The following is a 57,671-nucleotide window of genomic DNA, read 5'->3' as shown; positions in this document are numbered from 1 at the left end:
CGCGGCGGGTCTGCCGCCGCCGGAGGTCCGGGCACGAGAACCGGCTCAGTGGTGCGGTTGACCGAGGACGAGATCGCGGCACACACCGAGCTGTACGTGCACCCGGACCGTTACGACGACGCCCTGGAGTCCCTGCGCACACGCCACCTTCTGCTGCTGTCGGGCCCGCCGGGCAGCGGGCGCACCGCCGCCGCCGTCAATCTGCTCGCCGAGGCGCTGACTCTGAATGGCGCGGAGGACGGCGGCTTTCACCTGATCCTCGACCCCCTCTCCATCGCCGCACCGGACTGGGAACCCCCGGCCGATCACAGCGGTTGCCTCGCCGTGCTGGACGACGGACTGCCCGAGACGATGGCGCGGGCGCTGACCGGGGCGGCCTCGAAACTGCGGGCGGCGAAGGCCCATCTCGTACTCGTCGGCGGGCCCGGACTGGAAGCCGCCGTGTACGGGCACGGCGGCGAGGACATCGCACGGCACGGGCTCCAACCGGTCGACCCGCTCGTTCTCCTTGAGCGGCGGGTGCTGGGACACAGCGGTGATCTCGACCGGAAGACCGAGTTGGCCGCCCTGCTCAAGACCTCCGGCGCCGTGGCCGCCCTGCGCGAGCGGCCTCAGGCCGCGCAGGCGGCGCGGCTCGCCTCGGTGATCACCGCGGGCGGTGACCTGGTCGCGGCGGTGGCCGCGCTGCGCGACCCCAGCGAGCAGGTGTACACGTGGTTCCGTACCCATCATGAACCGGAAGCGGTCGCGTTCGCCGTGGCCGTAGCCGTCCTGGAAGGAAGCGGCTACCTCACCGTCGCCGACGCCGCGGTCGGTCTCCGCAAGGACCTGTCGCCGGTCGACGTCGCGCCGCCCGACATCCGGTTCCGGGACCGGTTGGCTCATGAGCAGCCCTGGATCGAGCTGGTGTTCCCCGGACCGGGGGAACCGCCCGGATCGCCGAGGGTGCGGTTCCGGAGCGCTCTCGTACGGCATGCCGTGCTCACCTACGCGTGGACGACCCTCGACGGCCGCCGCGAAGCGGTGCTCCAGTGGCTGCGGCGGCTGCTCCGGCACGCGGACATCGAGGTCAGGGCTCAAGCCGCTGTCTCGGCGGGAGTGCTGGCACGTGCCGACTACCAGTACGCGATCCACCGCTTCGTCAAGTCCTGGGCGGGGAGCACGTCCTGGCCGGTGCGGCAGGCCGCCGCGACCGCTCTCGGGGTCGCCGGTTCGACGCCCGCCACCGAGGAGCCGGTCTGGGAACTACTGCATCAATGGGCGCGCGGCGGTCACTCCGCCCACGAGCGGCGTCTCGCGAGCACTGCGGCCAACACCGTGGGCGGCCTGTTCGGCCGGAACGCGCCGGGCCGGGCACTGGGGTTGCTGCGCAGCGCGCTGGACCGGGGCGACGACTGGGGGACTCTCACGCCGGTGGCCTGGAGCGGAGTGCATCTCATCCACCAGGGACGTACCGCCGAGGTCCTCGCCGCCTACCTGGACTGGTCGCGGCCGCAGGACACGTCTCCCTTGGTCCTCAAGACCCTGTCGTCGTTCGTTTTCGCCGTCTCGACTCCGTACGCTTCGGTGTCGCCGGACGGAGTGGGACCGGCCGACGCCGTGGACGGGGTACCGCTACTGCTCAGCGCGTTCCCCCGCCACCGGGTAGCGCTCGCGGAGCTCTGGGCACGCGCCCTGGCCCGTAAACCCGTACAGGAAACGGCACTTGAGGCGTTGCGGGTGTGGATCGACACCCATGCGGATGCGTGCCCGGGTGGCCGCGCAGCGCTGAGAACCCTGGTACTCGACATCGCGGGAGCCCCGGGGAGACACCGGGAGCGACTCATGTGGTGGCTGTCGAAGTGGGCCTCCGACAAGGAGTCCCCTTCCGCCCATGCGGCCGAGCTGGCCCGCGTTCTCGATCGCTGAGTACCAGCGGCTGGAGGTTATGGCGCTGGACGGTACGGCGCTGGTGGGTACGGCGCTGAGGGGTGCGGTGTGAGCGGAAGCATGGTGAGAGGAGAACGGTGGAGGAACTGACGTACAACCCTGTACTGGACAACCAGCCGGTGCCGCGCTGGCGGCTGATGAATCCGCTGCGTCCTCCGGTACCCGGCCGGGCGCTGGTGCTGGTGCCGGACGAGGGGCACGCGCTGACCATCCTGCCGGGCGAGGAGATCCCAGCCGCACGCTTCGGCTCGTACCAGAGCGTGTACACCGTCGACATCTCCGAGCACCGGCTGGTCCTCGACATTCCCCTGTTGAGCAGGGACCCTTCGTTCTCGTTCCGCGGTCGAGTCGACCTGGTGTGCCGGGTCGACGATCCGGCAGAGGTCGTCCGGCGCGGGATCCGCGATATGAGCGGGGCGCTGCACGGGGCCCTGCGCAAGATGCTCCGCGAGGTCTCGCGGGAGTACGACATCGCCGAGTTCCACGACGCCGAGCGGGCGTTGAACGCGTCACTGCGCAGCTTCGAGGGGGACTCGGCCGTACGGCTGCGCAGCATCCAGGTCGAGCTCCTGGTCGACGAGGACGAGATCGCCACCAGTGGGCGAGCGTTCCGCGATGTCGAGCGCGAGACCCGGCTGGACGGTATGCGCCGCCGACGCCACCTGGACCTGATGCGTGACGAGGGGGTGGAGGGCATCATCGCCGAGATCATGGAGCGGGAGGGGCCCCGTGCGGCGCTCGCGTGGATCGAGAAGGGCGAGGCCGAGCAGCGGGAGGCGAACCTCCAGACCCTGCGCATGGTGCTGGAGCGGGGTGACGGCGACCGCGAGCCCTTCGAGCAGACCGAACTCGAACGCGCGGTGATCGACGGCATTCTCGGGGGCGGAGATCGGCCGCTCGGTGGAGTGCGGCGCGGCCGACTGCGCGGTGCGCTCTCGGCGGGGCGCGACGCGGACGACGAGCTCCCCTCCTCGGCCCCGGCCTCCTCCGCAGAACGCGCGGCGGAGACCCGGGGAAGCGAGGCAGGGCCGAGGCGAGGCCGTGCGAGGCCACCGCTACGGGGCGAGGTAGTGATGCCAGTGGTCACTCCGCCGGAGGACGAGCCCGTGCCGCCGAGCGCGGGGACGGGCCGCCCGGATTCCCCGACGACGCCGCCACCGGTCCGTCCGGAGCCACCGGCGACGGCCCCCGCCCCGGAGCGCGGTACGGCGGCCTCCCGGCCGTCACGGATCTCCGGAACCTCACGGACTTCACGGACTTCACGGCCGCAGGATTCGCGGGAGACCGGGGCTCCGTCGAGCTCACCGGCCCCGGAACAGCCGGCGCGTGTCAGCCGGGTGCGAGGCACCGCCAAGCGGCAGAACAGGGACGGCGGTACACCTTCATGACCAACCCGCACCACAACGGGCCCGATGCCTGGTCCGGCTCCCGCCACCCTCACGAGCAGCCCACCGGGCGCGGTGACGTCACCGCGCGCGGCGACGCCCCCGCGCGTCGTTCGCTGCCCTCCGGGTCGTACGGAGGAGCCGGAACATCTGCGGGTACCGGCTCACACACGGGAGACGGTGTCCCCGCAGCCGCACCGGCCGCAGGCGCCTCCGCCTCACCACCGGTACCGCAGGACTGGGCCCCTCCAGGACGTCCGGCATCGGCTGCGACAGCACCCGCGCGGGTGCCGAGGATGATCTGGGGCGAGGACAGGACCGGGCTGCACCTCCTGGCCGTATGGACGGAGCGTGTACCGGGACGCGGTGAGGACGCCGAACCGCTGAACGTGTACCACCAGGAATCGCGACGGGGGCTGATCGGCGTCTTCGACGGGTCGGGCGGTTCGGGCTCCTCACCGGCCTGGCAGGCGCCGGACGGTGAACAGCGGACGGGCGCGTGGGTAGGAGCGCGCGTCGCACATCTGGCCACGGACTGCTGGTTCCAGGAGATCATCGCGGACGACGGACCGGCCGACGCCGACCGCCTCAAGGGATTCCTCGACTTCTTCCACGAACGGGCACCACAGCGACGCAGCAAAATCGTCGGCCGGATGAGGCGGCAACTGCCCACGACGCTGGCGGCGGTCGCTTACCGGCTCGGGTCGAACGAGCAGCTTGAGGGCACGGCGCTGTGGGCCGGTGACTCACGCGCCTATCTGCTGAGCCCGGATGCGGGACTCCAGGTACTGACCCGCGACCACACCGAGGAGAGCGACGCGCTGGAACTGTTGCGGTCGGACCCTCCGATGACGAACACCGTCTGCGCGGACCGGGAGTTCTTCGTCCAGGAGCAGAACCTCGAATTCCCGATGCCGTGCGTACTGCTGGCCGCGACGGACGGCTTCTTCGGCTACGTTCACACTCCCGCCGACTTCGAGGACACCTTGCTGTCCACGCTGCTGCGGGCGAACAACGCGACGGAGTGGGCCGACCTGATCCGCCGGGATGTTCAGGCATACACGGCGGACGACGCCTCTCTGACCCTTGTCGCCGTGGGGCACGAGGACTTCACGGCACTGCGGACCGCTTTCGAGGAGCGTGCCGGGCAGATCTCCGCGTTCTGCTCGAAGGACCGTCCCACGCGGGCCGACCAGGCCACAACCGTGCGGACCTGGCAGGACCGCACCTGGCACGACTACCGCACGGACTACGCGGCATACCTGCCGGCGGCGCAGGAGGAGCAGGCATGAAGCTGGGCGACGAGATCGCGGGATACCGCATCGTCAGCGAACCGACCAACGCCAACGGTGGCAAATGCATGTGGGCGTTCGCCGAGAAGGGCGGCGGTCAGTTCTTCCTCAAACGCTTTCTGGAACCCAAGCGGCCCCGTGAAGGTTCCACCGCTAGCGCCGCCAGCCAACGTATCCGGCTGGAGGTCTGCCAGGAGTTCGAGGACCGGCACCGAGGTCTCATGAAGCGGCTCCGTCCCGGGGCCCGGGGCGGCGGAAATCTGGTGCTGGCCACGGACTTCTTCCATGAGGGCAGCACGTACTACAAGGTGACCGACCGGATCGACACCTCCAGCCTGGAGAAGCCGCAGTCCCTGGAGCCCCGGCAGAAGGCGGTGCTGCTGAAGACTCTGGCGCTGAGTCTCCAGCTGCTCCACGACATCGATGTGGTGCACGGCGACCTGAAGCCGCTCAATGTGCTGATCCAGAAGCGGGAAGCGGCCGCCTTCCACTCCGCCAAGCTCATCGACTTCGACGACTCCTACCTCTCGGGGCGACCGCCCGGACGTCAGGACGTCGCCGGCGACTCGCTGTACGGAGCACCCGAGTGGCGCCGGTACGTCCAGGAGGACGAGTCGGTGCAGCCGGAGCACCTAACGACAGCGGTCGACGTCTTCGCCTTGGGGCTGATGACCCACTACTACCTGACCGGTAGTCTCCCCGGACACAGCGCAAGGTTTGGGTCCCCCGCCGACGCGGTCAACGCGGGTGAACCACTGACTCTCGACTCCCGCCTCTCGGACTCGATGCAGGGGCTGATCAGGGCGATGACTTCGCTCGAACCGAGGAACCGCCCTCGCATGGCCACGTATCTCAAGGCGCTCAAGGATCCGGAAGTGTGCGCCCTGGTACACCGGCGCCCGGGTACGTCAGCCGACACGAAGCCCGGAACGCCGACCCCCGCCAGGACGCCCGCCTCCGGAACGGCAGGCGCGGTACCGGCTCCCGCTGACGGCTCCACCGCACGCGTCAGCCGTATCCGGGCCAACTTCGGTCGTTCCGCATCCGCTCCCGCGAAACCGGTCACCGAACGGGTTCCGCCTCCTGCTCCGTCTCATGTCCCCGCTCCGGCGCCGCCCGGCGCCGACGAATCGAGGCGTGACAGCGAGGACTCCGCATCCGCATCCGCGAAGAGGTCGCGCGTACGCATCAATCTCGGCGACCGCCGCAAGCCCTGAGCCGAACAGCCCAGAACAGACCGACAGGCCAACCACACCCCGCACACCCCACGCACCGAAGCAGCACCCAGGAGAAGCCACCGTGAATGCCAACAGTGACCAGTACCAAGGCAACTTGCAGTACGCCGTCGACATCGTGCTGTGCATCGACGCGACCGGCAGCATGTTCCCGGTCCTGGACACCGTGAAGACCAGCGCCCTCCAGTTCCACGACCGGCTCAACGATGTGATGGCGAAGAAGGGCAAGGCCATCAGCCAGCTGCGCCTGAAAGTCATCGCCTTCCGCGACTTCGGGGACAACCCCGACGACGCCATCGAGCAGACCGGCTTTCTCGTACTGCCCGACCAGTCGAGGGACTTCGAGACGTTCGTACGGGGCATCGACGCGGGAGGCGGCGGAGACATCCCCGAGTCGGGACTCGAAGCGCTCGCCCTGGCGATCAACTCCCCGTGGGAGAAGGGCCTCGACCGCCGTCGCCACGTCGTGGTCATGTTCACCGACGCACCCGCACACCCCCTCGGCACGGTGGGTGCGAGCTCCCAGAGCTATCCGTCGAGCATCCCGCGCAGCATGGACGAGCTGTTCGAGCAGTGGGGGTACGCGCGCAGTCAGTCGGCGGTGATGGAGCAGTCCGCCAAGCGACTGGTGCTGTTCGCGCCGGAAGGGGCGCCGTGGCAGGACCCGATCGCCGAGGAGTGGGACCTGACGCTGCACTTCGAGTCCAAGGCGGGTCAGGGGCTGGAGGAGTTCGAAATGGACGAGATCATTGAGACGATCGCCAACAGCCTGTGACGCATCGAAACGATCGTCAACAGCCGGCCGTGCGTCGAAGCACCGGTCAGCGGCCCCTGAGGTTGCAACTTCCGGACTGCGCAATGGAGGTGACCGACCGGCAATTCCACTTCAATCTCTACGGCTACGGCACATTGGATGTCTCCGCCGACTGCCTGACGTCGCTCCGCACCCTGTCCCAGCGCAAGGACGGCTCATTGCAGTTCCTGTTCCAGTTCCGGCGGGAACCGGGCGAGGCGGGGGCAGTGAGTTCGACGGACACGCGGGCGCACAGGCGGGCGGACACCCGGGCATCCGGGATGTTCATGGTGCGGCTGGACATTCCTGAACCGTATGTGTCCTCAGCCGCCATACTCATGGACCAGCTGCGCAATCGGTTCCGCATCGTGGATACCGAGGACGCGGGCCAGGAAGACACGGTGCGGCGCGTCCCGCGTGACAGCAGTAGCTGGATCGCCTCCCCGGTGAACACGGACTCCGAGGACCTGCACACGGAGATCCTCGACCGGATCATGACGGACACGGCTTCCTGACGGAAAGCCAAGAAAGAAGGGGGTTGTCCGGTGGCCGGGGCCAACTGGCGGTGCACGGCGTGCGACGAGTTCAACGGCGGTGCCGCGAAGGCATGCCAGGCATGCGAAACGGCGCGCAGCACGCCCGTCGCCCGCAAGCCTCCTCCTGCCCGGCCACCGGGCGACTGGACCTGTCTCAAGTGCAATGTGAACCATCTGCGTGAGGATCTGAGCTGCCTGGCGTGCGGCACCGGCTGGAGGGCGGCTACGAAGAAGGCCACCCCGAAGAAGCCGCCGGTCCGCAAACCTGCGGCCAAGAAGCCTGCGGAGAAGACCGCCACGGCCAAGAAGACCACGGCGACGCCGAAGGCGACCACCACCAAGCGAAGCTCCGCTGGATCGGGCTCACCGTCAGACGGCAGAGGAACACCCCGTGGGGCCACCCGGCCCAAGCCGCCACCGGCCGAGGTCTTCTACCCGTCGGCCACCGCCGGGTACGCCCCTCCACCGGCCACCCCCGCCGCCCCGCCGCCCACCACCCCGGCATACGTTCCGCCGTACGTCCCGCCGGGGAGACCCTTCTACCGGACGCCGGAGAAGACGAGCAAGGGCAAAGGCTGCGGCCTTGGCTGTCTCGGAGCGATCGCCGTCCTTTTCCTGCTCCCCATGGCGGCCAGCAGCTGTGACGGCTCATTCGACTCGGACAGCCCCGACTCCCGCACTCAGGTGTCACCCACCGCCGGTAGCTGCCCTGAAAGGATCTCCGAGGCCATCCCTTCGGGCCGAGAAGCAGAACTGGTCGAGGGGTTCCGCACCAAGAACAAACAGATCACGATCTGCCGTACGAGCAGTGAAGATCTCTACTACTACGGCGAATTCAGTGATCAGCGTGAACCCGGTATCGCGATGCGTGCAGAGAAAATCCCGGACGGCTACGAAGCACGCAACGACCCGTACCTCTACCGGATCAAGGGCGACACCGTGACGATCTACGAAAACGGGACAAGGATCGGCCGGGAGTCACTCACCAGCGAGCCCTCGCCTTCCTGACCGTCAGGATTCCCCTGCGCGGCGTGCCGGAGGTACCCGGTCGCCGTACGGTCCGACGACACCGCCGTCCTTGATAGCGTCGCCCCCACGCGGCTGCGGACTTCCCCCCGACCCGGTCGCGGGATGGGTGGTGGGCACGGGGACCGGTCGCGGCAGGGACGATGAGGGCTGACAGATGAGCCTTGAACAGTTGCACTACACCTCTGCCGCGCCGGGGGACGAGGGCGCGAGCGGCCGGTTCACCTCCGTGGGGTCCGGCATTCCGGCGGCCCTGCTCACGGAGATCGAGCCGTATCTCGGGTACGAGCTTCCGGGCGAGGCGCCCTATCTGCCGACCGACGACGAACTGCGCTCGCTGCCCCAGTCCTTCAGCTGCACCCCCCTGTCCGACGGAAGCCGGCTGGTCTGCCGCACGGTGCCGGTACGGGGTACGGGTTCCGCTCCCGTACGGTTCCACGCGCACGCGGTGCATCTGCCCGCCGGGGCGCGACTGCCGGGCGACCGGCAGCCGATCGAGGCGTGGCGGTCCCCCCGCTGGGTGTCCGTGACGCCCGGTGGCGCGATACCCGACCCGCTAAGCGCCCTGCCGCCGGGCCCCGGGGCCGTACGCGAGGGGCTGGGGGACTTCGCCGTCTCCCGCACGCCGTGGCTGGCCGCCGTCTTCTCCGATCTGCGCCGGGTGAGCGAGGAGGGGCCGGGATCGCCGCCGGTCGTCCTCGTGGAGCGGCAGAGCGCCGATATCGCCCGGTGGGTCGCGCTGGCCGGGGTCGCGCTGCCGAGCGAGAGCGCGGAACAGCTGACGTTCACCACCTATACCCGGCGGCCGGGTGCCGCCCCGCACCGCGTCGTGGGGGTACTGCCGCAGGACGCACGGGAGTTGGGCGACGACGGATTTCGCGTGCACACGTGTTCCGGGTCGCGCCCGCCGGTGGTCACGGACGATGCCTGGGCGGAGACCGCCGCCCGGATCTGGCGGAGTCGGGCGCCGGAGCTGTTCCGGGAGGCGAGCGAGCTGCCCGGCGAGCCCTTCGCCGCCGGTCCGCCCGCAGTGATCGCCCTGTGCGCGGGCATAGCTCTCGGCCCCAACGAGCGTGCCGCTGCCGCCGATTGGACCGCCGAGCGGCCCTACGCCCTGGACGCCGGGCGCACCCGTCAGCTGGTGGAAGCGCTGACCGCGCCGGAGGTCGATGGCCGCACCGGTCCCGAGTTCGACGCCGTGGGGCGGCTGTTCGGCGCCCTGGACGGCCGTGCTCCCGTCAGCACGACCGCGCCGCTGGCCGCGATGCTGGTCACCGAGGCGGTGCGCGGCGGGAACGGCTCGCTGGAACTTCCCCGCCGCGCCGCCTTCACCGGGCCGGAGGGCGAGACCATCGCCACCACGCTCGGCCCGGAGATCCTGGCCGAACTGTCCGCCGCCGGTACGGGTACCGGTGGTGATGTGGCACGGACCGTGCAGCTGCTGCGGGTCGCCCGGCTGCTCGACGTGGACTGCGCGGAGCTGCTGCCCACCGTCGTACGCCGGCTGGCTCCCGCGTTGCTGACCGATGAGGGGTCCCAGGAGTTCGCGCCCACCCTGCTGGAACTGCTGGACGAGCAGTTCGACGTCCGTACGGCGTTGCTCGGCGCCCTGGACCGGATCGCGCCGGACGACCCGGGGGCCGTGGAACGGCTGCTGGAGCGGGTGGCGCTGCCGTTCACCGGGTCGCAGGCGCTGCCGCACCTGCGGATGTGCGCCGAGGCGGGCGGGGCACGGGCGACCCTCGGCGGGGACCGGGCGGCCGTGTGGCACCGGGTGCTGCGGGCGGCCGGGATGTCGCCGTTCGCCGAGCCGTTGGTGCTGCGGACCGCCGTGGGCCTGGTGTGGGGGGACCGCGCCCCGACGGTCGGTGAGGCCCGCCTGCTGCTGGACGCGGCCACGTCGGACTCGCACCGTGCGGCCGGTACGTGGTCGTGCCTGGTCGATGCGGTGCTCGGGGCACCCGCCGACGAGGAGGACGCCGCCGTGTTCGCGCACGACCTGCTACGCGGCTTCCCGCAGGAGATCCAGGGCCGGGTGCGCGGAGCTCTTCTTCTCCTGGACTTCGCCCGCCAGGTGCGCTCCGGCACCTCCGGTCCCGGCTGGGCGGAGCGGGCCCGGTCGTTGTGCGCGCTGGCCGAACCGGTGGAACCGGCGGTCCGGGACCGCGCGTTCGGGGCCCTGACCGACCAGCTCCTGGCCCCGGACCGGCCCGAGGCGGAGCTGTACGCCTTCGTCCACAGCGACGACGGCGACCTCGTCGCGGCCTACGACCGGGCGGCCCGCGCGGAGCCCGTCGGCCGACGCCTGAGGTCCGAACCCGCCTACGCCGCGGACTGCTTCAACGTCTGGACCTCCTACCCGCACGCGGGCCGCCCTTGGACCACGACCGCCTCCGCCCTCCTCAACGAGGTACTGCGCCCCGCCGTGCGCGCCCAGTCCCCGGCCGACGTCGCCCAGATCGAGGCAGCGGTCGGCCACGCCGGAAGCAGCGGCCGGGCCGACGCCTTCCGCGACTGGAACCGCTCCAGCACCCTCGGCCGCCTCGGCCGACGCATCGCGGGACGCGTCCGCCGGGGCTGAGCCCGGCCGGAAGGGGGTCAGGCTGAACCCCTGTGAGGCGAGCTGGGTCGGAATGCAGCCGAGCGGGGCCCGCGACGACTGGTTCGTCGGTGCAGTGAATGACTTCCGGCTGCACACGGTGATCGACAGCACCTCGCTGTACTGATCCCTCCGGGGCGCTGGGTCACGCCCGCCCCCGTTCCGGACTCCCTCCTGGGCGGGCCGTGCGGCGGATGCGGGTACCTTAGGAGTACCGATCTCGTGGGCCTCCTGGCGGGCTGCGTGAACCCCAGGAGGAGCAGCATGACGACCAACCGCGGACGCAAGGACGTGATCCGGGACCGGATGACCGCCACCGGCGAGTCGTACAACGTCGCCGCCCGCAATCTGAAGGCCATGAAGGACATGGGCGCCACCCGTGAAGCGGTGCTCGTGCAGCGCTGGCGGCCCGCGGACTCCCTCGATGTGCCGTGTCCGTGCGGCGGGACCTGTGAGCCGGGCGAGAAGTGCGGCCACTGCCATGCCTGGCACCTGCATGTGAAGCGGTATCCGGGCAGCGTCACGGACGTGGAGACCTGGGCCGACCGGTACGAGTGCACCGGCTGCTCGTCCTCGTACACCCTGACCGTGCGCCTGGCGGGCCGCCCGTGGGGCGTCGCCGAGACGGTGGTCCAGGGCGGGTCGGCGCAGGAGGTCGTCCGGGCGCGGGTGTTCCCGGGTGTCATTCACCCGCTGCTGCGCTCCGAAACGGCGGAAACCGCCGAGGAGGAATGATCCGGCCCCGGCGGTTTCGGCTGTCGGAAGGCGTCAGCTCTCGTCCGGCGCCAGTGTCAGCGAGATCGAGTTGATGCAGTAGCGCTGGTCCGTGGGGGTCGGGTAGCCCTCTCCCTCGAAGACATGGCCCAGGTGCGAGCCGCAGCGGGCGCAGCGCACCTCGGTGCGGGCCATGCCGTGGCTGCTGTCCTGGATCAGCTCGACCGCGTCCGTGTCCTTCGGGTCGTAGAAGGACGGCCAGCCGCAGTGCGACTCGAATTTGGTGTCGGAGCGGAACAGCTCCGCCCCACAGGCCCGGCAGGAGTAGACGCCCGCCGTCTTGGTGTCGGTGTACTCGCCCACGAAAGCGGGCTCGGTGCCGGCCTGGCGCAGCACCGCGTACTCGGCGGGCGAGAGCTCCGCCCGCCACTGCTCGTCCGGCTTGTCGACGTCGTACGACACGTCCCGCTCCTCAGCTCGACAGGTGGTCCAGGATCTGCGGGCCGAGGTCGGTGACATCGCCCGCTCCCATGGTGAGAACGAGATCGCCGGGCTTCGCCATTCCCGCGACGACCTCGGGAATCGTGGTCTTGTCGTGGACGGCGGTCACGTCGGCGCCCGCCGTCTTCGCCGCGTCGACGATCAGGGCGCTGGTGATGCCGGGGATCGGGTCCTCGCGGGCCGGGTAGATGTCCAGGACCACGGACGCGTCGGCCAGTGCCAGGGCCTGCCCCATCTCGGTACCCAGCTCCTGGGTGCGGGAGAAGAGGTGGGGCTGGAAGACGACCAGGAGGCGGGCGTCCACGGCGGCGCCTCGCATGGCTTCCAGGTCGGCGGTCATCTCGGTGGGGTGGTGCGCGTAGCTGTCGATGACCTGGACGCCCGCCACCTCGCCCTTGAGCTGGAGGCGGCGCTTGACCCCGGTGTACTTGCCGATGGCCGAGGCGAGGTTGTGGGCCGGGATGCCGAGGGCGACACCGGCGGCGAGCGCGGCGACCGCGTTGTGGGCGTAGTGGCGGCCGGGCACGGAGACGGTGAACGTGAGGTACTTCCCGTTCAGGACGACCGTGACCTCGCTGGTCAGACCGCGCGGGGTGACCTTGTGGACGCGGACGTCGGCGCCCTCGGACTCGCCGTAGGTGACGACGTTCAGCGAGGAGAGGTCGCGCACCTTCCGGGTCAGCTCGACCGCGCCGGCCTGGTCGGCGGCGATCACCAGGGTGCCGCCCGGGACGACCTTGCCGACGAAGGTCTCGAAGGACTCGTAGATCTCGTCCATCGACGCGTAGTTCGCGTGGTGGTCCAGCTCGACGTTGAGGACGATCGCGACCTCGGGGTCGTACTTCTGGAAGCTGCGGTCGCTCTCGTCCGCCTCGGCGACGAAGATGTCCCCCTCGCCGTGCGTGGCGTTGGTGCCGGGGCCCTCCAGGTCGCCGCCGATGGCGTACGAGGGGTCGAGGGACAGCTCGGACAGGGCGACGGCGAGCATCGACGTGGTGGTCGTCTTGCCGTGGGTGCCCGCCACCGCGATGGCGCGCAGGCCCTCCATCAGGGCGGCCAGCGCGTCGGACCGGTGCACCACCGGGATGGACAGCTCGGCGGCGCGGACCAGCTCGGGGTTGTCGGCGCGGATGGCGCTGGAGACGACCACGCAGGACGCGTCGTCCGCCAGATGAGTGGCGGCGTGCCCGATGTGGACGGTCGCCCCCAGCGCGCGCAGGGCCTCGGCGGTGGGCGACTCCTTGGCGTCGCTGCCCGCGACCTTCGCGCCGCGCTGGGCGAGGATCTTCGCGATGCCCGACATTCCGGCGCCGCCGATGCCGATGAAGTGCGGCCGTTCCATGGCGGCAGGAATACCGGGTGCCATGCGCGTGTCTCCCAGGGTCGGTACGAATTCGGCGCGGGCCCGGTGCGGGCCCGGCGCGAGTAACGGCCCCCCAGCCTATTCGCTGTGCGCGAAGAGCTTGAGCACCGGTACGCCGACCTTGTGACGGGCCCGGGAGGCCCAGTCCCGGTGGAAGAACTCCTCCACGTAGTGCGGGGCGGTCAGCACGATGACCTCGTCCGCCCTCGCGTCGTCCACCACGGACTTCAGCTTGTCCAGGGGATGGTCCTCGATCACCTGTCCGACCGCTTCCGAACCGGCCTCGCGCAGGGCCCGGAGCGAGAATTCGAGAGCCAGTTCGGCGGGCTCCCGGGCATTCCTGCCTTCCGGTTCCTCGCCCTCGCGAGTTGCGTCCTTCAGTTCCCCCATGGCCACGTCGTCGATCGCGCGCAGCAGTACGTCGGCCTGGTCGCCGCGCGGCTGCATCAGGACGACGAACGAGATCCGTTCCTCCCCATGGAGGGTGGTGACGAAGTCCACGTCCTCGGGAGTGAGGGGCTTCTCGATCATCAAAACGCTTGTGAACACGACAGGCGCCCTTCCACTTCGTCTCATCGACCGTCGACGGTCGCTGCTGAAACCATCCTTCCCCGCGTTCCCACGGGGTCTGCTGGAGTAAGTGTGCCCACCCGAAGCAAAGCGGAACGACAAATTCCGCTATGTGTCAGATCCGACGGTAACGAGTGAAGAGGAACCCGGCCTCTTCCAGGAGCGACGCCAGGGCGAATCGTTCCGGCACCGCCACCGAGGGGCCGCCCGCGATCCGCTGGGCGCCCCCCGCGGTGAGCATCGGGGAGAGCGTCAGACACATCTCGTCCAGTACGCCCGCCGCCACGAACTGCCCGAGCAGCCGGGGCCCGCCCTCCGTGAGCAGCCGGGTCAGACCGCGGTCCGCCAGTTCGCGTACGGCCCTGGCGGGGTCCACCCGGGCGCCCTCCCCCGCGATCACCACCTCGGCGCCCGCCTTCCGGGCCGCGTCGATACGGGCGGGCGGGGCCCCGGCACCGGTCAGCACCAGGGTCGGCACCAGGGGCTCGGTGAAGAGCGGCAGCGAGAAGTCCAGGTCCATGCTTCCGCTCACCACGGCGATCGCGGGCGCGGGGCCCTGCCCGGCGGCCGCCCGCCGCGACGCGAAGGCGTCCCTGGCCCGCGCGGGCCGGTACCCCTCCAGACGTACCGTTTCCGCACCGGCGATCACCACATCGGCCAGCCCCCGCAGAGTGCCGAAGATCCGCATGTCCGAGGCGCAGGAGATGCCCTGCGAGCGGCCGTCGTGCTGGGCGGCCCCATCGAGCGTGGAGACCATGTTGGCGCGCAGCCAGGGGCCGTCCTGCTCGGGATAGGCGTAGGCGTCGGCCAGCTCGTCGAGGGTCCACTCACGGTCGCGGGCACGGTCGTGATCGCGGTCGTGATCGCGGTCGTGATCGCGGTCGTGATCGCCGCTCCCGGCGTTCGCGCCGGTGGCCGCCGGGCCCGTCGCCCGGGTCGTCGGGGCCGTCGCGCCGGTTGTCAGGTCCGTCACAGGGAACAGGCTTCGCATGCCCTGCAGTCTGGCATGACGCTTAAGGTGGACCGTTGTGTCGTCCTCCACCGCCGTTCCGGGGCAGAGCCCCATAGCTGAAACGGCCCCGCTGTCCCTGTGCGCCCGCGAGCCGCACGTCCCCGCCGACCGTCTGGTCGCGGAGATGGTGCCACCGCCGCGCTTCGACTCGGTGCGCTTCGATACGTACGTACCCGACCCGAACCAGCCGAGCCAGACCGAGGCGGTCACGGCGCTCGCCGGGTTCGCCGCCGGGCTCGGCGGGGCGCACGCCACGGGGGCGGGGAGGCGCAAGTGGTTCAGCAGGAAGCCCGCGGCGCCGACCGGGCCGCGCGGGGTGTACCTCGACGGTGGTTACGGCGTCGGCAAGACCCATCTGCTGGCCTCGCTCTGGCACGCCACGCCCGCCGCCCCGTCGCTGAAGGCGTTCGGCACGTTCGTGGAGCTGACCAACCTCGTGGGCGCGCTGGGCTTCCAGCAGACCGTGCGGACGCTCAGCGGGCACCGGCTGCTGTGCATCGACGAGTTCGAGCTGGACGACCCGGGCGACACGGTGCTGGTGTCCTCGCTGCTCAGCAGGCTGGTCGAGGCCGGGGTGGCGCTGGCCGCGACCTCCAACACGCTGCCGGGCAAGCTCGGCGAGGGCCGTTTCGCGGCCGCCGACTTCCTGCGCGAGATCCAGGGCCTGTCCTCGCACTTCCGCCCGCTGCGCATCGACGGCGAGGACTACCGGCACCGGGGGCTGCCCGAGGCCCCGCCGCCCTACTCCGACGAGCAGGTCACCGCGGCGGCGTACGCCACGCCGGGCGCCGCCCTCGACGACTTCCCCGGACTGCTCGACCATCTGGCCCGGGTCCATCCGAGCCGGTACGGCGCGCTGACCGACGGGCTCAGCGCGGTCTGCCTCACCGATGTCCGGCCGGTACCCGACCAGTCGACGGCGCTGCGCCTGGTGGTACTCGCGGACCGGCTGTACGACCGGGAGGTACCGGTGCTCGCCTCCGGCCGGCCGTTCGACCGGCTGTTCAGCGAGGAGATGCTGAACGGCGGGTACCGGAAGAAGTACTTCCGGGCAATCTCCCGGCTGACAGCACTGGCGCGTGACGCGAAGGGGCTGGTGGCGCAGTAGGTTCGGGGGCGTACACCCGAGAGGTACAAGGGCGTGCCTCGTACGTCCCGTACAACCGCGCACACCGTTTGAAGGGATCCAGCATGGCTACCACGCGTCAGGCGCACACGGTCTGGGAAGGCAACCTGATCGAGGGCAAGGGCGTCGTCACCTTCGACTCCTCCGGCATCGGCGAGTACGAGGTCTCCTGGCCGTCGCGCGCGGAGAAGGCGAACGGCAGGACGAGCCCCGAGGAGCTCATCGCGGGCGCGCACTCCAGCTGCTTCTCGATGGCGCTGTCCAACGGCCTCGCCACGGCCGGTACCCCGCCGACCCGGCTGAACACCAAGGCCGAGGTCACCTTCCAGCCCGGTACCGGCATCACCGGTATCCACCTCACGGTCGAGGGCGAGGTGCCCGGTCTCGACGAGGCGGGCTTCGTGAAGGCCGCCGAGGACGCCAAGGCGAACTGCCCGGTCAGCCAGGCGCTGACGGGCACGACGATCACCCTCACGGCTTCGCTGGCCTGACGGTCGCTGCGTCGCGGCGGCTTCGGCCTGACGGTCGCTCACAGGGCGGCCCCGGCGTGACGGCCGCCCTGGCCTCTTGGCCCGAAGGTCGTCACCGTCGTGGCCGCCCCGCGCGGCCGGTGAGGGGTCTCCCGGGGCCGACAGGTCCCGGGAATCCCTCCCGGGCCACCGGCCACCGGAATCGCCCCGTGCCACCGGGACACCACGGGGCACGATGGCACGCCTGGTTCCCGTGCCCCATCACGCGTGGTACACACATGCGAGTCACTTCACCTGTCCGCCAACAGGGAGTTGCCTCATGACCTCAGCACCACGACGAATCGCCACCCGACGACAGGTCCTGGCCGGCAGCGGCGCGACCGCCGCCTCGATCGCCTTCGCCGGGGCCTTCTCCGAACTCTTCGCGGGGACCGCCGCCGCACGGGGACACAGCGGCTACGGGCCCCTCGTCACGGACCCGGACGGCCTCCTCGATCTGCCGAAGGGCTTCCGCTACCGGGTGCTGTCACGGGAGGGCGACCCGCTGCGCTCCGGCGAGGGCCGGGTACCCAGCAACCACGACGGTATGGCCGCTTTCGCGGGCCGTCACGGCCGCGTCCATCTCGTCCGCAACCACGAGAACAGGGTCACCGGCAGGATCGGCGTCCCGACCGTCGAGGGCCTCACCTACGACCCCATGGGCAAGGGCGGCTGCACGGCCCTGGAACTGGACGGCCGCAACAGAGTGCTCGGCGAGCGCGTCGCCATCGCCGGTACGGCGGTGAACTGCGCGGGCGGCCCCACCCCCTGGAACACCTGGCTGACCTGCGAGGAGACCGAGGACAAGGCCGGGACCAACGGGTACACCAAGGACCACGGCTTCATCTTCGAGGTGGACGGCGCAGATCCGCGCCGCACCGGGGCCGTTCCGCTGACCGCGATGGGCCGTTTCCAGCACGAGGCCATCGCGATCGATCCGAGGAACGGGGTCGTCTACGAGACGGAGGACGCGTTCGACAAGCCGTTCGGGCTCTTCTACCGCTTCCTGCCCGAGAAGCCGCTGGGCGGCACCGGCTCGCTGCGGGCCGGTGGCGCGCTGGAGGCCATGCGGGTGCCGGGTCTGGCCGATCTCTCCGCCGTCCAGGAGACGGGTGCGAGCTTCGACCGGGTCGAGTGGGTTCCCGTACCCGATCCGCTGGCCGCCGAGACTCCGATCCGGCTCCAGGACTTCGGGCCGAAGGGCATCACCCACGCCCAGAAGCTGGAGGGCTGTTACTGGGGCGGCTCCTGCGTCTACTTCGTCTCCAGCTTCGCCCGCCACTCGGAGGGCTCCGCGGCCGACCACTTCGGCCAGGTGTGGCGGTACGAGCCGAAGAAGCGCCGGCTCACGCTGGTCGTCGTCTTCGGTCCCGACACCGACATCCAACTGCCCGGCGAGTCCCCGGACAACATCTGCCTGGCCTCCGACGGCGGGCTGATGGTGTGTGAGGACGGGGGCGGCGCCCAGCACGTCCTCGGGGTGACACGCCGCGGCGAGGTGTACGCCATGGCGCGCGGGCGGCAGAACATCGGGACGCCCGAGGAGCCGGAGTGGGGCGAGTTCGCGGGCGTCACCTTCTCCCCGGACGGCGGGACGATGTTCGTCAACTGCTACACGCCGGGCACGACGTTCGCGGTCACCGGACCCTGGCGCTGAGCGGACCGGGGACCGAGCGGGCTGCCGTGGTGCTGACCGGCTGAGCCCTCACCGGGGGTGGTGCGGATCGCCCGCGCCACCCCCGTAACAGCGGTGTAATCGAACGGCCGCACGCCCTCGAACAACGCCTGGCTCAATGCTCTCCACCGCTGGGACCAGCACGGAGGGCATGTCATGGACGATTCACCGCAGCCTCGGGACACGCATCCCGTCGACCGCCGCCCGCCCCTGGAGAAGCTGGCGGTGCAGGTGGGGTCGGCCGAACGAGGCATCCGGAGCGCCGTGAACATCTCCTGATCATCACATCAGTTACTTTCCGTCAGTGACCCTATTTGAACGGAAAGTTACGCGTTTGACCGCTCTGACCCTTCTAGGGGTAGTACTCGCCGGTTGCGGGGCCCCTACTGACTCCGGTACCGAGGCAAACCCCTCGCACGCCCCCTCGCACGCCTCCTCGGTCGCGCCCCCGCCGTCTCCCTCGAAGCCGCCCACTCTCGCGCCGGGTCCGGCCGGCCGGACACCGGTCTTCGAACGGGGACTGCCCCACGGTCGAGGTGACAAGGTCGTGGCACTCACCTTCGACGCCGACATGACGGCCGATCAGGGAGCGCGGGCAGCGGCGGGCGAGCAGTTCGACAACCCGCCGCTGATCGCGCTGCTGCGCCGGCTGAAGGTCCCCTCGACCGTCTTCATGACCGGGCGCTGGGCCGAGGAGTACCCGGAGCAGGCGCGGTCCATCGGCACGGACGCGCTGTTCGAGATCGCCAACCACTCGTACAGCCACCATGCCTTCGCCTCGCCCTGCTACGGCCTGCCGGTGGTGGACCGGGACGGGATGCTCGGCGATGTGGAACAGGCCTTCGCCGCGTTCCGGAAGGCCGGGGCACGCAATGTGGTGCCGTACTTCCGCTTCCCCGGCGGCTGTTACGACGACGCGTCGCTGCGCGCCCTGGCACCGGCGAAGGTGACGGCGGTGCAGTGGGACGTCATCAGCGGCGACGCGTTCGCCACGGACGCGGACGCGGTGGCCGAGCAGGTGCTGGACGGGGTGCGGCCGGGGTCGCTGGTCGTGATGCACTGCACGCGCAGCGCGGCACCGGTCACCGAGGAGGCCGTACGGCAGGTCGTGCCGGAGCTGCTCAGGCGCGGCTACCGCTTCGTGAAGGTCTCCGAGCTGATGCGCGACTGAGCCCGCACGGGAGCCGGACGGGGCCGGCCGGGGGGCCGGACGGAGGCGGACGGGGCCGGGCGGGGCCGGACGGAGGCGGGCCCCGAGAAGAGCGCCCGGATGGGGCAGCGGTCAGCCGGAACAGGCCGTGCGGCCCGCTTCCTGCCACTCGCAGACCGGGCACAGGGTGGTGCCGCGGGTCGACTCCGGGTACTCCGTCGGCTCGCGGCACAGCACGCACTCGGCATACGGAGGGCCCACGGCGGCCGGGCCGGGCGCCCGCACCAAGGCCGGGGCGGGAGTCTCGCAGTACGCATCGTCCATGGGTACGAGCGTACGGGCCGCCCGCGCCCGCCGGGGATGTGCGGGGCACGCGCCCGTCGTCACCCGCACCGCGCGGCCGACCGGCAGACGAGGAGAGCCACCGCCGCCGCGAGAACCGCCGCCCCGAGCAGCGGCACTCCGGGCACGGAGACCGAGCCGGTACGCGATCCGGAGACCAGCGAGGTGACCGCGTACTTCGCCGGTGAGCCGCTGGTGACCAGGGCGAGCAGGACGCCGAGAACGGTGGCCGCGACGGACCAGCCCCGGCGGTTCAGCAGCGGCCGGGTGCAGAGCGCGCCGACAGCCGCTCCCAGCAGGGCGCAGCAGAGGACGGCGAGCAGTCCCGCGAGTGCGGCGGACGGCAGGGGGATGTCGGTGGTGCGGTCTCCGCGCGGGCAGGTCGAGATCGACTCCGCGCAGCACCCACGGTCCGCCGAGGCCGTAACGGCGTCCGACGCCCCTCAGGTTCAGACCGCTCCCCATGTGCCGGTCGGTCTCAGTTGGCCGTCTTCTCGGGCTTGAGCTCGCTGGGCCGTACGATCACGAACCCTTCGCCCTGGAGCATCAGCTGCACGGCCTCGCCGGAGCCGCCGCGCACCATGGAGCCGAAGCTCTGCGAGCGGTGCAGCGAGGTGGAGAGCTGCTCGCTCCATCCCACGACCGCGTCCGTGTCCACGTACACCGGCTGCTGCCCGGTGACGGGGATCACTATGGGGTGGCCCTCGCACATCAGGCCCAGCTTGCCGTAGCCGCTGAAGACGCTGTTGAAGAGGCCGCCGCCGGTCATTCCGGCGCCCTTCACGGTCTTGATCTCGTACGTCAGGCTGGCGTCGAAACAGAGGACGTTGCGGCCGTTGATGGTCAGGACGTCGCCCTGCTCCATCTCCACGATGAAGCAGTTGGCCGCCTCGTGGGCGAACCATGCCTCGCCCTGGCCGCGGACCGCCATGAGCGGGAGCCCCTCGCCGGTGACCGCGCGCTTGAGCATGCCGCCCAGGCCCTGGCCCTTGCGCTCGAACTGGAGGTTGCCGCGGTAGGCGACCATCGATCCCTGGCGGGCGTGCATCTCCCCGTTGACGGCGTACTTGATCGATTTGGCGTTCTGCAGGGTCATACCGGGGGCGGTGGCCTGCTGGGCCATGTGCTCGCTGGAAAAGAGATCGCTCTTCATGCGCAGCATCCTCACCCGGAGCATGTCATTCCGCCAAGAAGCGTGATTCCTCCGCCGGAATTCGGGCATGGGAGGGCCTGGCAGACTGGGACGGTGAGCAGCAACGACACCCCCGCGCCCGATCCCGCCACGACCGCCCCGGACAGCCCGTTCCGGACCGAGCCGACCTCCCGCGACGAGGCACCGCAGTTCGTGCTGCCGCTCGTGCTGCATCTGGAGAAGACGGACCCGCCGGCCCGTACCGACGCCCTGCGGACGGCCGCCCGCGCGGTGCTCACGATCCTGTCCGACGAGCGCTCCCTGGGCGAGGGCGAGTGGGCGCAGGAGATGCGGGACTGGCAGGACGCCCGGATCCGCAAGGTGGTGCGCCGGGCGCGCGGCGCGGAGTGGCGCAAGGCGTCCGCACTGCCCGGGATCACGGTGACGGGCGAGGGCGCCGAGGTACGGGTGTTCCCGCCGGTGCCTCTGGACGGCTGGCCCAAGGAGCTGGCCAAGCTCCAGGTTTCGGGCACGGACCTGGACGACCCGGAGCCCCCGGCCGCACCCGACACGACGGGTCCGGTGCTGTGGCTCAACCCGGAGCTGGACATGTCGGCGGGCAAGACCATGGCGCAGGCCGGGCACGGGGCGCAGCTCGCCTGGTGGGAACTGTCGGACACGGAGCGCAAGGCGTGGCGCGAGGCCGGTTTCCCGCTCGCCGTGGCCACCGCCGACGCGGAGCGCTGGCGCCGGCTGACCGTGAGCGGACTGCCGGTGGTGCGCGACGCCGGGTTCACCGAGATCGCCCCGGGGTCCTGCACGGTGGTCGCCGACCACCCGGCGCTGCGCGGCTGATCCGCCGGGGCGGTCCCTCCCGGCCCTCCGGCCTCCGGCTCTCCCGGCCCTCCCGGCCCTCCCGGCCCTCTCTGCGGGAGGCGGGCGGTGCGGGAGAGGCCGCACCGGAGCCCGGGGACGGGGAACCTCAAATCGACCTCTGAACGTCCCTGTGTTCGGATTCACCACCGCCTGCCGGGGCCATTACCCCTGCACGGGATGGACAAGGGGGACACCATGAGACTGGGAATCGGTATCGGCTGGCGGCCTGAGATCGCCGACGCCGTGGAGGCGCTGCCGGGCATCGACTGGGTCGAGGCGGTGGCGGAGAACCTCTGCGCCGACCATCTGCCCGACTCCCTGGTACGGCTCCGCGAGCGTGGCGTCACCGTCGTGCCGCACGGCGTCTCCCTGGGCCTGGGCGGCGCCGACCGCCCGGACGCGGGGCGGCTCGCGGACCTGGCCGCGCGGGCGGAACTGCTCGGTACGCCGCTGGTGACGGAGCACATCGCGTTCGTACGGGCCGGGGGGCCGCTCACCGCGTCGCCGAGGCTGGAGGCGGGCCATCTGCTGCCGGTGCCGCGGACCTGGGACGCGCTGGAGGTGCTGTGCGAGAACGTGCGGATCGCCCAGGACTCGCTGCCCGTGCCGCTGGCCCTGGAGAACATCGCGGCGCTCATCTCCTGGCCGGGCGAGGAACTGACGGAGGGGCAGTTCCTGGCGGAGCTGGTCGAGCGCACCGGGGTACGGCTGCTGATCGATGTGGCCAATCTGCACACCAACCACGTCAACCGCGGCGAGGACCCCGCGAAGGCGCTCGACGAACTGCCGGTGGAGGCCATCGCGTACGTCCATGTGGCGGGCGGCATCGAGAAGGACGGCGTCTGGCACGACACGCACGCCCACCCCGTGACACGGCCCGTCCTGGACGTGCTGACCGAGCTGCGCTCACGGGTCGACCCGCCCGGTGTGCTGCTGGAGCGTGACGACGACTTCCCGCCCGCGACGGAGCTGGCGGACGAACTGACCATGATCCGCGCCACCCTGAAGGCGGCAGCCGCGACAGGCACGGCGACTCCGAGGGCGGCGTCCCCGAGGGACACAGCTGCTCCGAAGGCAGCGGACGCGCCGTACACGGTGGCGCCGAGGACGGTGGCGCCGAGGACGGCGACGGCCGTGGACGGACCGGCTGCCCCGAAGGACCCGGACGCCGCGTCGGCCTCTGGGCCGGTGCGCACCGGCTGCGCCCCGGCGGTCCGGGAACGCGCCGCCCTCGCCCAGACCGCGCTGCTCTCGGCGCTCGTCGCGGGCACTCCCGCACCCGAGGGCTTCGACCAACGGCGCCTGGGCGTGCAGAGCCGGGCGCTGGCCGCCAAGCGGGCGGGGGTGGTCGCCAAGGTCGCGCCGGAGCTGCCGGAGATCCTCGGCGACGACTACCGGGACGCCTACCTCGCGTACGCCATGACCCGGCCCATGTCCGCCGGATACCGGCGTGACGCGCTCGACTTCGCGGAGCAGCTGCTGATCGCGGGCCGGCCGGCGGACGCGGCGGCCAGGCGGCGGCTGACCCATTGGTGGCAGGACCGGGCGGCCCCCCGCCCGCCGCGTCGTACCACCCGTCTGGTCCGGGCGGCCCGTGCCGTCCTCGTGGGGAAGTGATCCGTCATGAACGTATTGGCTCTGCTGCTGTCCCTCGCGGTGGCCGTCTCCTCGGTGCTGCTGCTGACGAGGACAGGGCGTGACCGCGGCCGGAGACGGCCCACGGACTCGGACGTCTTCGTTCACGACCTGTACGAGGCGGCCTTCCTGAACGGCGGCCCGGCCAGGGTGGTGGACACCGCGCTGACCGCCCTGTACTCCGACGGACGTCTGATCATCGGCGGCCCCGGCATCGTCGCCGTCCAGCGGCCGGAGGCCCGTGACCCGGTCGAGCGGGCCGTGCTCTCGTCGCTGGCCGACGCACCGAGCGGGGCGCTGCACACACTGCGGGACGCGGTGATGCGGCATCCGGCGGTGCAGGAGGTCGGGGACGGACTCGCCGCCCGTGGGCTGCTGGTCTCCCCCGGGGAGAGCCTGCCGCGCCGCCGCTGGGGGCTGATCCAGGGGCTGAGCTGCCTCGTGGCCCTTCCGGTCTCCCTGATGCTGACGTTCGTCCAGTACGCGATGCACGAGGGCTACGCGGACTATCCGGTCCCGTTCATCGTCACGATGCTGCCCGCGATCCTGATCGGCGGCCTGATCGGCCTGTCCGTCACGTTGGCCGCCCGTAACCGGATCACGAAGGAGGGGCTACGGGCCATGCACGGCTACCGGTCCGCCCACGCCTATGCGATGGGCCCGGCCCATCTGGTGGCCACGATGGGACTGGGCGCGCTGCCCGATCCCGTGCTCCAGGGGCAGTTGATGGCTGCGGCACGGTTCCGTACCGGGAACCGGCGGTCGGCGTCGTTCCGTACGGCTTCCGGTGCCGGTGCCCCCTCCCACTCCTCCGGTACGTCGGACGTCCTCGCCGCGACGGTGTGGTGTGCCGGTGCGAGCCCCAGCGGTGCGAGCTGCGGGGGCTCGACCGGGGGCGGCGGGCACAGCGGCGGTGGCGGGGGCTGCAGTTCGGGTACGAGCTGCAGTTCCGGTTCCGGGTCCAGTTGCAGTTCGGGGTCCGGGTCCAGTTGCAGTTCCGGGTCCAGCTGCGGCGGCAGCAGCGGCGGATCGAGTTGTGGCGGCAGCTCGGGCGGCTCCAGCTGCGGCAGCAGCTCCTGACCGCCCGTCGGACAGGCCGTCGGACAGGCACCCGTCCGCATACTGAACAGGGCATGGCGCCCGGCCGCCTGCCTCGCATAGAAATCCGGCATGCTCTGGGTCATGTTTCTGCTGGTCGCGTGGGGCGCAGCGGCGATCTCCTGTGTCCGGCTCTGCCTCGCCTCCGCCGAGGCCGCGCATCCTTTGGCCGACGTCGCGCGGGAACCCGCACGTCATGAACTGAACCTGTACGAGACGGCTTTCCTGGCCGGCGGCCCGCACCGGGTCGCCGATCTGGCGCTGGTCTCCCTGCATCTGCGGCGGCGGCTGCTGCTCGCCCACACCGGCTGGGCGACCGTCGTCGATCCCGAGGGCGTGGACGAGGTCGAGCGGACCGTGATCCGTGCCATCGGCCCGGAGGGGCAGTCCCGGATAGCGCCGGTACGGGCCGCGGCGGCCGCCGCCGACGCCGTACGCACGCTGGCCGACCGGCTGGTCGCCGCGGGGCTGGCCGTGCCGCCCGGAACCCGCACGGGCATCGTGTCGGCGGTGCGGGCCGTACGCGGTTCGGCCGTGCTCGTGGTGGTGATGGGCGCCGCCGCCGTACTGATCCCGGGCCGGGAGCCGGGGTACGGCGGTCCGATGCCGGCCTGGTTCGGGCTGCCGCTCGTACTGACCCTGGGCTGTCTTGCCATCGCCAGGATCGAGAACCACCCGTACAGCCCGTGGGCCTCCCCCACCGGGCAGCGGTGGCTGGACTCGCTGCCCGCCCCGGCGCGGGGCGCGGACCGCGAACTGCTGGCCGCGGTGGCGGTACGCGGCGTCCGCGCCGTGCGGGACCCGGCACTGCGGGCGGCTCTGACGGGCCGCCCGATGAACGCCTGAGCCGTGGGCGGGAGGAGGTGGGCACTCCCGTGACGGCTGCTGTTCAGCGGCTGCTGTTCGACGGTGGTTGTTCGGCGGCTGCTGTTCGACGGTGGTTGTTCGGCGGCGGTTGTCCGGCCACCTCGCCGGTCCCGGGAACGCCGCAGGCAGGCGGCCTGCGGCGTTCCCGGAGCCGAACCCGGTGTCGCTGGAACGGCGGGCGGCACACGCGGTGCCGGTGCCCGTCGTCTGATCTTCCGGGTTGGGGTGGTCGGGAAACGCTGGCTATGCGAGCCCGGCCACCAGGTCTGCGATGGACTTCCTGCGCCCCGTGTAGAACGGCACCTCTTCGCGGACGTGCAGCCGCGCCTCGGAGGCCCGCAGGTGACGCATCAGGTCCACGATGCGGTACAGCTCGTCGGCCTCGAATGCGAGGACCCACTCGTAGTCGCCGAGCGAGAAGGAGGCGACGGTGTTGGCGCGGACGTCGGGGTAGCCGCGGGCCATCTTGCCGTGGTCCGCGAGCATCCGACGACGGTCCTCGTCCGGCAGCAGGTACCAGTCGTAGGAGCGCACGAAAGGATAGACGCTGATGTAGTTGCGCGGCGTCTCGTCGGCCAGGAACGCCGGAACGTGCGACTTGTTGAACTCGGCGGGGCGGTGCAGCGCCATGTTCGACCAGACCGGCTCCACCGCGCGGCCCAGCTTGGTGCGCCGGAAGAGGTTGTACGCCTCCTGGAGCTCATCGGCGGTCTCGGCGTGCCACCAGATCATGAGGTCGGCGTCGGCCCGCAGACCGGACACGTCGTACGTGCCCCGCACGGTGATGTCCTTGGCCTGGAGCTGGTCGAACAGCTCCTGGACCTCGTCGGCGTAGCCCGCGCGGTCCAGGGGCAGCACATCGCGCAGCTTGAAGACGGACCACAGCGTGTAGCGGATGACCTCGTTGAGGTCCTTGGCCTTCTTGCCGGCGTTCGGACCCTTGCTTGATGTCGCAGTCTCAGGAGCACTCATACGGCTATTGTCCCGCCTCGCTCCGAGTGCCCCGAACCAGGGTCGACGTGGCGATGATCTCTCCCGTGATCGCCCCCGGCGTCCTCTCCCGCGCTCCCATCGGTGACCGTTCCCGTGACCGCCGCTGTGCCCTCTCCCGCGCCTTCTCCCGTCAGGTCGTGGGCGAGCTCGTCCGCGGCCCGGTGCGCGCTCGCGACGCAGGCGGGGATGCCGACTCCGTCGTACACCGCCCCGCAGACCCGCAGCCCCGGCAGCTTCGCGACCTCGTCGCGGATGCGGGCGACCCGGTCGAGGTGGCCGACCGGGTACTGCGGAAGGCCGCCGATCCACCGGGTGACCTGGGTGTCGAGGGGCTTCGCGGCCAGTCCGGTCGCCTCGGCGAGGTCGCGCAGCGAGACATCGATCAGTTCGTCGTCCTCGCGGTGCAGATGGTCCTCCTCGCCGTAACGGCCGACGGAGGTACGCAGGACGAAGAGGCCGGGCGCCGCGTCGGCCACCCACTGCCACTTGTTGCTGGAGAAGGTGGACGCCTTGATCGTGCGGCCGTCGACCGGCGGGACGAGGAAGCCCGAGCGCCCGTGCAGCGCACCGGCCTCCCCGATGTCGCAGCGCCGGAACGCCAGGGTGACCAGGGCCATCGACGCGTACTCGACTCCGGCCAGTTCGGCGGAGGCGGCCGGGGACTCGGCGGCCAGCAGCGTGGAGGCGGACCAGGCGGGGGTGGCCAGGACGATGCCGTCGGCGGTGATCACCCGGGTGTCGGTGCGGACGTTCCAGCCCTCGTCGCCACGGGTGAGCCCGAGGACCGGGGTCGCGGTGAGGATCTCGCCGCCCTCGGCCCGTACGGCGGCGGCGACGGCATCCGGCAGGGTACCGACGCCGCCGTCGATGCCCTGGAAGACGGGTCCGGTCTGCTGCCGGGCGGCGGCCCGCTCCTGGATGCGCCGCACCCCGTCGAGCAGGGAGCCGCCCTCCTTCACCACCTCGAAGAGCTGCGGTACGGCGGCCCGCATCGAGATCCGGTAGGCGTCACCCGCGTACACCCCGCCGAGCAGCGGTTCCACGAGCCGGTCCACGACCTCGCGGCCGAGCCGGTCGGCGACATAGCTGCCGACCGCGACATCGTCGCCGACGGCGGTCGGGGTGAGGTCGCGCTCCTGGGCGATCCTGGCGAGGCCCTCCGGGGAGAGCACCCCGCTGAGCGCCGCCGGATCGCCCGGCACGCCCATGACATGGCCCTTGGGCATCGGCCGCAGGGCGCCCCGCGTCCATACCGAGGCGGTGGCGGTGGCGGGCGGCTGGAGGCGGTCACCGAGGCCGACGGCACGGGCCAGGCCGACCGCCTCGGGGCGCCGCGCGAGCATCGACTCCGCGCCGAGATCGACGCGGGTGCCCGCGATCTCCCCGGTCATGAGTTTGCCGCCGAGCCGCTCCGTCGCCTCCAGGAGCGTGACCCGCAGTCCGGCCAGGACCAGCCGGTGAGCGGCGGCCAGACCGGCGATGCCACCGCCGATGACGACGACATGGCCCGTACGCGTGTTCACGCGCTGATGAGAACGCTGCATGGGTCCACTCTCTCAAACCCGTACCGAGTCATGACCGTGACCACTTCGAAACCGCTGACCGGCAACCCGCGCAGGGGGTCCGTACGTCGAACCGGCACCATCAACCATCGTCCTGGGGGGACCCGTTATGAAAACCGCAAGAAACACCTCTCGTCCGGGCACGCGCCGTTCCCGCGCGGTCCTCGCCACCGGGGCGCTCGTCGCCCTGCTCGCCGTCGGCGGCTGCGGCTCCGCGAGCGACGAAAGCTCCTCCGACACCAGCGCGGCGGGACTGCAGGCGCCGGACGCGGACGACAGGGCGGGGGGCGGGGAACAGGCCGGAGCCGGTCCGGCGGCGGACGGCGCGAAGTCCGCGGACGGCGCGAAGCCCGCCGGGAGGGCCTCCGCGGCACCGAAGGCGGGGGCCGCCGCCACCCATGTCATCCGCACGGCCACCCTGTCCGTCGAGGTGAAGAGCGTCCCGAAGGCCGTCGCGGCGGCCCGCGGCACCACGGAGGGCAGCGGCGGCCTGGTGGCGAACGAGAGCACCGAGCGGGTCGACGACACCCATGAGGTCTCGCACCTCGTGCTGCGCGTCCCGCAGGACCGGTACCAGGCGGTGCTGCGGAAGCTCGCGGGGTCCGGGAAGCTGCTGTCCCGCTCGTCGAACGCGAAGGACGTCACCGACGAGGTGGTCGACGTGGAGAGCCGGATCGCCACCCAGCGGGCGAGCGTGGCGCGGGTCCGGGCGCTGATGGACAAGGCCGAGAAGCTCAGCGACGTGGTCACGCTCGAAGGCGAACTGAGCAGCCGTCAGGCGTCGTTGGAGTCGCTGCTCGCCCAGCAGGCGAGCCTGAAGGACCGCACCTCGCTGGCGACGATCACCCTGGACCTCACCGAGCCGGAGGGGGCGGCCGAGGAGGCGAAGGACGACGGGCCGGGGTTCCTGGACGCGCTGGGCGGCGGCTGGGACGCGTTCGTGACGACCCTCCGGTGGATCGCGATGGCGCTCGGCGCGGCGGCCCCGTTCCTGGCCGTCGTCGCGGTACTGGCAGTGGTCTGGCGCCGGCTGCACGGCCGCCGGGCCCGCCGCGCCGCGGCCGTGGACCGGGCGGAGCCCGCACCGGCCCCGGTACCGGACACGGAGACCGCGCCGACCCCCTGAGCGCCGTAGCGTGGGCCCCCGGAAACGGTGAAGGGACCCGGCATGACAGCGACGCGACTAGTGGTCATCGGCGGCGACGCGGCGGGCATGTCCGCCGCGTCGCAGGCCCGCAGGCTCAAGGGGCCGGACGAACTGAGCATCGTCGCCTTCGAGCGCGGCCACTTCACCTCGTACTCCGCCTGCGGCATCCCGTACTGGGTCGGCGGCGACGTGGAGCAGCGCGACGACCTGATCGCGCGCACCCCCGAGGAACACCGGGAACGCGCCATCGATCTGCGGATGCGCACCGAGGTGACGGAGATCGACATCGCCCGCGAGCGGGTGCGGGCGCGGGACCTGGAGAGCGGCGAGACGTACTGGACGGGCTTCGACAAGCTGGTGATCGCCACCGGGGCCCGGCCGGTGCGCCCGGCGCTGCCCGGCATGGACGCGGCCGGAGTCCACGGGGTGCAGACCCTGGACGACGGCCAGGCACTCCTGGACTCCCTGGACCGGGCCACCGGACGGCGCGCGGTCGTCGTGGGCGCGGGGTACATCGGCGTCGAGATGGCGGAGGCGATGCTGAACCGCGGCTTCGAGGTCACGGTGCTCAACCGGGGCGAGCAGCCGATGGCGACGCTCGACCCGGACATGGGCGCGCTCGTCCATGACGCGATGGACGGTCTGGGCATCACGACGGTCAACGGGGCGGCGGTCACCAAGATCCTCACGGGTCCGGACGGCCGGGTGAGCGCGGTGGCGACGGACGCGGAGACCTACCCGGCGGATGTGGTGGTGCTCGGCATCGGTGTCGCGCCGGAAACCGCGCTGGCCGGGGCCGCGGGCCTGCCGCTCGGCCCGCACGGCGGTCTGCTGACGGACCTGTCGATGCGGGTCGTGGGTCACGACAGCATCTGGGCGGGCGGCGACTGTGTGGAGGTCCTGGACCTGGTGGCGGGCCGCACCCGTCATATCGCGCTGGGCACCCATGCCAACAAGCACGGTCAGATCATCGGGTCCAACGTCGGCGGCGGCTACGGGACGTTCCCGGGCGTGGTCGGTACGGCGGTGAGCAAGGTCTGCGATCTGGAGATCGCCAGGACCGGGCTGCGCGAGAAGGACGCGAAGGCGGTGGGCCTGCGGTACGTCACGGCGACGATCGAGTCGACGGGCCGGGCGGGCTACTACCCGGGGGCGAGGCCGATGACGGTGAAGATGCTCGCGGAGTACCGCACGGGCCGGCTGCTCGGCGTGCAGATCGTGGGCCGGGACGGGGCGGCCAAGCGCGTGGACATCGCGGCGGTGGCGCTGACGGCCGGAATGACGGTCGATCAGATGACGGCGCTCGACCTGGGGTACGCCCCGCCGTTCTCCCCGGTCTGGGACCCGATCCTGGTGGCCGCCCGCAAGGCGAGCGCGGCGGTGCGTGCGGCGGGGACCGCCTGAGGGACGCGGGACGGGCGGGCTCGGCGTGCCGCGCTTACACCGTCCGCCGGGCCCCGCCCGCGCGACGAAGGGGCGCCCAGGGGCCTTCCCGAGGGCCCCGGGGCGCCGGGGAAGGTCCTACCGGGCGGTCTGCGTGTGGACGTACTCCACGAGCCGGGTCAGCGCGTCCGGGTCCATCGACGGCATCACACCGTGGCCCAGGTTGAAGATGTGGCCCTCCAGGCCCGCGGCCGCGTCGAGCACCTCGCGGGTCTTCTCCTCCACCGCGGGGGTCGGCGCGAACAGCACCGCCGGGTCGAGGTTGCCCTGGAGCGCCTTGCCCGGACCGACGCGGCGTGCGGCCTCGTCCAGCGGGACCCGCCAGTCGACGCCGACGACATCCGCGCCCGCCTCGCCCATCAGGCCGAGCAGTTCGCCGGTGCCGACGCCGAAGTGGATGCGCGGGACGCCGTGCGGGGCGATCGCGTCGAAGACCTTCGCCGAGGCGGGCAGCACCGAGCGGCGGTAGTCGGCGGGGGCCAGGGCGCCCACCCAGGAGTCGAAGAGCTGGACCGCCGAGGCACCCGCCCGGATCTGGACCTCCAGGAAGGCGCCGGTGATCTCCGCGAGCCGGTCGAGCAGATCGGCCCAGAGCTGCGGGTCGCCGTACATCATGGCCTTGGTGCGCTCGTGGTTGCGGGACGGGCCGCCCTCGACCAGATAGCTGGCGAGCGTGAACGGCGCCCCGGCGAAGCCGATGAGCGGGGTGGCACCGAGCTCGGCGGTGAGCATCCCGATGGCCTCGGTGACGTACGGGACGTCCTCGGGGGTGAGGTCGCGCAGCCGGGCGAGGTCGGCGCGGGTGCGGATCGGCTCGGCGATGACCGGGCCGACGCCGGGCTTGATGTCGAGGTCGATGCCGATGGCCTTGAGCGGGACGACGATGTCGCTGAAGTAGATCGCGGCGTCGACCTTGTGGCGGCGCACGGGCTGCAGCGTGATCTCGGTGACCAGCTCCGGCATCATGCAGGAGTCGAGCATCGCGATGCCCTCACGGACCTTCAGGTACTCGGGCAGCGAGCGGCCCGCCTGACGCATGAACCAGACCGGCGTGTGCGGCACGGGCTCGCGCCGGCACGCCTTGAGGAAGGCCGACTCATGGGTGGCGGAGGTCTTCGTCTGCTGGCCCGAAGGGCGGTCGTTGGCGCTCACACACAGAATCTTCGCACGCACGCGGAAGGAGCCCGGCCCCGCACGGGTGTCCCTCCCTGCGCCGGGCTCCGGTTCCGCCTACTCTTCCCGGCATGGCTCCGGCTCAGGGACAGTTCTCCGATCAATCCGATGGCGCTGACAGCAAGGACAGTGCGGACGGTAGTTCCGTCCCGCCCGCGTTCCTGTCGGCCGTCGACGCACTGCGCTCCGCGCGGCTCCGCCCAGAGCTGGAGGTGGAGCCGACCCGGCCGCCCCAGCGGCTGGCCCCGCACGCGTACGCGCTGGAGGCGGCGGTCGTCGACGGCGAGGACGATCTCGCCGACGGCCGTCTGGTGCTGCTGCACGATCCGTCGGGGCACGACGCCTGGCAGGGCACGTTCCGGCTGGTGACGCTCGTGCGGGCGGAGCTGGAGCCGGAGATGGCGGCCGATCCGCTGCTGCCCGAGGTGTGCTGGTCCTGGCTGACGGGTGCGCTGGAGGCGCGCGGGCTGTCGTACGGCGAGGCGGGCGGAACCGTGACGCGCGCCGGATCGCACTACTTCGGTGCGCTGGCCACGCGCCGTCCCGCGACGCAGATCGAGATCAGGGCGTCGTGGACGCCGCGCGAAGGCCGGGGCGGAGTCCCGGACGCGGGGGCACACCTGATGGCGTGGGGCGATCTGCTCTGTCAGATCGCGGGCCTGCCGCCCTCGGGCACGGCGGACGCGGCGGTGGTGACGCTGCCGCAGCGCCGCGGACCCCAGATTCCGTGACGCTCTGTCACATGAGTTCGTTCATTTACCGACTCTCTTTTCGTACAATCGATCGCATGTCCTATTTGCCCGAATTGTTACTCACCAAATCGTGATCTTCCTCTAAAGGAGGACGGGTCTGCTGCCGAAGAGGTCAATGACCCTTCAAGCACGGTTCGCCCCGGCTTCATCCCCGAGCCGGCCCGTCCCGCCACTCCCCAGGAGGCCTGGTGTCCGTTCTCCTCGAGCAGCCCGCAAGCCTGGTCGCCTACCGCCCGAACAAGCCGACGGCCATGGTCGTCGTGGCCGACCCGCGCGTCCGTTCCACCGTCACCCGCCATCTGTGGGCACTCGGAGTACGTGACGTCATCGAGGCGTCGTCCATCGCGGAGGCACGCCCCCGCGTCGGCAACCCGCGCGACATCTGCGTTGCCGACGTCCACCTGCCCGACGGTTCCGGGCTGACCCTGCTCTCCGAGACCCGGGCCGCAGGCTGGCCCAACGGTCTCGCCCTCTCCGCGGCCGATGACATCGGCGCCGTTCGCAACGCCCTCGCGGGCGGCGTGAAGGGCTACGTCGTCACCGGTACGCGCACCAACATCGGCCACCCCACCCGCCCCGGCGTCGCCCCGATCGGCGCCAATGCCGCCCGTATGCACCGCCGGCCCCCCGGCTCCCCGAGCCACCCGGGCGGCTACCGCGAACTGTCCGGCCGCGAGGTGGAGGTGCTCCGCCTGGTCGCCGAAGGCCAGTCCAACAAGGCCATCGGCGTCTCGATGGGCCTCTCCGCCCTCACCGTCAAATCCCACCTCGCCCGCATCGCCCGCAAGCTCGGCACCGGAGACCGCGCAGGAATGGTCGCCGTCGCCCTGCGAACGGGCATCATCCACTGACCCCTCGCCCGCCGGGACGTGCACAGATGCGCCCTCGGCTGGAATACGTGCATCGGCGCCCGTCGACGGAAGGTTCCGTCGACGGGCGCCGCGCATACACAGATACCCTTGACAGGTGACCGACGCCCAAGAGACCGCAGCAGACACTTCACTGCGAACCACCGGGGGCGCCCCCCCGGACGACGTCGCCCCGGCGCCGATCCCCTTGCTCGAACCTCGCGAGGGCATCCCCCCGGTGGTGGCGTCCGACGACGACCTCGCCGAGGTGGTCGCGGCCTTCGCCGCGGGCACCGGCCCCGTGGCCGTCGATGCCGAGCGCGCCTCCGGCTACCGCTACGGCCAGCGCGCCTATCTCGTCCAGCTGCGCCGGGCGGGCGCGGGCAGTGCGCTGATCGACCCGGTCGGCTGTCCGGACCTGACGGCCCTGGGCGAGGCCCTGACCGACAGCGAGTGGATTCTGCACGCCGCCACCCAGGACCTGCCCTGTCTGCGGGAAATAGGCATGATCCCCACCGGGCTCTTCGACACGGAGCTCGCCGGACGGCTCGCGGGCTTCCCCCGTGTCGGCCTCGGCGCGATGGTCGAGAGCGTGCTGGGTTTCGCGCTGGAGAAGGGCCACTCCGCGGTCGACTGGTCCACCCGCCCACTGCCCGACCCCTGGCTGCGCTACGCCGCCCTCGACGTCGAGCTGCTGATCGACCTGCGTGACGCCCTGGAGGAGGAGCTGGACCGCCAGGGCAAGCTGGAGTGGGCCCGGGAGGAGTTCGACGCGATCGCCTCGGCGCCGCCCGCTCCCCCGCGCAAGGACCCCTGGCGCCGCACGTCGGGCATGCACAAGGTCCGCCGCCGCCGACAGATGGCGGTCGTACGGGAGCTGTGGAACACCCGCGACCAGGTCGCCCAGCGCCGTGACATCTCGCCCGGCAAGGTGCTCGGCGACGGTGCGATCGTCGAAGCGGCCCTGGCGCTGCCGGCCACCGTGCAGGCCCTGACCGCACTGCCCGGATTCGGCCACCGCATGGGCCGTCGGCAGCTGGAGCAGTGGCAGGCGGCCGTGGACCGGGCCAAGGCCCTGCCGGACCCCGAGCTGCCGCAGCCCGGCCAGCAGGTGGCCGGGCCGCCGCCGCCGCGCTCCTGGGCGGACAAGGACCCGGAGGCCGCCGCCCGGCTCTCGGCCGCCCGTGCCGCGGTGTCGGAGCTGGCGGAGCGGCTGCACATGCCGCAGGAGAATCTGATCACCCCGGACACCGTGCGCCGGGTGTGCTGGGAGCCGCCCAAGAGCCACACCCCGGGCGCCGTCGAGGACGCGCTCGCCGGGTACGGAGCGCGGCACTGGCAGATCGAGCAGGTGGGCCCGATCCTGCTCCGGGCGCTGGACGCCGGCGTCTGACCCCCTCGCCCGAACCTTTCTCCACAGCACCCCCGGCCCCCGGCCGGGGGTGCTGTGTTCGGTGGGTGCGAGGGCCGGCTCGGGAGGGCGGCCTCCGGGCGGGACAGCCCTGAGGGGGGCGCGGACCACGGATCCGCGGCCGGAATGCTCATCACCGAGGGGCGAATTCACGCCAGGTTGCACGCGCTCCCGCTCTCCGCCGACGGGGCTCCCGCGCCCGTGTGCCGTGCGCCGGACCGGTGTGACCTTCGACGCTCCGGCCCCGGGGGGTGGGCAGTCTGGTTACCCGCAAGTAGCATGAGGGCAGGCGGCGCGCTTGTGGGCGCGCCCCGCAGCAGTGCCACCCCGCACCCTGGAGGAGAGCCACCGTGCCTCGTACCATCCGGGACGTCGTCTTCGTCGACGGCGTCCGCACCCCGTTCGGCAAAGCGGGCCCGAAGGGCATCTACCACGAGACCCGCGCCGATGATCTCGTCGTGAAGGCCATCCGGGAGCTGCTGCGCCGCAACCCGGACCTGGACCCCGCCAGGATCGACGAGGTCGCCATCGCCGCGACCACGCAGATCGGCGACCAGGGCCTGACGCTGGGCCGGACCGCCGGAATCCTGGCCGGGCTGCCGCAGTCCGTCCCCGGCTACTCGATCGACCGCATGTGCGCGGGCGCCCTGACCGCCGTCACCTCGACGGCCGGCTCCATCGCCTTCGGCGCGTACGACGTCGTGGTCGCCGGTGGTGTCGAGCACATGGGCCGCCACCCGATGGGCGAGGGCGTGGACCCGAACCCGCGCTTCGTATCGGAGAAGCTGGTCGACGAGTCCGCCCTGTTCATGGGCATGACCGCGGAGAACCTGCACGACCGGTACCCCACGATCACCAAGCAGCGCGCCGACGAGTACGCGGTGCGCTCGCAGGAGAAGGCCGCCAAGGCGTACGCCAACGGCAAGATCCAGCAGGACCTGGTGCCGGTCTCCGTGCGCCGCACGAACGCCGAGGCGGGCGAGACGGGCTGGGGCCTGGTCACCGCCGACGAGCCGATGCGTCCGGGCACCACGATGGAGTCCCTGGCCGGTCTGAAGACCCCGTTCCGCGCCCATGGCCGCGTGACGGCCGGTAACGCCGCAGGGCTCAACGACGGCGCCACCGCCTCGCTGCTCGCCGCCGAGGACGTCGCCCGTGAGCTGGGCCTCCCGGTAAAGATGCGCCTGGTGTCGTACGCCTTCGTGGGCGTCGAGCCGGAGGTCATGGGCTACGGCCCGATCCCGGCGACCGAGAAGGCGCTGGCCAAGGCCGGTCTGTCGATCGACGACATCGGCCTGTTCGAGATCAACGAGGCGTTCGCCGTGCAGGTGCTCGCCTTCCTGGAGCACTACGGCATCGCCGACGACGACGCGCGCGTCAACCAGTACGGCGGCGCCATCGCCTACGGTCACCCGCTCGCCTCCTCGGGTGTGCGTCTGATGACGCAGCTGGCCCGCCAGTTCGAGGAGCAGCCGGAGGTCCGCTACGGCCTGACCACCATGTGCGTCGGCTTCGGCATGGGCGCCACGGTCGTCTGGGAGAACCCCCACTTCGAGAACGCAGCCGGAGGCAGCAAGTGAGCTCCACCACCGAGCTTCTGAAGGGTGCGGCCGAGCTGTTCCCCGGTGAAGTCGTCACGCAGGCGCACGTACGCCACCTCGACCTCCCCGCCGGGGCGGGCAGGTTCGCGCTGATCACGCTGGACAACGGCCTGGACCACACCAAGCCGACCACCTTCGGACCGCAGTCGCTGGCGAATCTGGACGCTGCCGTCGACCAGGTCGAGAAGGAGGCCGCCGAGGGCGCGATCACCGGTATCGGCATCACCGGCAAGCCGTTCATCTTCGCCGTCGGCGCCGACCTCAAGGGGGTCGAGCTGCTGGGCCGTCACGAGGACGCGCTGGCCATCGGCAAGGGCGGTCACGACGTCTTCCGCCGGCTCTCCTCCCTCGCGGTCCCGACGTTCGCGTACTACAACGGCGCGGCGATGGGCGGCGGTGTCGAGGTCGGTCTGCACTGCTCGTACCGCACGGTCTCCCAGGCGCTCCCGGCCTTCTCGCTGCCCGAGGTCTTCCTCGGTCTGGTGCCCGGCTGGGGCGGCTGCGCGCTGCTGCCGAACCTGATCGGCGCCGACCGCGCGGTCTCGGTGATCATCGAGAACTCGCTGAACCAGAACCGTCAGCTCAAGGGCAAGCAGGTCTTCGAGCTCGGGATCGCCGACGCGCTCTTCGAGGGTGCGGACTTCCTGGAGCAGTCGCTGATCTGGACCGCCGACGTGCTCAACGGCACGGTCACGGTGGAGCGCCCCGACGTCGACCGGGGGGACGCCTGGGACCAGGCCGTGGCCCGTGGCAAGGCGATCGCCGACTCCAAGGTGCACGGCGCCGCCCCGGCCGCGTACCGCGCGCTGGAGATCATCGCCGCAGCCAAGGACGGCGACCTGAGCGCCGGTTTCGACGCCGAGGACCAGGCCCTCGCGGACCTGATCATGGGCGGCGAGCTGCGCTCCGGGATCTACGCCTTCAACCTGGTCCAGAAGCGCGCCAAGCGCCCGGCCGGTGCTCCGGACAAGTCGCTGGCCCGCCCGGTCACCAAGGTCGGCGTCGTGGGCGCGGGTCTGATGGCCTCGCAGCTCGCCCTGCTGTTCCTGCGCCGCCTGGAGGTCCCGGTCGTCCTCACGGACATCGACCAGGCGCGCGTCGACAAGGGTGTGGGCTATGTCCACGCCGAGATCGACAAGCTGCTCGGCAAGGGCCGTATCAACCAGGACAAGGCCAACCGCTACAAGGGCCTGGTCTCCGGCGTGCTGGACAAGGCCGAGGGCTTCTCCGACGCCGACTTCATCATCGAGGCCGTCTTCGAGGAGATCGGTGTCAAGCAGCAGGTGTTCGCGGAGGTCGAGGCGGTCGCCCCGGCGCACGCGATCCTCGCCACCAACACCTCCTCGCTGTCGGTGACGGAGATGGCGTCGAAGCTGAAGCACCCCGAGCGGGTCGTCGGCTTCCACTTCTTCAACCCGGTCGCGATCCTGCCGCTGCTGGAGATCGTCCGCGGTGAGCGGACCGACGACGCGGCGCTGGCCACGGCGTTCGGTGTGGCCCGCAAGCTGAAGAAGACCGCGGTCCTGGTGAAGGACGCCCCGGCGTTCGTCGTCAACCGCATCCTCACCCGCTTCATGGGCGAGATCCAGAACGTCATCGACGAGGGCACCCCGGTCGAGGTCGCCGAGAAGGCCGTCGAGCCGCTCGGCCTGCCGATGTCCCCGCTGGTGCTCCTGGAGCTGGTCGGCCCGGCCATCGGCCTGCATGTCTCCGAGACCCTGAACCGCGCCTTCCCGGAGCGCTTCACGGTCTCCGGGAACCTGGCCGCCGTGGTCAAGGCGGGCAAGCGGGGCTTCTACGTGTACGACTCCGGAAAGCCGGAGCTGGACCCGGAGGTCGCCGCCCTCCTGAAGCAGGGCGATGTCGTCCTGTCCGAGGAGCAGACCCGTGACCGCGTCCTGGACGCGGTGGCGCAGGAGATCGGCCTGATGCTGGACGAGGGCGTCGTCGCCGAGGCCCAGGACATCGACCTCTGCCTGATCACCGGCGCGGGCTGGCCCTTCCACCTGGGCGGCATCACGCCGTACCTGGACCGGGCGGGCGTCTCGGAGCGGGTGAACGGCGAGAAGTTCCTGGCACCGGGCGTGGCGAGCGTCCCGGCGTAACACCTGGGGAACGGGCAGGGCGGGCCGCACGGGAGAGATCCGGTGCGGCCCGCTCACGTCTCCCCGGCCGCTCGCCTTGACCGCGCCCCCATCTTCCCCGGCCGCTCGCCTTCGACCCGCTCCCGCCTTGGCCCCGCCCGCCCGCCTTGGCCCCGCTCGCGTCTCCCCGGCCGCTCGCCTTCGACCCGCTCCCGTCTTCCCCCCGGCCGACTGCGCGTCTCCCGGCCTCATCGCGGCCGCTTCCGGCCGGTCGGCTCAGCTCCGGGGGATGACGGCGATCGCGTCGGCGACCTTCCGCTGCCGCCGCCCGCCGGGCGCGCCCGACTCGGAGGGGCGGTTGACCACCTCGCCGCCGACCACCATCGTGCTGGAGCCGCCGCCGTCGAGGTTCAGCCCCTCCACCGCCCCGAGTTCCCGCAGGATCTCCGCCGCTTCACGCAGCGTGACACCAGCGCTCCGGGCGCTGCGTCCGTCGAACACCACAAGGAGCAGGGTCCCGTCGGCCTTCACCCCGGCGACCGTACGAGGGTGTCGCGCGTCGGCGGAGGCCGCGCTCACTCCGTTGGCGGCGGCGTTGATCCGGACCGCTCCGCCACGCAGCAGGGCGGGGCCGGCGCCCATCACGGACACGCCGGGCGCGAGGATGTCGCGCCCCGTCCGGTCCGTCACCGCCGTCCGCCCGGCGATCCGCTCTCCGGTGCCGACGTGTGCCCGCAGCCAGTCGGCGCCCGCTCCCACTCCCGCCAGCGTGGAGCCGTCACGGGGTATGGCTCCCCCCGCGGGGCTGCGCACTTCGCTCACCCGCCCGTCCGCCGTCAGTACCGCTTCCGTGCTGCCCGGCCCACCGGGCGGCGTGCGTTCCCCCCAGCGCGGGGTGAACGCGACGACTTCGCTGTCGTCGACACACAGCTGGTTGTGGCGGGGCCGTGACTCGGGGAGGCCGGTGGCGGCCGACCGGTCGCCACCTGTCCCGCCGCAGCCGACGATCCTTCCCGGTACCCGGTTGACCCCGTCCAGTTCACGCGTCGCCCCGTCGGCCGCCGACAGCGTGAGGGCGGAACGCACCTCGTCGACGCGGGCCCGGCCGCCCCCCTGACCGGGGAGGATCAGCGCGGTGCGGCCGTCGGCCGCCTCGCTCAGCAGCTCGCCGTCGACCACCCTGATGCCGAGCGGATCGCCCGCGTAGCCGCTGAAGGCGGGGGACGCCGGGGTATCGAAGAAGGAACCGTTCACCGCGGCGACGGCGCCCGCCCGGCGCGCCATCCGGCCGACGGTCTCCGTGGTCGTCAGACGGTGGGCGACGACCGGTCCCACAGTGACGTGCGCGGTGGGGGCGACCGTGAGTGCGGTGACGTGGACCTGGCGTCCGTCCGCCAGCCGGTGGGTCGTACGTCCGATGGTCACCCCGCACGGCGCGTCCTGTTCGCAGACTCCGGCCGCCGGGCCGGGAACCGGTGACCGGCCGGGCCGGGCCGCGTCACCGCCCGAGCAGCCGGAGAGCGCAGTGGTGGCCGCCAGCAGCACCGCGCACCACCGTGACAACCGTGCGTACCGCGGTCTCACCCTCCCGGTGTCCCCTGCCGCAGCACCCCGCGCGGGGCGCCGGGCTCGCCGACGTGGACCGTCACACGGCCCGTCGCCAGGTGGCCGGGACCGGCCTCCAGCACATAGTCGAACCAGTCGTACCCGAGGTGGTCCCGGAACGGGTCGTACGTCACCGTGCCGTCCGGTTCGACACCGGTCAGCCCGTATCTGGCGGGGCCGACGCCGACCAGGCGCACGTCCTCGCCCAGTCCGTCCGTAAGGTCCTTGAGGACACCGCGGTGGCCCGGCGGCAGCACCAGGGCCCGTCCCTGCGGCGGCACCGGGGCGATCCGGTAGCCGAGGTCCTTCAGCGAGAAGGTCGTCGAGGTGAGGCCCTTGCCGCCGTCGGCGATGATTCCGGCCCTCAGCACCGGGACGAGGAAGGCGTCGGGGGACGCGTGGCCGTTCACCCGCAGCGTGAACTTCGCCACCCGCTCGACACCGGGTCCGGTCGAGGTCGCGTACCGGTCTCCGGAGGGCAGCAGGCTCATGCCCGCCATGCTCTCCATCACGGCGACCCGCGCGAACGAGTCGGCCATGAGATAGCCGTAGTAGCGGGTTCCGTCGCCCTGCGGGGTGAGGATCCACTCGCACGCGATGCGTTCGCCCGGCCGGACCGGTTCACCGGGGTCCCGGTCGGCGCGGAGTTCCAGCCCGCAGACGATCGACGGATCGTCCTGCTGGACACTGCGCAGGGTGGCCAGGGTGAAGGTCGTCATGATCTGTCCGCCCCCCGGCCCGGGCCCAGCGTGCGCGCCCTCGTCAGCTCGCGATGTGACGCGTCGTCGAGCCAGGTCACCCACTCCGGCGGGAATTCGGGGCGGTCGAGGTTGACGGCCCAGTGGGACGGAATGATCTGCTCGGCCACCAGCGTGTGGACGACGTAGCGCGCGCACGCGAGGGCGCCGGCCGGCATCAGATGTCCCGGATCGTGAAAGCCCTCGGGATAGTTGGGGTGTTCCCGCGGCTCCAGATGGACGAAGAAGGGGCGTACGCCCTCCGGCCCCAGCTCGCTCCACCACCGGTGCGTCCGGTCGTAGAGGTCGACGTAGGGAACGCTGCATTCGACGGCGAGGTCGCGCATCGCCATCGGATACTCCGTGATGCTTCTCGGCAGATTGCCGTGCGCGTCGTGGGTGTCGCCTTCGGGCGGGCTGATCAGAACCGGATGGGCGTTGCGCTCGCGGGCGCCGTCCACGAACTTCCTCAGGTGCCGAGGGAAGTCCCCGTACGCCTCCGTGCGGAGCCACTCCTGCGGCTTCGCGTCATTGATCCCGAAGGAGGTGAGCAGGTAGTCCCCGGCCCCGATGTTCGCCAGAATCCAGTCGAGACGACCGCGCTCGGTGAACGTACGGGCGCTCGCACCCGCCCGGGAGCAGTTGACGATCTCCACCTCCGGGCTGATGAAGAGGTGGAGTACCTGGCCCCAGCCGGTCACGGGCGCCCTGCTCGCTTCCCGGGCCGCCGCCGCCGAGTCGCCCGCCAGGAAGAACCTGGGAGGCCGCGGTGTGCCCAATTCCCCCTCAGACAGCACGCTCCCAGCCTCCGTCCCGCTCCCTGGGGCTCGCCCCGTAAAGGTCCATTCCGTCGGCGGTGGGCAGCGGGCCCGGCTCCCGGTCCTGCCGCGGGTCCGGTGCCGACAGGACTCCGACCGGCCCCGAAGGACCGAGGTCGGCGGCGTTCGCGTCCCCCAGGGCGTCGATCGCCCGGTACACGCGTTCACAGTTTCCGTCGCCGCGGTGCGCGAAGAAGTACTCGGCGCGCTCCCGGTAGGGGCTCTCGACGGTGAACTGCCGGGCCATCGCCGCGATGATCTCGTCGACCGCCTGGTCGACCGTGCGGCAGACCGGCCCGAAGCCGTCCTGCGAGAGGGTGAAATAGCCCCGCTTGTAGTGCCGTCCGTAGAAGTCCTCCTCGTCGAAGGGGACGTGGACGAGCGGGATGCCCATGTACGCCACGTCGAAGAACACCGACGAGTAGTCCGTCACCATGAGGGAGCACTCCTTCATGGCCTCCTGGACGTTGCGGGTCTTCGGGTCGGCGACCTCGATGGCGGCGGCCTCGATCCGGAAGTTGTGGAGGTAGGGCCGGATCTCGTAGTGGGGGAAGAACTCCAGGTCGACACCGAAGCGTTCGAGGGCGTCGATGAGCCGCCGGTCGGAGAGCAGCGACCGGTAGAAACGGAAGTACTCGGACTGGGTGAAGGCCGTCTTGGCGGGCCCGGTGGACTTCTTGTACGAGGCGGTCACGATCCACTGCCGCCAGGTGGGCATGAGCAGAATGCGCGGGCGCTGCCTCGGCTCCCTGCGCAGCGCGTCGAAGCGGGGCAGCCCCGCCAGCACCGCGCGCTCGCCGAAACCGGCCTCCAGGGCCAGGTACTCGCGTTCCTGACGTCCGGTGGCCACGATCAGGTCGTAGCCGGTGATCCGCTGGTCCACGCCGGAGGTGACGTCGTTGTAGCTGATCCCGTGCTGGAGGAACACCCGCTGGTACTTCAGCAGCTCACCGAACCGGTGCAGGAAGAGCACCTTCCGGTAGCCCTCGGGCACCAGATAGGACTCGGAGTCGTACGAGCCGATGAGCTTGGTCGCGTGCAGCAGGTACATCCGGTGCTTGAACGAACCCAGCTTGATCACTCGGCCGTAGCGGGCGACCTTGGCGTGGTCGGCGGCCTTCCCGTCGATGACGTAGTAGGCCCTGCGGCGCTTGCGGTGGGTCCGCATCCACTTGAAGAAGTGGTACGAGTTGTCCTGCGCCGTGTCGGTCCGCTCGCCGATGAGCCAGATCTCACGGGAGTTGAGGAACGGGTAGGTCAGCCAGTACGCCAGCCGCATCCTCCAGCCGGGGTTGCGGGTCTTGAGGATGCGGATCTCGCGCAACGTCCGCCACAGGGCGTGCCTGGCCCGGTGGCGAACCTTCCGGTCGACCAGCCGCAGGTGCAGGGCGTCCTGACCGCCGATGGTGAGCATGTAGGGGTGGCGTCCGATCCGCCCCGGCCCCTTGAGCCGGTGCAGCGGCAGCCGCGCCTTCATCACGACATTGCGCTGGCGCGACCCGTCCACGCGGTGGACGCGCAGCCGGAAGTCGCCGACGCCGAATCCCCCGCGCACCAGATCGGCGAGCGGTATCTCGGCGTACCAGCCCGCGTACAGGTCGCGGCCGTTGCGGGTGTTCCAGAGATCGCGCCGGGCGACCTGGCGCAGCGGCACACTGATCTTGGCGTTCGCCGTCTGGTAGACGAACTCCAGCGGGTTGTCCATCGGGCCGCTGATGTCCATCCCGGGGAAGGCCAGACAGCCCTCCACGACCAGGACATCGCCTCGGGTACGGACGGACTCCACCACGACGTTGGGGTCGTTGACCCGGGCGGCCCGGGTGTTCCTGGCACCGCCCGCGTAGCTGCGGTGGAAGCCCTCGTCGTCGATCTCCAGCACCAGGGGTGCCTGTTCCAGTACCGGTGCCGGGTCCCGGAAGAGCTCGAAGTTGCCGCTCTTGGCCGCGTAGTGGTCGAGCTGCTGCGCGGGGTTGGTGGCGTATTCGAGGATGACCTCGTCGGGGATCTGGGCGTAGTGCCGGGAGATGCCGGGGAAGATCTCCTCCAGCTGTGCGCGGCCCATGACATTGCGGGCGTTGCACAGGAAGCCCTTGTAGGTGCGGGTCGCGTAGCGCTGGAACATGCGCTTGATGTCGGACCGCTCGGTGGCGGTGTAGTCCAGCAGGAAGTGGTTGAGCCGCAGGTGGTCGCGGTAGTTCGCCGGCTTGCTCCACAGGGAGTCCATGATGGAGGAGCCGTCGGGGCGCCCGCGGTAGTAGTAGACCGGCCGGTCCACGATGCTGATGGCGTTCGCCCGCAACATGCTCGGCAGCGTCACCCAGGAGTCCTCGAAGTGGACTCCTTCGCCGAAGCGCACTCCCAGGCGGCGCAGCAGGCCCGTGCTGAAGACCTTGTTGCAGGCGGATCCGCTGAAGATCAGGTCGGGTACGTCGGCGAAGTCGTCGATACGGCGGTCGCCCGTGCCGAAGTACTGCTTCCACGGGCCGTACGGCCGGTCCGGGAAGTTCACCAGATCCCCGATGACCACCTCGGACCCGTCCCGCCACGCGGCCTGGAGCATCAGGGACAGGGCCTGCTCGCCCAGGATGTCGTCGGAGTCCAGGAAGGTGACGTACGGCGCGGTGACGCGGTCGAGACCGTTGTTCCGGGCGTTTCCGAGCCCGCCGTTCGGCTGGTGGACCACGGTCACGTTGGCGTAGAGGCGCGCGAAGTCGTCGAGGATCCGCGGGGTATCGTCGGTCGCCCCGTCGTCGACCAGGATGACCTGCGTGGCGGCGAAACCCTCCTGGGCCGCGATCGAGCCGAGGCAGTCGTCCAGGTAGGCGGCGACGTTGTAGCAGGGCACGACGACGGCCATCTCGAAGGGATGCTCAAGGGTCGCGAACGGCCTGTGGAGCCGGTTGCGCCACCACATCCAGGGCGCGTCGGGGTCGTTCTGGGCGGACTCGAAGGTCCGGCGTCCGGCCGTCGCCCCGCGCAGGGCGAGATTTCCGCTGACCGTGCGGTAGCCCTCGAACTCCTCACCGTACGACACGAAGTCGAGCCCGCCGAGGTCGACGTCACGCACGTTGAGGGGCGACCGGGACCGGGCACGGTTCCACTCGACGACGACGGACACATTCCAGACGGTGCCGTCCGAGAACTCCTCGCCGAGCATGGCCGCGAGGTCGACCGAGCCGCCGAAGGAGACGAACCGCTCATCGGCCTCGACGTCCGGGACGGGTGCCGTGATGTCCTTCTTGGAGTGCCGGTTGCGTACGGCGAGGGTGAGCTTGAGGTCGTGTCCGCGCTCGATCCGCCCGAACCGGTTGACCAGCCGTCCCCGGAAGCGGAGCTTCGACGCGTCCGTCATGGACCATGCGTCGAGCTGGGCGAAGAGCGGTTCGTGGGAGAGCTTGGCCCGCGACAGGCCCAGCTCCGTCACATCGAGCATGCGCCGGGCGTCCGGCAGGTGCAGATGGTCCCCCGACCAGAACACCCGTCCGTCCTCCTCCACGAGGAAGGACGACAGCACGCTCTTGCGCTGTGCGTAGTCGAGCGTCGTCAGCGCCGCCTCGATCTCCTGGTACATGACGAGGTAGGCCCGCACCCGGTCGACCGGGTCGCACAGTTCGAAAGCCTCGTCGCTGATCGAGAAGAGGTAGTTGCCCGCGATCTCGGCGAAGCCCTGCTGGAACTCCGGATCGCCCTCCGCGAGCGCCCGCATGTACAGGCGCAGGTCGTGCGCGAGGAACTTCGAGTCCTTGCGGACCTTGAGCTGCCACAGTCCCCGGTCGAGGAGGAACGCGTCGGTGGCCCGGTGCACGGCGACCCGGTCCGTGATGCTGCGCAGCTCTCCGGTGCGGCCGGTGATCGATCCGCCCTCGGACTCCCACATCCACCGGTACACCGGGTCGGTGATGACGGTGATCCCGTCCGCCAGGCAGCCCGCGACGGTGGAGAAGTAGGTGTCCTCGTAGAAGACGCCCTCGGGGAACCGGATACCGGCGTCCCGCAGGAAATCCACCCGGTACATCTTCGCCGCCGCGATCGGGTCGGACAGCAGCAGCGGGAACTCCACGAGGCTGGGCACGGTGCGCGCCATCGCGTACACCTCCGGGGCCCAGCCCTCGCTCTCGCCGGTGGCACGGTTGACCCGGACCGCCTTGCCCGCGGTGATGTCGCTGCCGGTCTCCAGCGCTCCGGCCAGCAGCAGCTCGCAGGCGCGGGGCGGAAGTTCGTCGTCGGCGTCGAGGAACAGCATGTACCGGCCGGCGGCCTGTGCGATGCCCAGGTTGCGGGGCGCGCCGACGCCACCGCTGTTCGTGGGGCTGCGCAGCACGCGGACGCGGCTGTTGTTTCCGGCGAAGCTCTTCACGACGTCGAGCGTGTCGTCCGTCGAGGCGTCGTCGACGATGACCACCTCGACCAGTTCGTACGTCTGGTTGACGGCCGACTGGAGCGCCTTCCCGATCGTCGTCGCCGCGTTGTAGGCGGGGATGACGACGGTCACCCAGACGTCAGGGGTGTCCTGTTCGTAACGCACGCGAAGCTCCCTCACTCGCCGGGGTGACCGTGGTGCTGCGGCTGGTGGGTGTGGGGGGCCGCGTACAGCGGCTGTACCTGTGTCCGGTGACGGCTCTGGTGGTCGTGGACCCACTCGCCCGGCTGCTGGTACTCGTGCCCGTGGGCCGGCCGGTCGCCGTACGCCGTGGGGGCCGGATAGGTCTGGGGGTAGGGCTCGGGGTGGGCCTGGGGGTAAGGCTCGGAGTACGTCTGGGGGTAGGGATCGGAGTACGTCTGGAGATACGGCTGGGGGTACGGCTGGAAGCCGGGGTCGTCGTCGGGCTGCGGGTTCAGCAGCGCCTCGTCGGCGAACGTCCGGTCCGGCACCGCCCGGCCGTGACGGTGGCGCCCGCGGTGGAGATGGGGGGCGATGGCGTCGGCCGCGCTCGGGGCCGGCACGTTCAGGCCCGCCATGACAGCGGTGAAGTCGCGGGTGGAGAGCCAGAACTTGTACATGATGATCAGCTCGAAGATGCCCATCAGCACCGCTGACACCAGAGTGGTCATCAGGATGTGGCCGATCAGCGGGCCGATGATGAAGACGAACATCTGGAACTCGATGCCGCTGATGAGGTGCGGCCTGATGCGGCTGCGCAGCAGCGCCCTTCTGACCCTCAGGTACCAGGGGAAGCGGTGGCGGAACTGGGCGTGGAGGTCGACGACCGGTCCGGTGCCGGTCTGTTCCTTGAGCAGTTCGGCGTCGGCCTCGGGGTTCTCGCGCAGCAGGTCCTCCATGAACTGGACCTTGGGCGCTTCGGCCCCGGCCACCGGGGATGCCGGAGCTGCCGTGGCTTCCGGGACTGCCGCGGCTTCCGCGACGGCGGGTTCGGCCTCCCGCTGCTCGTTGGTGACCTTCTCGATCTTGGCGCGCATCGACATGCGCATCTTGTAGATCTGAAGAGCGTCGACATAGCGGAGCATGTCGAGGAAAACGACCATCAGCGCAGCGAGAAGAAACCTTTCGTCATCGGTCCGCAGATACTGCCCGCCCATGAGCGCCAGGGCGCAGAAGAGCACCCGGATACGGTCGAAGACGTAGTCGAGCCAGCCGCCGAACACCGTGCCGTTGCCCTTGAGCCGGGCGAGCTTCCCGTCGATGCAGTCGAGGATGAAGCTCAGGTGGTACAGCGCCGCCCCGACGGCGAGGGACAGCCCGTCCCCCTTGAGGAAGAACCCCGCGGAGCCGAGGCCGACGAAGAGCGCCGCCCAGGTGACGCCGTTCGGCGTGATGAAGTTGAACCGCGCCATGACGATGAGCATGCGGGTCGCGACGGGGTCGACCAGCACCACCGTCCACCAAGCGTCACGCTTCTTGCATGTCAGTTTCTGGACAGCACGCAGAGACAGCTTGGCCATAACCCCTCAGTCACGAGAACAGCGGCGAACAGTCCTCGTTCATGCACAGGCAAACACGAGGGACCCCCATGTTCACGAGGTACCCACAGGTCCTTCACATGAAAGCTCATCGACTTTATCAAGAACTTAACCATTTTCGGCCAGTGCCGTCGCCGATAGAGACCCTCCGGGATCACTGTCGATCAAGGAGCGTCACACTGTGTGCCAAGAACCGAACTCGAAGCCGCCGTTCAGTGACTCTCGGTGGGCAATCGCCAGTTGTGCCCCGGCCGTGAGCACGCCCAATGTGACCATTCCGGTACGGGACCGGACAGCGGCGGGCGTGAGGGGCGATTTCGCGCCCGCCTCGTTCCACCACACCCCCGCGTCCGGTCGCCCTTCGGCGTACGCCCCCGCAACCGCCGTACCGTCCGGCCCCGAACGGACGAGGAGCGCGTAGTTCCAGCCATTCACCTCGACCCCGCGGACGCCGCCGATCGACCCGGTGCCGTCCGCGCCGCCGAGCGGTACCGGGGCCGCGGCACCCGGCCACCACATGCCGGGCTCGTTCGTCCGCAGGTCCCGGAACAGGACGGTGCCCGCTTCCGGGCCCGCCGTCATGGAACGCGGACAGGGCGAGAAGGGCACTCCGCGGTCCTCGGTCCAGGTGCCCTCCGGCCCGGAGCGGAACCAGCGCACCACCGCGTCGGAGTCGCGCGCGCGGGCCAGCAGTTCGACCTCTCCGCGCGCCGTGGTCACCGTGACCAGATCGTCCTCGACGCGGACTCCGCCCAGATGCTGCCACGGCCCCCACGTTCCGTCGGGAGACTGCTGACGACAGCTGACGCTCTGTCCGAAGTTGCGCGTGAAGACGAAGAAACTGCCCGCACTGTCGAAGCCGGCCACCGGGAATCCGCCTTCCCGGCTCTTGTACCGATGTCCGTGGTTCGCGGAGCCCAGCGAATGCCATGGAGTGAGCGGCTGCCCGGTGCGGTACTGGACGGCGTGGACGATCTCCACGTCCCCGCCGCCGTCCTTGCGCCCGGTCCGGCGCAGCGCGAGGAGGTGGACGAAGCCCTGGAGATCCCGGACCACCGTGAGACCGGGCATCAGCCTCGGGCCGGGCAGCAGTTCGGGGCCCTCCCAGGCACTCCCGCCCGGCTCGGTCTGCACCCACCGCACCACACCGGCCGCTGACGGGAGAAAGGCGGACAGCCGGCCGTCGAACCCCTCGGTGAGCCAGTCGGCCGTACGGGGATAGCGCGACGCCGCGGCGGCACCCAGCGTCCCGTGCGCCCCCGCGCGACGGCAGTCGGCGAAGACCGGGAGGCCGGACTCCAGCTGATACGCCCGCGCGGCGGCCAGCCCGTCCAGTGCGGCGGCGGCACGCCGCGGGGGCTCGTCGTGCACCGGCCTGTCCTGCTCGTCGTCGTACCCCACCCGGATCGGATCGGGGTCCGACAGGCGTATCCAACGGGGACTCAGCGCGCGCAGCTCCCGCAGGAGTCCGTCCCGGCCGCCGTCGCCGCTCGCGTCGGCATAGCGGGGACTGCCCGCGAGGTGACACCCGCGCCGGGCCGCTTCGGCGAGCGCCCGTTCCAGGGCGGCACGCTCCTCCTTGTTCCCCTCGTCGGCGCACAGGACGCCGATCTCGGTCCCGGCCTCCTCGGCCGCGACGAGGGGCACGGCATCGAGCGGGCCCGCGACGATGATCACCACCCGCTGGGAGTCCGCGGCCCCGGCCTGGCCGGGCTGCGGCTTCCTCACCGGGCCACCTTGCGTCCCGCGGGCCATGTCTTCCCGTCCTTCCGAGGTTCACGCGACGGCTTGGCGCTCATGTCCGGCCGTCCTTCCGAGGCTCACACGACCCGATGGCGCTCATATCCGGTACCAGTCGCTGAGGGTCAGCCCCTGACCGTCCTGCTGCCGCGCGACGGCCAGCCGACGGTCCGCACCGATGGCGGCCACGGCCAGCCGTCCCTGTCCGTCGCACGCGAGCGCGGGGTCTCCGGCGCAGCGCATCGCGGTGTCCGTCCACCAGACGCCGGCCTGCTCCCCCTCGGTCGTACAGGCACCCAGGCCCACGGTTCCGGACGCGCCCCGGACGGCCAGCACCGTGCAGTCGACTCCGTCCAGTGCCGTACGCAGGGCACTGATACGCCCGTCCCCCGGCTCACCGCCCAGCGGTACGGGCCATTGCCCGGCCCGGACGGCGAACGCACCGGCGCCGCGTGCGTCGCTGAGGTAGTAGGTCAGCCGGCCCGCGGCCGTCTCCAGCGCGGTCACCGACCCCGGCAGCGGGATCACCCCCACCTCGGCTCCGGGAACCAGGTCTCCCCCCGGCTTCGCCTGGCACAGGTGGAGCGCCCCTGTCCGTACGGGAATCAGTATCTCCACCAGCCCCGAGGACAACGCCGCGGGCGCGGGCCGGTCGGTGACACCGGCGACCGGGAGATTCCGCCACGCCTCCCACTGGCCGTGCTTGTCCTCCCGGCGCAGCGAGAGTCCGCCGAGGCCCGTCGGGACACAGACGTACAGTGCGCCGTCCCCGGCGACGGCGGCCTGCGGGGCCCCGACCTCCACCGCCCGGCGGACTTCCTTGAACGGGTTTCCCAGCGACCGCCACTGCGTCACGGGCCGGCCGGTCTGGTACTGGGTGGCGTGCACGATGTCGACCGTCGACCAGTCGTCGGCGCGCGACCGCACCCGGCGTCCCACCAGGTGGGCATAGCGGTCGCGCCCCTGGACCACCGTGAGGTGGTCGATGCCCTTGGCGGGGACGGCCTCGGGGCCCGACCAGTGACGCGAGCCGGGTGCCGCCTCCGTCCAGCGCAGGACCGCGTCGTCGACATGGACGTAGGCGGTCAGTCTGCCGTCGTGACCGGTCAGCAGCCAGGGTCCGCCGAGGACCCGGCCGAGTCCGCTCCCGGCAGGCGCCGACGGGTCCACCGGCCGGTCTTCGCGCAGAGGGGCACTTCGCATGGCGTGACGTACCCCTCCCAGGGCATCGGGCCCCGTCCCACGGGCGGGGCTCAGGACCGAGACATCATAGACATCGGCAGAAACGTTTATGCGGGGGCCGTCCGTCACCCGGCCGGGCGGCGTGCGTGCGGGTGACGGCGGCACCAGCCCTCCCAGGCAGAGGCCACCATCTCGCGCACGTCGTGCCGTGCCGACCAGCCGAGCTCATGGTGGATACGGTCCGCCGACGCGACGACCCGGGCCGGGTCGCCCGCCCTGCGGGCCGCGGCGACGGGAGCCGCCTCGGGCCCGTAGCCGGTCACCTCACCGATCAGGTCGATCATCTCCCGTACCGAAACGCCTTCGCCGCGGCCGATGTTGACCGTGAGATCCGTACCGGGGCCCCGGTCCATCAGGGCGAGCGCGGCGGCGAGGTGGGCCGACGCGATGTCCTCGACGTGGATGAAGTCGCGTACGCAGGTGCCGTCCGCAGTGTCGTAGTCGTCGCCGAAGACCACCGGGGCCGCGCCCTCGGTCAGCTTCTCGAAGACCATGGGGACAAGGTTGAGGACCCCGGTGTCCGCGAGGTCGGGCGTGGCCGTGCCCGCGACGTTGAAGTAGCGCATCGAGGCGGTGGCGATACCGTGCGCGCGGCCCGCCGCGCGCACCATCCACTCACCGGCGAGCTTGGTCTCGCCGTAGGGGTTGATCGGGGCGCACGGTGTGTCCTCCGCCACCAGCCTCACATCGGGCATGCCGTACACGGCGGCCGATGACGAGAAGAGGAAGGCGCGCACCCCGCTGTCCACGGAGGCGTCGAGGAGGCTCTGGAGTCCCTGGACGTTCTCACGGTAGTAGTACAGCGGGCGGGCGACGGACTCGGCCACCTGCTTCTTCGCCGCGAGATGCACGATCCCCCGGACGGAGAACTCCCGCATCGTGCGCCGCAGATGGTCCGCGTCGAGGGTCGTCCCCCGGACGAAGGGCACGTCCTTGGGGAGACGAGAACGGTCCCCCGTCGAGAGGTCGTCGAACACCACGACGGACTCACCCGCCTCGCGCATCGCGCGCACCACGTGCACCCCGATGAACCCTGCCCCACCTGTAATCAACCAAGCCATGGGGCGCATAGTAGTTCGATCTGCCCATGAGATGAATTTTCGGCTATCGGAACACACTTTCACACGATCGACTGTTCTATAGTGCACGGTCAGTCATGCATTCACGGACCGGTCACACCCCCCACCCGAGTCCCACGCACTTCACCGCCCGCACCGGGCATTGAGATTTGAGGACTCGAGCAGGATGAGCCACGACGCCATGACACCGGCCCCTCACGAAGGCCGGGGGACCGCATCTCACGGCGCCGGCCGGACACCGCGGGGCCGCAAGAAGGAGCGGAAGCGCCGGAGCGGCCTCAAGATCACGCTCGGTGTGCTGCTCGTCCTCCTGCTCGCGGGCGGTGGCACCGTCTACTGGCTGTACAGCCGGCTCGACGGGAACATCACGGGCGTCGACATCGACAAGGCGCTCGGCGAGGACCGCCCGGAGAAGCTGCCCACCGCCGGACAGAACCTGCTGGTCCTCGGCTCCGACTCGCGGGCCGGGGCGGAGAACAAGGAACTGGGCGGCGGCGGCAACGTGAGCGGCGCCCGCTCCGACACGGCGATGGTGGTCCACATCCCCGAGGGGCGGACGAAGGCCGTCGCGGTGTCCATCCCGCGCGACACACTGGTGACCCGGCCCGAGTGCGCCAGGTCCGGCGGCTCCACGACGCCGTCCGCGGACCGGGTGATGTTCAACTCGGTCTACGCCCAGCTCGGACCGGCCTGTGTGGTCAAGACCGTCGAGAAGATGTCCGGCGTCCGGATCGACCACTATCTGGAGATCAACTTCGCCGGGTTCAAGGACCTGGTCGACGCCATCGGCGGCGTCACCGTCGACGTTCCCCAGGACATCCACGACAAGTCCTCCGGCCTGAACCTCACCGCCGGTCCGCACAAGCTCGACGGCACCGAGTCCCTCTCCTACGTACGCACCCGGCACGGCATCGGCGACGGCAGCGACCTCGGCCGCATCGGCCTCCAGCAGCAGTTCCTGCTGGCCCTGCTGAGCGAGGTCAAGTCGCAGGACCTGCTGGGCAGTCCGGCCAAGTCGTACAAGATCGCCAACTCGGCCACCAAGTCCCTGACCACCGACTCCGGCCTGGCCTCGCTGACGTCGCTCGGAGACTTCGCCCGTTCGATGAACGGCGTCGACCCCGCCACGATGGAGACGATCATGCTCCCGGTGGCGTACGACAAGAAGGACCCCAACCGGGTCGTGGCCTCCGAGCCGCAGGCCGGTGAGCTGTGGAAGGCGATCCGCTCGGACACCGCCATCCCCGAGTCGGCGAAGAAGTCCCCCGCGACCGGCGGCTGACGGAGCCCGGCGCTCCGGCGCCATGACACGCTGCCGGAATGCCGAACGAACCCGTACTGGTCATCGTCGACGCCGCGAACGTGGTCGGTTCCGTCCCGGACGGCTGGTGGCGGGACCGGCGCGGGGCGGCCGAGCGGCTGCGCGACTCCCTGGTCCCGTACGCCGGGGCCGGCCTGCCCGGACATCCCGGCCCCGTCGAACTCGTCCTGGTCGTCGAGGGCGCGGCCCGGGGTGTCGAGGCGGTGCCGGGAGTGCGGGTCGAGGCCGCGGACGGCAGCGGTGACGACAGGATCGCCGAGCTGGTCGCCGCGGCGGGGAGCCGCCCCTGTGTCGTCGTCACCGCCGACCGCGGACTGCGGCAGCGGGTCGAGCCGTACGGGGCGCGGTGCGTGGGCCCGCGTACGGTACGCCCGCTGCCCCCGCACCGAGGCAGCTGAGCGCGGCCGGACGAGCGCCCCTGAAGCGTGGTGCGGCGCCTGCGGGACGCCTCATTCGCGCCGTGGTCCGTCTCCCCCTCGGGCACGCGCCGGGAAGACGACTCCGAAGGCGTCGAGGACGGCCGGCGGGTCGAGGTGGTCCCGCCCAGCGCGTGACCCGGCGAATCACCCTGCGCACCCGGACCCGGGCGCTGCTCGAAGCCAACGGTCCGGATCCGACGGACACCTCAGCGCCCGGTCGACATCCGGCTGTGCCGGCGCCCGTACATGAAGTAGATGATCACGCCGATCGCCATCCAGATGCCGAACCGCAGCCAGGTCTCCGCGGGCAGGTTGAGCATCAGCCAGACCGACGCGGCCACCGAGACGATCGGGAGCAGCGGCACCCACGGGGTACGGAAGGCGCGGGGCAGGTCCGGGCGGGCGCGGCGCAGGACGATCACGCCGAGGGCCACGACGACGAACGCGAAGAGCGTGCCGATGTTCACCAGGGTCGCCAGTTCGTCGATGCTGGTGAACCCGGCGACGATCGCGATGATCACGCCGAGCAGGATCGTGGGGCGGTACGGGGTGTGGAAGCGCGGGTGCGTCTTGGAGAAGAAGCGCGGGAGCAGTCCGTCGCGGCTCATCGCGAAGAACACCCGGGTCTGGCCGAGCAGCAGGATCATGCAGACCGTGGTGAGGCCGATCGCGGCGCCGAAGCTGATCACCCCGGCGTAGAAGGGGTGCCCGACGGCCTTGAAGGCGTCCGCGAGCGGGGCGCTCACCGAGAGCTCGCTGTAGTGCTGCATGCCGGTCACCACGATGGACACGGCGACGTAGAGCACCGTGCAGATGACGAGCGAGCCGAGGATGCCGCGCGGCATGTCCCGCTGCGGGACCTTGGTCTCCTCCGCCGCGGTGGCCACGACGTCGAAGCCGATGAACGCGAAGAAGACGACGGAGGCGGCGGTGAAGATTCCCATGACGCCGAAGTTCGTGGGCGTGTAACCGAACATCAGCTGGACCAGCGGGGCCGTCAGATCCGAACCGGAGGGCTGCGGTTCGGCCTTCGGGATGAACGGTGTGTAGTTGGCGGCCTTGATGAAGAAGCCGCCCGCGACGATCACGATCAGGACCACGGCCACCTTGATCGCGACCACGACCGTGGTGACCCGGGCCGACAGCTTCATGCCGAGCACCAGGATGACGGTCAGCAGCAGGACCAGGGCGAACGCCAGGATGTCGAAGCCGAACCCGTTCGCCACATCCGTCCCCGAGAGCGCGTCGGGGAGCGTCCAGCCGACGTTGTCCAGGAGCGAGCGGACGTAGCCGGACCAGCCGACCGCCACCACCGCGGTGCCCAGGGCGAATTCCAGCACCAGGTCCCAGCCGATGATCCAGGCCACCAGTTCGCCCAGTGAGGCGTACGCGAAGGTGTACGCGGATCCGGCCACCGGGACGGTGGAGGCGAATTCGGCGTAGCAGAGCGCGGCGAGTGCGCAGACGACGCCCGCGATCACGAACGCGATGGCGGTGGCGGGGCCCGCCGACTCCTTGGCCACCTTGCCCGTCAGCACGAAGATGCCGGTGCCGATGACGACGCCCACTCCGAAGACCGTGAGGTCCAGCGCGGACAGGGACTTCTTGAGCGCGTGCTCCGGCTCTTCGGTGTCGCGGATCGACTGTTCGACCGTCTTGGTCCTGAACAGCCCGTTTCCGCTCGGTGGTGTGTCCTGCTGCGCGCTCACCTGCGTACCTCCACGCGGTTGTCGTGAACGCCATGATTGGGACACCACCGGCCGGGCAGCGCGGCACGGGCGCCGTGTCACGCGAATGGGCCGGTCGGGTCACCCGTACAGGGTGGTCCGACCGGCCCATTGGCCGTACGGGTCAGTCGCGGGCGGGCTCCACGGCGCGGCTCTCGTACCCGCCGTCGAGCTTGGCGACCAGACCGGTGACCTGGCGGGCGATGTCCGGCGCGGTCAGTCCGATCTCGGCCATGACCTCCTTGCGGGAGGCGTGGTCGAGGAAGACCGGCGGGATGCCGAAGTCACGCAGGGGTACGTCGACCCCGGCGTCGCGCAGCGCCTGGGCGATGGCGGAACCGACGCCGCCGGCCCGGCTGTTGTCCTCGACGGTGACGACGACCCGGTGCCGCTCGGCGAGCGGGGGCAGCGCCTCGTCGACCGGCTTGACCCAGCGGGGGTCGACCACGGTGGTGGAGATGCCCTGGGCGCCCAGCAGATCGGCGATCTCCAGGCACATCGGGGCCAGCGCGCCGACGGAGACCAGCAGCACGTCCGGCCGGTCCGTGCCGGGCTCGCGCAGGATGTCCATGCCACCGGCCCTGCCGACGGCCTTGACCGCCGGGCCGACCGCGCCCTTGGAGAAGCGGACCACGGTCGGCGCGTCGTCGACGTCCACGGCCTCGCGCAGCTGGGCGCGGACCTGGTCGGCGTCGCGCGGGGCGGCGATCCGGAGGGTGGGGACGCACTGGAGGATCGACATGTCCCACATGCCGTTGTGCGAGGCACCGTCCGTACCGGTGACTCCGGCCCGGTCCAGGACGAAGGTGACCCCGCACTTGTGCAGCGCGACGTCCATCAGGACCTGGTCGAAGGCGCGGTTCAGGAAGGTGGCGTACACCGCGAAGACGGGGTGCAGCCCGCCGGTGGCGAGGCCCGCAGCGGAGACCGCGCCGTGCTGCTCGGCGATGCCGACATCGTAGATCCGGTCCGGGAACGCCTCCTCGAACTTGCCGAGGCCGACCGGCTGGAGCATGGCCGCGGTGATCGCGACGATGTCCTTGCGCTCCTTGCCGAGCTTGACCATCTCCTCGCCGAAGACCGAGGTCCAGTCCAGGCCGGAGCTGGAGATGGGCAGGCCGGTGTCCGGGTGGATCTTGCCGACGGCGTGGAAGCGGTCGGCCTCGTCCTGGAGGGCCGGGGTGTAGCCGCGGCCCTTCTCGGTGAGGCAGTGGACGATGACGGGCCCGCCGAAGCGCTTGGCACGCTGGAGCGCGGACTCCAGCGCCTCGATGTCGTGGCCGTCGATCGGGCCGACGTACTTCAGGCCGAGGTCCTCGAACATGCCCTGCGGGGCGATGAAGTCCTTGAGACCCTTCTTGGCGCCGTGCAGGGTCTCGTACAGCGGCCTGCCGAGGACGGGAGTGCGCTCCAGGAGGTCCTTGCCGCGGGCCAGGAACCGTTCGTAGCCATCGGTGGTACGCAGCGTGGCGAGGTGGTTCGCGAGGCCGCCGATGGTCGGGGCGTACGAGCGCTCGTTGTCGTTCACCACGATGACGAGCGGGCGGTCCTTGGCGGCGGCGATGTTGTTCAGCGCCTCCCAGGCCATACCGCCGGTGAGCGCGCCGTCACCGATGACCGCGACGACATGGTCGTCCTTGGCCAGTACCTCGTTGGCCTTGGCGAGGCCGTCGGCCCAGCCCAGCACCGTCGAGGCGTGCGAGTTCTCGATGATGTCGTGCTCGGACTCGGCGCGGGAGGGGTACCCGGAGAGTCCGCCCTTGCTCTTGAGCTTCGAGAAGTCCTGGCGGCCGGTGAGCAGCTTGTGCACATAGCTCTGGTGGCCGGTGTCGAAGAGGACCTTGTCCCGGGGCGACTCGAAGACCCGGTGCAGGGCGATGGTCAGTTCGACCACGCCCAGGTTGGGGCCCAGGTGACCACCGGTCTTGGACACTGCGTCGACGAGGAAGGTACGGATCTCCCCGGCGAGCTGCTCCAGCTGGTCGAGGCTGAGCCGGTCCAAATCGCGCGGTCCCTCGATGCGGGTCAGCAGGTCCACCCGTGCCTCCTTGCGTTGAGCTGGTCGAGCGTGCCGATCCGATGAGTCTAATGTTCCGCCCGCCGTCGCGGACATCGGGCGGGGGTGTGCTGTCACACCACCGGCCGATACACGACGGTGCCCGGCGCCCGATGAGGGGCGCCGGGCACGGTCCGGTGCAGGTGGCGTCAGGCGCGGCCCGCGGTCTTCTGCGTGCGGCGGGAGACCGAGTCGATGACCACGGCGGCGAGGAGAACCGCGCCGGTGATCATGTACTGAACGGCGTTGGCCATGCCGATCATGTTCAGGCCCTGCTGGATCGACTGGATCACGATCATGCCGAGCAGTGCGGACCAGACCTTGCCCCGGCCGCCGAAGAGGCTGGTGCCGCCGATGACGGCGGCCGCGATGACCAGCATCAGCGTGTTGCCGGCGCCGACGCTCTTGGTGGCGCCACCGGAGAGGCTGGCGATGAAGAGTCCGCCGAAGGCGCCCAGCGTGCCGGACAGCGCGAAGACCGTGATCCGGATCCGGTCGACGTTGATACCGGCGCGGCGCGCCGCCTCGGGGTTGCCGCCGACCGCGAAGACCTGGCGGCCGAAGGCCGTACGGCGGGCGACGAAGTCCGCGATGACCAGGACGGCGAGGAAGAGCACCAGGGCGAGCGG

The 57,671-nt window shown here is 71.0% G+C and carries 47 protein-coding genes (2 of these 47 cut by a window edge); 27 read left to right on the top strand and 20 right to left on the bottom strand.

The genetic code is table 11. From position 1 onward, the window contains the following. From A6A29_RS07125 to A6A29_RS07085, 9 genes are all read left to right on the top strand, one after another. Positions 1-1,908 carry the 3' portion of a hypothetical protein gene (locus tag A6A29_RS07125; RefSeq protein ID WP_073719121.1) on the top strand. The gene continues 315 nt to the left of window position 1, outside the view, so only the last 1,908 of its 2,223 coding nucleotides appear in the window; the start codon falls outside the window, past its left edge; it ends in the stop codon at positions 1,906-1,908. A 98-nt stretch (positions 1,909-2,006) separates the two neighbouring features. Next, positions 2,007-3,317, top strand: a complete 1,311-nt coding sequence (locus A6A29_RS07120) for a hypothetical protein (RefSeq protein WP_073719120.1) — start codon at positions 2,007-2,009, stop codon at positions 3,315-3,317. Between the two features lie 293 nt (positions 3,318-3,610). Then, entirely contained in the window at positions 3,611-4,606 is a 996-nt protein-coding gene (locus A6A29_RS07115) for a serine/threonine protein phosphatase (RefSeq protein WP_073719119.1), read from the top strand. Then, positions 4,603-5,823: a protein kinase domain-containing protein gene (locus A6A29_RS07110; RefSeq protein WP_073719118.1), complete on the top strand. Its 1,221-nt coding sequence runs from the start codon at positions 4,603-4,605 to the stop codon at positions 5,821-5,823. Before A6A29_RS07115 ends, A6A29_RS07110 begins: the two co-directional genes overlap by 4 nt. Before the next feature lie 82 nt (positions 5,824-5,905). Beyond that, positions 5,906-6,616, top strand: coding sequence for a vWA domain-containing protein (locus tag A6A29_RS07105; RefSeq protein WP_073719117.1), 711 nt, complete (start codon positions 5,906-5,908; stop codon positions 6,614-6,616). Positions 6,617-6,705: 89 nt separating this feature from the next. Then, complete coding sequence (locus A6A29_RS07100; RefSeq protein WP_143196956.1) at positions 6,706-7,149, top strand: hypothetical protein; 444 nt, start codon at positions 6,706-6,708, stop codon at positions 7,147-7,149. 30 nt (positions 7,150-7,179) lie between these two features. After that, on the top strand, positions 7,180-8,178 hold the full coding sequence (locus A6A29_RS45175) for a hypothetical protein (RefSeq protein ID WP_158074371.1): 999 nt from the start codon (positions 7,180-7,182) through the stop codon (positions 8,176-8,178). Positions 8,179-8,353: 175 nt separating this feature from the next. Next, entirely contained in the window at positions 8,354-10,777 is a 2,424-nt protein-coding gene (locus tag A6A29_RS07090) for a GTPase-associated protein 1-related protein (RefSeq protein WP_073719114.1), read from the top strand. 282 nt (positions 10,778-11,059) lie between these two features. Continuing rightward, a complete protein-coding gene (locus A6A29_RS07085; RefSeq protein WP_073719113.1) occupies positions 11,060-11,530 on the top strand; it encodes a hypothetical protein in 471 nt (156 codons plus the stop codon). A gap of 33 nt (positions 11,531-11,563) precedes the next feature. On the opposite strand, the gene msrB is transcribed toward A6A29_RS07085, so the two are convergent. From msrB to A6A29_RS07065, 4 genes are all read right to left on the bottom strand, one after another. After that, positions 11,564-11,971 carry a peptide-methionine (R)-S-oxide reductase MsrB gene (msrB, locus tag A6A29_RS07080; RefSeq protein WP_073719112.1) on the bottom strand — a complete coding sequence of 136 codons (408 nt, stop codon included), beginning with the start codon at positions 11,969-11,971 and terminating at the stop codon, positions 11,564-11,566. A gap of 10 nt (positions 11,972-11,981) precedes the next feature. Beyond that, a complete protein-coding gene (gene murC, locus A6A29_RS07075) occupies positions 11,982-13,376 on the bottom strand; it encodes a UDP-N-acetylmuramate--L-alanine ligase (protein ID WP_073719111.1) in 1,395 nt (464 codons plus the stop codon). 75 nt (positions 13,377-13,451) lie between these two features. Next, positions 13,452-13,904 carry an indole-3-glycerol phosphate synthase gene (locus tag A6A29_RS07070; protein ID WP_198953015.1) on the bottom strand — a complete coding sequence of 151 codons (453 nt, stop codon included), beginning with the start codon at positions 13,902-13,904 and terminating at the stop codon, positions 13,452-13,454. Between the two features lie 154 nt (positions 13,905-14,058). Continuing rightward, positions 14,059-14,934 carry a pyrimidine reductase family protein gene (locus A6A29_RS07065; RefSeq protein WP_385730244.1) on the bottom strand — a complete coding sequence of 292 codons (876 nt, stop codon included), beginning with the start codon at positions 14,932-14,934 and terminating at the stop codon, positions 14,059-14,061. A 37-nt stretch (positions 14,935-14,971) separates the two neighbouring features. On the opposite strand from A6A29_RS07065, the gene zapE reads away from it, so the two are divergent. From zapE to A6A29_RS07040, 5 genes are all read left to right on the top strand, one after another. Continuing rightward, positions 14,972-16,063, top strand: coding sequence for a cell division protein ZapE (zapE, locus tag A6A29_RS07055; protein WP_073719109.1), 1,092 nt, complete (start codon positions 14,972-14,974; stop codon positions 16,061-16,063). Positions 16,064-16,146: 83 nt separating this feature from the next. Further along, positions 16,147-16,572, top strand: a complete 426-nt coding sequence (locus tag A6A29_RS07050) for an OsmC family protein (RefSeq protein ID WP_073719108.1) — start codon at positions 16,147-16,149, stop codon at positions 16,570-16,572. A gap of 298 nt (positions 16,573-16,870) precedes the next feature. Then, complete coding sequence (locus A6A29_RS07045; RefSeq protein WP_073719107.1) at positions 16,871-18,247, top strand: alkaline phosphatase PhoX; 1,377 nt, start codon at positions 16,871-16,873, stop codon at positions 18,245-18,247. Positions 18,248-18,421: 174 nt separating this feature from the next. Beyond that, complete coding sequence (locus A6A29_RS47475) at positions 18,422-18,544, top strand: hypothetical protein (RefSeq protein WP_274535790.1); 123 nt, start codon at positions 18,422-18,424, stop codon at positions 18,542-18,544. Positions 18,545-18,599: 55 nt separating this feature from the next. After that, the gene (locus A6A29_RS07040) at positions 18,600-19,436 is read left to right on the top strand and encodes a polysaccharide deacetylase family protein (protein WP_073719106.1); all 837 of its coding nucleotides are present in this window, start codon (positions 18,600-18,602) and stop codon (positions 19,434-19,436) included. Between the two features lie 111 nt (positions 19,437-19,547). Here the strand turns inward: A6A29_RS07040 and A6A29_RS07035 are convergent, their stop codons facing one another. Then, positions 19,548-19,739 (bottom strand): hypothetical protein, encoded by a 192-nt coding sequence (locus A6A29_RS07035; RefSeq protein WP_073719105.1) that lies wholly within the window; start codon positions 19,737-19,739, stop codon positions 19,548-19,550. A 496-nt stretch (positions 19,740-20,235) separates the two neighbouring features. Then, positions 20,236-20,910, bottom strand: coding sequence for an AIM24 family protein (locus A6A29_RS07025; protein WP_073719341.1), 675 nt, complete (start codon positions 20,908-20,910; stop codon positions 20,236-20,238). A gap of 93 nt (positions 20,911-21,003) precedes the next feature. Here A6A29_RS07025 and A6A29_RS07020 point away from each other — a divergent pair, with 93 nt between their 5' ends. The 4 genes from A6A29_RS07020 (at position 21,004) to A6A29_RS07005 (ending at position 25,344) form a co-directional block, all read left to right on the top strand. After that, positions 21,004-21,744, top strand: a complete 741-nt coding sequence (locus A6A29_RS07020; RefSeq protein ID WP_073719104.1) for a peptidyl-tRNA hydrolase — start codon at positions 21,004-21,006, stop codon at positions 21,742-21,744. Positions 21,745-21,960: 216 nt separating this feature from the next. Beyond that, positions 21,961-23,382: a DUF692 domain-containing protein gene (locus tag A6A29_RS07015; RefSeq protein ID WP_073719103.1), complete on the top strand. Its 1,422-nt coding sequence runs from the start codon at positions 21,961-21,963 to the stop codon at positions 23,380-23,382. 6 nt (positions 23,383-23,388) lie between these two features. Beyond that, the gene (locus A6A29_RS07010; protein ID WP_073719102.1) at positions 23,389-24,480 is read left to right on the top strand and encodes a TIGR04222 domain-containing membrane protein; all 1,092 of its coding nucleotides are present in this window, start codon (positions 23,389-23,391) and stop codon (positions 24,478-24,480) included. A 90-nt stretch (positions 24,481-24,570) separates the two neighbouring features. Continuing rightward, entirely contained in the window at positions 24,571-25,344 is a 774-nt protein-coding gene (locus A6A29_RS07005; RefSeq protein ID WP_073719101.1) for a TIGR04222 domain-containing membrane protein, read from the top strand. 264 nt (positions 25,345-25,608) lie between these two features. Here the strand turns inward: A6A29_RS07005 and hemQ are convergent, their stop codons facing one another. Both hemQ and hemG read right to left on the bottom strand, forming a co-directional pair. Then, a complete protein-coding gene (gene hemQ, locus A6A29_RS07000; RefSeq protein ID WP_073719100.1) occupies positions 25,609-26,337 on the bottom strand; it encodes a hydrogen peroxide-dependent heme synthase in 729 nt (242 codons plus the stop codon). Further along, a complete protein-coding gene (gene hemG, locus A6A29_RS06995) occupies positions 26,334-27,902 on the bottom strand; it encodes a protoporphyrinogen oxidase (RefSeq protein WP_079182616.1) in 1,569 nt (522 codons plus the stop codon). Before hemG ends, hemQ begins: the two co-directional genes overlap by 4 nt. A 127-nt stretch (positions 27,903-28,029) precedes the next feature. Between hemG and A6A29_RS06990 the strand changes: the two genes are divergently transcribed. Together A6A29_RS06990 and A6A29_RS06985 are read left to right on the top strand one after the other, a co-directional pair. Then, on the top strand, positions 28,030-29,046 hold the full coding sequence (locus A6A29_RS06990) for a DUF4349 domain-containing protein (RefSeq protein ID WP_073719099.1): 1,017 nt from the start codon (positions 28,030-28,032) through the stop codon (positions 29,044-29,046). Between the two features lie 42 nt (positions 29,047-29,088). Continuing rightward, the gene (locus A6A29_RS06985; protein WP_073719098.1) at positions 29,089-30,471 is read left to right on the top strand and encodes an FAD-dependent oxidoreductase; all 1,383 of its coding nucleotides are present in this window, start codon (positions 29,089-29,091) and stop codon (positions 30,469-30,471) included. Positions 30,472-30,588: 117 nt separating this feature from the next. Here A6A29_RS06985 and hemE read toward each other — a convergent pair whose 3' ends face one another. Then, on the bottom strand, positions 30,589-31,662 hold the full coding sequence (gene hemE, locus A6A29_RS06980; RefSeq protein ID WP_073719340.1) for a uroporphyrinogen decarboxylase: 1,074 nt from the start codon (positions 31,660-31,662) through the stop codon (positions 30,589-30,591). Between the two features lie 92 nt (positions 31,663-31,754). Here hemE and A6A29_RS06975 point away from each other — a divergent pair, with 92 nt between their 5' ends. The 5 genes from A6A29_RS06975 (at position 31,755) to A6A29_RS06955 (ending at position 38,400) form a co-directional block, all read left to right on the top strand. Continuing rightward, complete coding sequence (locus tag A6A29_RS06975; RefSeq protein WP_073719097.1) at positions 31,755-32,414, top strand: DUF3000 domain-containing protein; 660 nt, start codon at positions 31,755-31,757, stop codon at positions 32,412-32,414. 209 nt (positions 32,415-32,623) lie between these two features. Then, positions 32,624-33,286, top strand: coding sequence for a helix-turn-helix transcriptional regulator (locus tag A6A29_RS06970; protein WP_033300087.1), 663 nt, complete (start codon positions 32,624-32,626; stop codon positions 33,284-33,286). A gap of 115 nt (positions 33,287-33,401) precedes the next feature. Beyond that, entirely contained in the window at positions 33,402-34,676 is a 1,275-nt protein-coding gene (locus A6A29_RS06965; protein ID WP_073719096.1) for a ribonuclease D, read from the top strand. Positions 34,677-35,044: 368 nt separating this feature from the next. Continuing rightward, the gene (locus tag A6A29_RS06960) at positions 35,045-36,274 is read left to right on the top strand and encodes a thiolase family protein (protein ID WP_073719095.1); all 1,230 of its coding nucleotides are present in this window, start codon (positions 35,045-35,047) and stop codon (positions 36,272-36,274) included. Then, positions 36,271-38,400 (top strand): 3-hydroxyacyl-CoA dehydrogenase NAD-binding domain-containing protein, encoded by a 2,130-nt coding sequence (locus A6A29_RS06955; RefSeq protein WP_073719094.1) that lies wholly within the window; start codon positions 36,271-36,273, stop codon positions 38,398-38,400. Before A6A29_RS06960 ends, A6A29_RS06955 begins: the two co-directional genes overlap by 4 nt. A gap of 255 nt (positions 38,401-38,655) precedes the next feature. On the opposite strand, the gene A6A29_RS06950 is transcribed toward A6A29_RS06955, so the two are convergent. The 8 genes from A6A29_RS06950 to galE all read right to left on the bottom strand — a co-directional run bounded on the left by A6A29_RS06950 (position 38,656) and on the right by galE (position 51,501). Further along, a complete protein-coding gene (locus A6A29_RS06950) occupies positions 38,656-39,924 on the bottom strand; it encodes a phosphodiester glycosidase family protein (protein WP_241838365.1) in 1,269 nt (422 codons plus the stop codon). A gap of 35 nt (positions 39,925-39,959) precedes the next feature. After that, the gene (locus A6A29_RS06945) at positions 39,960-40,703 is read right to left on the bottom strand and encodes a hypothetical protein (protein WP_073719093.1); all 744 of its coding nucleotides are present in this window, start codon (positions 40,701-40,703) and stop codon (positions 39,960-39,962) included. Continuing rightward, positions 40,700-41,518 carry a GDSL-type esterase/lipase family protein gene (locus A6A29_RS06940; RefSeq protein ID WP_073719092.1) on the bottom strand — a complete coding sequence of 273 codons (819 nt, stop codon included), beginning with the start codon at positions 41,516-41,518 and terminating at the stop codon, positions 40,700-40,702. The genes A6A29_RS06945 and A6A29_RS06940 overlap by 4 nt, the downstream gene beginning before the upstream one ends. Continuing rightward, positions 41,508-46,064, bottom strand: a complete 4,557-nt coding sequence (locus A6A29_RS47470) for a bifunctional glycosyltransferase/CDP-glycerol:glycerophosphate glycerophosphotransferase (RefSeq protein WP_073719091.1) — start codon at positions 46,062-46,064, stop codon at positions 41,508-41,510. Before A6A29_RS47470 ends, A6A29_RS06940 begins: the two co-directional genes overlap by 11 nt. Before the next feature lie 11 nt (positions 46,065-46,075). Beyond that, positions 46,076-47,440, bottom strand: coding sequence for a CDP-alcohol phosphatidyltransferase family protein (locus A6A29_RS06930; RefSeq protein WP_073719090.1), 1,365 nt, complete (start codon positions 47,438-47,440; stop codon positions 46,076-46,078). A 192-nt stretch (positions 47,441-47,632) separates the two neighbouring features. After that, positions 47,633-49,186 carry a hypothetical protein gene (locus A6A29_RS06925; protein WP_241838364.1) on the bottom strand — a complete coding sequence of 518 codons (1,554 nt, stop codon included), beginning with the start codon at positions 49,184-49,186 and terminating at the stop codon, positions 47,633-47,635. Between the two features lie 111 nt (positions 49,187-49,297). Next, on the bottom strand, positions 49,298-50,401 hold the full coding sequence (locus A6A29_RS06920) for a hypothetical protein (RefSeq protein WP_073719089.1): 1,104 nt from the start codon (positions 50,399-50,401) through the stop codon (positions 49,298-49,300). A 104-nt stretch (positions 50,402-50,505) separates the two neighbouring features. Next, positions 50,506-51,501: a UDP-glucose 4-epimerase GalE gene (galE, locus tag A6A29_RS06915; protein ID WP_073719088.1), complete on the bottom strand. Its 996-nt coding sequence runs from the start codon at positions 51,499-51,501 to the stop codon at positions 50,506-50,508. A gap of 184 nt (positions 51,502-51,685) precedes the next feature. Between galE and A6A29_RS06910 the strand changes: the two genes are divergently transcribed. Continuing rightward, on the top strand, positions 51,686-52,801 hold the full coding sequence (locus A6A29_RS06910; RefSeq protein ID WP_073719087.1) for an LCP family protein: 1,116 nt from the start codon (positions 51,686-51,688) through the stop codon (positions 52,799-52,801). A 38-nt stretch (positions 52,802-52,839) separates the two neighbouring features. Beyond that, positions 52,840-53,238, top strand: coding sequence for an NTP pyrophosphohydrolase (locus A6A29_RS06905; protein ID WP_073719086.1), 399 nt, complete (start codon positions 52,840-52,842; stop codon positions 53,236-53,238). A 227-nt stretch (positions 53,239-53,465) separates the two neighbouring features. Here the strand turns inward: A6A29_RS06905 and A6A29_RS06900 are convergent, their stop codons facing one another. From A6A29_RS06900 to A6A29_RS06890, 3 genes are all read right to left on the bottom strand, one after another. Further along, positions 53,466-54,968: an amino acid permease gene (locus A6A29_RS06900; RefSeq protein ID WP_073719085.1), complete on the bottom strand. Its 1,503-nt coding sequence runs from the start codon at positions 54,966-54,968 to the stop codon at positions 53,466-53,468. A gap of 142 nt (positions 54,969-55,110) precedes the next feature. After that, complete coding sequence (gene dxs / locus A6A29_RS06895) at positions 55,111-57,024, bottom strand: 1-deoxy-D-xylulose-5-phosphate synthase (RefSeq protein WP_073719084.1); 1,914 nt, start codon at positions 57,022-57,024, stop codon at positions 55,111-55,113. Between the two features lie 167 nt (positions 57,025-57,191). Beyond that, a protein-coding gene (locus A6A29_RS06890) for a sugar ABC transporter permease (RefSeq protein ID WP_073719083.1) crosses the window boundary here: on the bottom strand, positions 57,192-57,671 show its end. 864 nt of this gene lie beyond the right edge of the window; only the last 480 of its 1,344 coding nucleotides appear in the window; the start codon falls outside the window, past its right edge; the stop codon is at positions 57,192-57,194.

Origin of the sequence: Streptomyces sp. TSRI0281 (assembly GCF_001905125.1) — a bacterium.
Classification (GTDB): domain Bacteria; phylum Actinomycetota; class Actinomycetes; order Streptomycetales; family Streptomycetaceae; genus Streptomyces.
This window is presented reverse-complemented; position numbering and strand designations above follow the sequence as displayed.

Bases quoted from the DNA above. Each gene is read 5' to 3' on its own strand.
- A6A29_RS07070 (WP_198953015.1), bottom strand. From the start codon at position 13,904: ATGATCGAGAAGCCCCTCACTCCCGAGGACGTGGACTTCGTCACCACC.
- A6A29_RS07010 (WP_073719102.1), top strand. From the start codon at position 23,389: ATGAACGTATTGGCTCTGCTGCTGTCCCTCGCGGTGGCCGTCTCCTCG.
- A6A29_RS07090 (WP_073719114.1), top strand. From the start codon at position 8,354: ATGAGCCTTGAACAGTTGCACTACACCTCTGCCGCGCCGGGGGACGAG.
- A6A29_RS07065 (WP_385730244.1), bottom strand. From the start codon at position 14,934: ATGCGAAGCCTGTTCCCTGTGACGGACCTGACAACCGGCGCGACGGCC.
- A6A29_RS07035 (WP_073719105.1), bottom strand. From the start codon at position 19,739: ATGGACGATGCGTACTGCGAGACTCCCGCCCCGGCCTTGGTGCGGGCG.
- A6A29_RS06945 (WP_073719093.1), bottom strand. From the start codon at position 40,703: ATGACGACCTTCACCCTGGCCACCCTGCGCAGTGTCCAGCAGGACGAT.
- A6A29_RS06990 (WP_073719099.1), top strand. From the start codon at position 28,030: ATGAAAACCGCAAGAAACACCTCTCGTCCGGGCACGCGCCGTTCCCGC.
- A6A29_RS07050 (WP_073719108.1), top strand. From the start codon at position 16,147: ATGGCTACCACGCGTCAGGCGCACACGGTCTGGGAAGGCAACCTGATC.
- A6A29_RS06975 (WP_073719097.1), top strand. From the start codon at position 31,755: ATGGCTCCGGCTCAGGGACAGTTCTCCGATCAATCCGATGGCGCTGAC.
- A6A29_RS47475 (WP_274535790.1), top strand. From the start codon at position 18,422: ATGGACGATTCACCGCAGCCTCGGGACACGCATCCCGTCGACCGCCGC.
- galE (WP_073719088.1), bottom strand. From the start codon at position 51,501: ATGGCTTGGTTGATTACAGGTGGGGCAGGGTTCATCGGGGTGCACGTG.
- A6A29_RS07110 (WP_073719118.1), top strand. From the start codon at position 4,603: ATGAAGCTGGGCGACGAGATCGCGGGATACCGCATCGTCAGCGAACCG.
- A6A29_RS06905 (WP_073719086.1), top strand. From the start codon at position 52,840: ATGCCGAACGAACCCGTACTGGTCATCGTCGACGCCGCGAACGTGGTC.
- A6A29_RS06930 (WP_073719090.1), bottom strand. From the start codon at position 47,440: ATGGCCAAGCTGTCTCTGCGTGCTGTCCAGAAACTGACATGCAAGAAG.
- murC (WP_073719111.1), bottom strand. From the start codon at position 13,376: ATGGCACCCGGTATTCCTGCCGCCATGGAACGGCCGCACTTCATCGGC.
- A6A29_RS07115 (WP_073719119.1), top strand. From the start codon at position 3,611: ATGATCTGGGGCGAGGACAGGACCGGGCTGCACCTCCTGGCCGTATGG.
- A6A29_RS06910 (WP_073719087.1), top strand. From the start codon at position 51,686: ATGAGCCACGACGCCATGACACCGGCCCCTCACGAAGGCCGGGGGACC.
- A6A29_RS07025 (WP_073719341.1), bottom strand. From the start codon at position 20,910: ATGAAGAGCGATCTCTTTTCCAGCGAGCACATGGCCCAGCAGGCCACC.
- A6A29_RS07005 (WP_073719101.1), top strand. From the start codon at position 24,571: ATGCTCTGGGTCATGTTTCTGCTGGTCGCGTGGGGCGCAGCGGCGATC.
- A6A29_RS07085 (WP_073719113.1), top strand. From the start codon at position 11,060: ATGACGACCAACCGCGGACGCAAGGACGTGATCCGGGACCGGATGACC.
- A6A29_RS06985 (WP_073719098.1), top strand. From the start codon at position 29,089: ATGACAGCGACGCGACTAGTGGTCATCGGCGGCGACGCGGCGGGCATG.
- hemQ (WP_073719100.1), bottom strand. From the start codon at position 26,337: ATGAGTGCTCCTGAGACTGCGACATCAAGCAAGGGTCCGAACGCCGGC.
- A6A29_RS06920 (WP_073719089.1), bottom strand. From the start codon at position 50,401: ATGCGAAGTGCCCCTCTGCGCGAAGACCGGCCGGTGGACCCGTCGGCG.
- A6A29_RS07015 (WP_073719103.1), top strand. From the start codon at position 21,961: ATGAGACTGGGAATCGGTATCGGCTGGCGGCCTGAGATCGCCGACGCC.
- A6A29_RS07045 (WP_073719107.1), top strand. From the start codon at position 16,871: ATGACCTCAGCACCACGACGAATCGCCACCCGACGACAGGTCCTGGCC.
- hemG (WP_079182616.1), bottom strand. From the start codon at position 27,902: ATGCAGCGTTCTCATCAGCGCGTGAACACGCGTACGGGCCATGTCGTC.